The sequence below is a fragment of the Pseudomonas sp. P8_229 genome (genome assembly GCF_034008635.1).
In the GTDB taxonomy this organism is placed as follows: domain Bacteria; phylum Pseudomonadota; class Gammaproteobacteria; order Pseudomonadales; family Pseudomonadaceae; genus Aquipseudomonas.
Genome location: NZ_CP125378.1, coordinates 5,663,845 through 5,721,515, shown reverse-complemented (window position 1 = coordinate 5,721,515; position 57,671 = coordinate 5,663,845). Strand labels below are relative to the sequence as shown.

Annotated in this window: 42 protein-coding genes and 1 pseudogene (2 of these 43 only partly in view); 10 read left to right on the top strand and 33 right to left on the bottom strand. The window is 62.6% G+C overall.

From position 1 onward, the window contains the following. The 3 genes from QMK55_RS25825 to QMK55_RS25815 all read left to right on the top strand — a co-directional run. A protein-coding gene (locus tag QMK55_RS25825) for a LysR family transcriptional regulator (protein WP_320328074.1) crosses the window boundary here: on the top strand, nucleotides 1-101 show its end. It extends 763 nt beyond the left edge of the window; the window shows 101 of its 864 coding nt (coding positions 764-864); its start codon lies beyond the left edge, outside the window; the stop codon is at nucleotides 99-101. A gap of 111 nt (nucleotides 102-212) precedes the next feature. Continuing rightward, the gene (locus tag QMK55_RS25820) at nucleotides 213-1,358 is read left to right on the top strand and encodes a sterol desaturase/SRPBCC family protein (RefSeq protein WP_102355325.1); all 1,146 of its coding nucleotides are present in this window, start codon (nucleotides 213-215) and stop codon (nucleotides 1,356-1,358) included. Further along, complete coding sequence (locus tag QMK55_RS25815) at nucleotides 1,355-2,425, top strand: SMP-30/gluconolactonase/LRE family protein (protein ID WP_320328073.1); 1,071 nt, start codon at nucleotides 1,355-1,357, stop codon at nucleotides 2,423-2,425. Before QMK55_RS25820 ends, QMK55_RS25815 begins: the two co-directional genes overlap by 4 nt. Before the next feature lie 151 nt (nucleotides 2,426-2,576). Here QMK55_RS25815 and QMK55_RS25810 read toward each other — a convergent pair whose 3' ends face one another. Together QMK55_RS25810 and QMK55_RS25805 are read right to left on the bottom strand one after the other, a co-directional pair. Continuing rightward, entirely contained in the window at nucleotides 2,577-2,741 is a 165-nt protein-coding gene (locus QMK55_RS25810) for a hypothetical protein (RefSeq protein ID WP_178082108.1), read from the bottom strand. Nucleotides 2,742-2,850: 109 nt separating this feature from the next. After that, entirely contained in the window at nucleotides 2,851-3,093 is a 243-nt protein-coding gene (locus tag QMK55_RS25805) for a YdcH family protein (RefSeq protein ID WP_003225561.1), read from the bottom strand. A 204-nt stretch (nucleotides 3,094-3,297) separates the two neighbouring features. Here QMK55_RS25805 and QMK55_RS25800 point away from each other — a divergent pair, with 204 nt between their 5' ends. After that, nucleotides 3,298-3,819, top strand: a complete 522-nt coding sequence (locus tag QMK55_RS25800; protein WP_320328072.1) for a DUF4142 domain-containing protein — start codon at nucleotides 3,298-3,300, stop codon at nucleotides 3,817-3,819. Nucleotides 3,820-4,030: 211 nt separating this feature from the next. Here the strand turns inward: QMK55_RS25800 and QMK55_RS25795 are convergent, their stop codons facing one another. The 11 genes from QMK55_RS25795 to QMK55_RS25740 form a co-directional block, all read right to left on the bottom strand. Next, nucleotides 4,031-6,664 (bottom strand): excinuclease ABC subunit UvrA, encoded by a 2,634-nt coding sequence (locus QMK55_RS25795; RefSeq protein ID WP_320328071.1) that lies wholly within the window; start codon nucleotides 6,662-6,664, stop codon nucleotides 4,031-4,033. Between the two features lie 186 nt (nucleotides 6,665-6,850). Continuing rightward, nucleotides 6,851-8,962 (bottom strand): PAS domain-containing sensor histidine kinase, encoded by a 2,112-nt coding sequence (locus tag QMK55_RS25790; protein WP_102355320.1) that lies wholly within the window; start codon nucleotides 8,960-8,962, stop codon nucleotides 6,851-6,853. A 134-nt stretch (nucleotides 8,963-9,096) separates the two neighbouring features. Continuing rightward, nucleotides 9,097-9,786 (bottom strand): GntR family transcriptional regulator, encoded by a 690-nt coding sequence (locus QMK55_RS25785; protein WP_102355319.1) that lies wholly within the window; start codon nucleotides 9,784-9,786, stop codon nucleotides 9,097-9,099. 258 nt (nucleotides 9,787-10,044) lie between these two features. Beyond that, nucleotides 10,045-10,704 carry a DUF799 domain-containing protein gene (locus QMK55_RS25775; protein ID WP_102355318.1) on the bottom strand — a complete coding sequence of 220 codons (660 nt, stop codon included), beginning with the start codon at nucleotides 10,702-10,704 and terminating at the stop codon, nucleotides 10,045-10,047. Next, nucleotides 10,701-11,069, bottom strand: coding sequence for a DUF4810 domain-containing protein (locus QMK55_RS25770; protein WP_003225593.1), 369 nt, complete (start codon nucleotides 11,067-11,069; stop codon nucleotides 10,701-10,703). Before QMK55_RS25770 ends, QMK55_RS25775 begins: the two co-directional genes overlap by 4 nt. Before the next feature lie 29 nt (nucleotides 11,070-11,098). Further along, on the bottom strand, nucleotides 11,099-11,785 hold the full coding sequence (locus QMK55_RS25765) for a CsgG/HfaB family protein (protein WP_178082111.1): 687 nt from the start codon (nucleotides 11,783-11,785) through the stop codon (nucleotides 11,099-11,101). A 259-nt stretch (nucleotides 11,786-12,044) separates the two neighbouring features. After that, a complete protein-coding gene (locus tag QMK55_RS25760; protein ID WP_320328070.1) occupies nucleotides 12,045-15,143 on the bottom strand; it encodes an error-prone DNA polymerase in 3,099 nt (1,032 codons plus the stop codon). After that, a complete protein-coding gene (locus QMK55_RS25755) occupies nucleotides 15,119-16,534 on the bottom strand; it encodes a DNA polymerase Y family protein (RefSeq protein ID WP_320328069.1) in 1,416 nt (471 codons plus the stop codon). Before QMK55_RS25755 ends, QMK55_RS25760 begins: the two co-directional genes overlap by 25 nt. Before the next feature lie 7 nt (nucleotides 16,535-16,541). Further along, a complete protein-coding gene (gene imuA / locus QMK55_RS25750; protein ID WP_102355314.1) occupies nucleotides 16,542-17,159 on the bottom strand; it encodes a translesion DNA synthesis-associated protein ImuA in 618 nt (205 codons plus the stop codon). Beyond that, a complete protein-coding gene (lexA, locus tag QMK55_RS25745; RefSeq protein ID WP_102355313.1) occupies nucleotides 17,159-17,776 on the bottom strand; it encodes a transcriptional repressor LexA in 618 nt (205 codons plus the stop codon). The genes imuA and lexA overlap by 1 nt, the downstream gene beginning before the upstream one ends. 190 nt (nucleotides 17,777-17,966) lie before the next feature. Continuing rightward, nucleotides 17,967-18,884, bottom strand: coding sequence for a LysR family transcriptional regulator (locus QMK55_RS25740; protein ID WP_102358156.1), 918 nt, complete (start codon nucleotides 18,882-18,884; stop codon nucleotides 17,967-17,969). Between the two features lie 103 nt (nucleotides 18,885-18,987). Between QMK55_RS25740 and QMK55_RS25735 the strand changes: the two genes are divergently transcribed. Together QMK55_RS25735 and QMK55_RS25730 are read left to right on the top strand one after the other, a co-directional pair. Further along, entirely contained in the window at nucleotides 18,988-20,730 is a 1,743-nt protein-coding gene (locus QMK55_RS25735; RefSeq protein ID WP_320328068.1) for an amidohydrolase, read from the top strand. A gap of 198 nt (nucleotides 20,731-20,928) precedes the next feature. Beyond that, nucleotides 20,929-21,666: a TorF family putative porin gene (locus QMK55_RS25730; protein ID WP_102358154.1), complete on the top strand. Its 738-nt coding sequence runs from the start codon at nucleotides 20,929-20,931 to the stop codon at nucleotides 21,664-21,666. Nucleotides 21,667-21,790: 124 nt separating this feature from the next. On the opposite strand, the gene QMK55_RS25725 is transcribed toward QMK55_RS25730, so the two are convergent. The 11 genes from QMK55_RS25725 to QMK55_RS25675 form a co-directional block, all read right to left on the bottom strand. After that, complete coding sequence (locus QMK55_RS25725) at nucleotides 21,791-22,069, bottom strand: DUF971 domain-containing protein (RefSeq protein ID WP_102358152.1); 279 nt, start codon at nucleotides 22,067-22,069, stop codon at nucleotides 21,791-21,793. Next, nucleotides 22,066-23,028, bottom strand: coding sequence for a HEAT repeat domain-containing protein (locus QMK55_RS25720; RefSeq protein ID WP_102358151.1), 963 nt, complete (start codon nucleotides 23,026-23,028; stop codon nucleotides 22,066-22,068). The genes QMK55_RS25725 and QMK55_RS25720 overlap by 4 nt, the downstream gene beginning before the upstream one ends. Then, complete coding sequence (locus QMK55_RS25715; RefSeq protein WP_102358149.1) at nucleotides 23,025-23,873, bottom strand: ABC transporter ATP-binding protein; 849 nt, start codon at nucleotides 23,871-23,873, stop codon at nucleotides 23,025-23,027. Before QMK55_RS25715 ends, QMK55_RS25720 begins: the two co-directional genes overlap by 4 nt. Next, nucleotides 23,873-24,652: an ABC transporter permease gene (locus tag QMK55_RS25710; protein ID WP_102358148.1), complete on the bottom strand. Its 780-nt coding sequence runs from the start codon at nucleotides 24,650-24,652 to the stop codon at nucleotides 23,873-23,875. The genes QMK55_RS25715 and QMK55_RS25710 overlap by 1 nt, the downstream gene beginning before the upstream one ends. Nucleotides 24,653-24,872: 220 nt before the next feature. After that, a complete protein-coding gene (locus tag QMK55_RS25705; RefSeq protein WP_102358192.1) occupies nucleotides 24,873-26,276 on the bottom strand; it encodes an ABC transporter substrate-binding protein in 1,404 nt (467 codons plus the stop codon). Nucleotides 26,277-26,574: 298 nt separating this feature from the next. Beyond that, nucleotides 26,575-26,820, bottom strand: a complete 246-nt coding sequence (locus tag QMK55_RS25700; RefSeq protein WP_003225615.1) for a ferredoxin family protein — start codon at nucleotides 26,818-26,820, stop codon at nucleotides 26,575-26,577. A gap of 27 nt (nucleotides 26,821-26,847) precedes the next feature. Next, nucleotides 26,848-28,578, bottom strand: coding sequence for a fumarate reductase/succinate dehydrogenase flavoprotein subunit (locus tag QMK55_RS25695; protein WP_320328067.1), 1,731 nt, complete (start codon nucleotides 28,576-28,578; stop codon nucleotides 26,848-26,850). Then, nucleotides 28,575-29,327, bottom strand: coding sequence for a GntR family transcriptional regulator (locus tag QMK55_RS25690; RefSeq protein WP_102358197.1), 753 nt, complete (start codon nucleotides 29,325-29,327; stop codon nucleotides 28,575-28,577). Before QMK55_RS25690 ends, QMK55_RS25695 begins: the two co-directional genes overlap by 4 nt. A gap of 333 nt (nucleotides 29,328-29,660) precedes the next feature. Beyond that, nucleotides 29,661-30,629, bottom strand: coding sequence for a Gfo/Idh/MocA family protein (locus QMK55_RS25685; RefSeq protein ID WP_102358198.1), 969 nt, complete (start codon nucleotides 30,627-30,629; stop codon nucleotides 29,661-29,663). Between the two features lie 29 nt (nucleotides 30,630-30,658). After that, nucleotides 30,659-31,546, bottom strand: coding sequence for a Dyp-type peroxidase (locus QMK55_RS25680; protein WP_102358200.1), 888 nt, complete (start codon nucleotides 31,544-31,546; stop codon nucleotides 30,659-30,661). Nucleotides 31,547-31,717: 171 nt separating this feature from the next. Beyond that, nucleotides 31,718-32,815: an AraC family transcriptional regulator gene (locus tag QMK55_RS25675; protein ID WP_102358201.1), complete on the bottom strand. Its 1,098-nt coding sequence runs from the start codon at nucleotides 32,813-32,815 to the stop codon at nucleotides 31,718-31,720. Nucleotides 32,816-33,026: 211 nt separating this feature from the next. Here QMK55_RS25675 and QMK55_RS25670 point away from each other — a divergent pair, with 211 nt between their 5' ends. The 3 genes and pseudogenes from QMK55_RS25670 to QMK55_RS25660 all read left to right on the top strand — a co-directional run bounded on the left by QMK55_RS25670 (nucleotide 33,027) and on the right by QMK55_RS25660 (nucleotide 34,693). Continuing rightward, nucleotides 33,027-33,974, top strand: coding sequence for a transporter (locus tag QMK55_RS25670; RefSeq protein ID WP_102358203.1), 948 nt, complete (start codon nucleotides 33,027-33,029; stop codon nucleotides 33,972-33,974). A gap of 269 nt (nucleotides 33,975-34,243) precedes the next feature. Beyond that, nucleotides 34,244-34,435, top strand: coding sequence for an antitoxin (locus QMK55_RS25665; protein ID WP_102358204.1), 192 nt, complete (start codon nucleotides 34,244-34,246; stop codon nucleotides 34,433-34,435). Beyond that, nucleotides 34,425-34,693, top strand: a pseudogene (locus QMK55_RS25660) (type II toxin-antitoxin system RelE/ParE family toxin). The gene QMK55_RS25665 and the pseudogene QMK55_RS25660 overlap by 11 nt, the downstream one beginning before the upstream one ends. A gap of 63 nt (nucleotides 34,694-34,756) precedes the next feature. Here the strand turns inward: QMK55_RS25660 and QMK55_RS25655 are convergent. From QMK55_RS25655 to gspG, 9 genes are all read right to left on the bottom strand, one after another. After that, the gene (locus tag QMK55_RS25655; protein WP_320328066.1) at nucleotides 34,757-47,254 is read right to left on the bottom strand and encodes a filamentous haemagglutinin family protein; all 12,498 of its coding nucleotides are present in this window, start codon (nucleotides 47,252-47,254) and stop codon (nucleotides 34,757-34,759) included. Nucleotides 47,255-47,443: 189 nt separating this feature from the next. Beyond that, entirely contained in the window at nucleotides 47,444-48,553 is a 1,110-nt protein-coding gene (locus QMK55_RS25650; protein ID WP_102358207.1) for a substrate-binding domain-containing protein, read from the bottom strand. A 487-nt stretch (nucleotides 48,554-49,040) separates the two neighbouring features. Beyond that, nucleotides 49,041-50,252: a type II secretion system inner membrane protein GspF gene (gspF, locus tag QMK55_RS25645; protein ID WP_102358209.1), complete on the bottom strand. Its 1,212-nt coding sequence runs from the start codon at nucleotides 50,250-50,252 to the stop codon at nucleotides 49,041-49,043. Then, nucleotides 50,252-51,658, bottom strand: coding sequence for a type II secretion system ATPase GspE (gspE, locus tag QMK55_RS25640; RefSeq protein ID WP_102358210.1), 1,407 nt, complete (start codon nucleotides 51,656-51,658; stop codon nucleotides 50,252-50,254). The genes gspF and gspE overlap by 1 nt, the downstream gene beginning before the upstream one ends. A 217-nt stretch (nucleotides 51,659-51,875) precedes the next feature. Next, nucleotides 51,876-54,266, bottom strand: coding sequence for a type II secretion system secretin GspD (gene gspD, locus QMK55_RS25635; protein ID WP_320328065.1), 2,391 nt, complete (start codon nucleotides 54,264-54,266; stop codon nucleotides 51,876-51,878). Further along, nucleotides 54,263-54,808 carry a type II secretion system protein GspM gene (gspM, locus tag QMK55_RS25630; RefSeq protein ID WP_320328064.1) on the bottom strand — a complete coding sequence of 182 codons (546 nt, stop codon included), beginning with the start codon at nucleotides 54,806-54,808 and terminating at the stop codon, nucleotides 54,263-54,265. Before gspM ends, gspD begins: the two co-directional genes overlap by 4 nt. After that, on the bottom strand, nucleotides 54,801-55,979 hold the full coding sequence (gene gspL, locus QMK55_RS25625) for a type II secretion system protein GspL (RefSeq protein ID WP_320328063.1): 1,179 nt from the start codon (nucleotides 55,977-55,979) through the stop codon (nucleotides 54,801-54,803). The genes gspM and gspL overlap by 8 nt, the downstream gene beginning before the upstream one ends. Beyond that, nucleotides 55,976-56,935 carry a type II secretion system minor pseudopilin GspK gene (gspK, locus tag QMK55_RS25620; protein WP_320328062.1) on the bottom strand — a complete coding sequence of 320 codons (960 nt, stop codon included), beginning with the start codon at nucleotides 56,933-56,935 and terminating at the stop codon, nucleotides 55,976-55,978. The genes gspL and gspK overlap by 4 nt, the downstream gene beginning before the upstream one ends. A gap of 8 nt (nucleotides 56,936-56,943) precedes the next feature. Beyond that, nucleotides 56,944-57,402, bottom strand: coding sequence for a type II secretion system major pseudopilin GspG (gene gspG, locus QMK55_RS25615; RefSeq protein ID WP_371748295.1), 459 nt, complete (start codon nucleotides 57,400-57,402; stop codon nucleotides 56,944-56,946). Between the two features lie 147 nt (nucleotides 57,403-57,549). Between gspG and gspI the strand changes: the two genes are divergently transcribed. Beyond that, on the top strand, nucleotides 57,550-57,671 hold the 5' portion of the coding sequence (gene gspI / locus QMK55_RS25610; protein ID WP_320328061.1) for a type II secretion system minor pseudopilin GspI. The gene runs 253 nt beyond the window's last position; 122 of the gene's 375 nt are visible here — the first part of the coding sequence; its start codon is at nucleotides 57,550-57,552; the stop codon falls past the right edge of the window.

Genomic DNA, 57,671 nt, shown 5'->3' with positions numbered 1-57,671 from the left:
GCGAACGCGACTCGGCCACCCTGCAGCAGGCCTTCGATCTGCTGCGTCAGGTGATCGAGACCGATGACGACTGGTCGCAGCGCTGGAACCCGTTGAGCTGATCGGCCGCTTTACACCGGAGCATGGCGCAACTGACCTCAAGGTGCGGCCTGCACAAGCGGCCGGATCGGCTAATCTGCCGGGTATAACAACAATACCCACAGGTGAACGCAGTGAGGCAGACCACCGAGGCATTTCGCAGCCGTTACCGCGCGGCCATCCATCCGCTCTACAACCCGTGGCTGCACGGCGCTTTCGTGCTGCTGTTCGGCGTGCTGGCGATCGGCGCGTTCTGGAACAGCGTGCAGCAGGTACGCGCGCTGGAATGGCTGACCGTGCCGCTGACTCTGTTGTTCTTCAACTTTGGCGTGTACATCGTCCATCGCCATCTCGGCCACCACAAAAAGACTTTCGCCAAGCTGTTTTATGCGCGGCATGCCGGTGACCATCACAGCTTTTTCACCCCCGGACACATGACCTATGACGGCGCCCGCGACTGGCGGGTGATCCTGTTTCCGGCCTGGTTGATCGTCGTGCATACGCTGCTCATCACGCTGCCGCTGTGGTGGCTGTTCGCACAGGTCAACGCCAATGTCGCCGGGCTGTTCGGCGGCTGCATGGTGCTCGGTTATCTGACCTACGAGGTGTTTCACGCCTGCGAGCATCTGCCGCCAGATAATCCGCTGAGCCGTCTGCCGTGGATCCGCCAGATGCGTCATCTGCATGAACTGCATCACCGCCGCGAGCGCATGCAGGAGCGCAATTTCAATATCGTTTTTCCGCTGATGGATTACCTGTTCGGCACTCTGTACTGGGAGCCGCAACCCGCCCCGTTGCGCTATTCGAGACCGCCCATGACCCGCATGCAGCACCAGATCGATATCGCTGGCGAACCGGTCGCCGTGCTTCGTTACGCCGCCAGCGTCCATCACTGGCCCGAATGGCACCCCTCGTCGCTGAAGATCGACGGCCCGCAAGGCCCGCTGCATGCCGGGGCGCGCTTTGAGGAAGACATTCATGCCGGTGGGCGCGCCGGTCACTTGAGCTGGGAAGTCAGCGAGTACCTGCCGGGCCGGCGCTGGTGCGCACGGGCGCGGGGCGATCACGGTTTATCGTTGCTGCTGACCTACGAATGCACCGCCGAAGCCGACGGCACGCGGTTTGTACGCACCCTGGATTATCGGTTCGACGGGTTGGGCATGCGCCTTGCCAATCTGTTGCTGCTGAAACGGCGCATCGAGCGTGAATCGGCCACGTCGATGCAGGCCCTGCGCGACATGGCGCTCAAACACCTGACACTGACGGGGCATCATTCATGAAGCGACTGCTGTTGCTGCTGGTCATCCTCATCATCGCCTTTCTGCTATTGATGCCAACCAAGGTTCAGCCGGTGGCCTGGAAGCCGCCGCCGGCACCGTCGCTGAGCGAAGGGGTGTACGCCGAAAACCAGCGGCTCAAAGCCATCGAACAGGTTGGCCCCGGCGACATCGACGGCCCGGAAGCACTGCTGCTGGAAGGCGACTTTCTGATTACCGGCCTGCATGACGGGCGGTTGATCCGCACCAGCCTCGACGGCAAGGAACGCAAAGTCCTCAGCGACACCGGCGGTCGGCCCCTGGGCCTGGCGCGGCATCCCAACGGTTTGCTGGTGATTGCCGACGGGGTCAAGGGCCTGCTGTCACTCGACGCTCAAGGCCAACTGATCGCCCTGACCACGGAGGCGAATGGCGTACCGTTCGGCTTCACCGACGATGTGGCCATCGACAAACCCGGGCATTACGCCTATTTCAGCGATGCCAGCAGTCGCTGGGGCTATGGCCATGACGGTGAGGCGATCATCGAGCACGGGGGCGACGGGCGTTTGCTGCGCTACGACTTTCAGACGGGCAAGACCAGCGTGCTGCTGGACAAACTGCAGTTCGCCAACGGCGTGACGCTCGGCCCGGATGACGCCTATGTGCTGGTCAACGAAACCGGCGCCTACCGCATCAGCCGCTACTGGCTGAGCGGCCCCAAGGCAGGCACTCACGACCTGTTCATCGACAACCTGCCAGGCCTGCCGGACAACCTCGCGTTCAATGGCAGCAACCGCTTCTGGGTCGCGCTCTACGCTCCGCGCAGCGCCTTGCTCGATGGCACCGCCGGGCATCCGCTGGTGCGCAAGATGATCGTGCGGGCACTGACCGTCTTGCCTAAACCGGTGGAGAAGCGCGGGTTTGTGCTGGGACTGGATCTGCAGGGCAAGGTGATCGCCAATCTGCAGGATGCCAGCAGCGGCAATTACTTCCCGATCACCACGGCGCGCGAGTATGGAGACTGGTTGTATTTGGGGTCGTTGAAGGCCACGCACATGGCGCGGTTACCGTTGGCTGCTGCGTTGAAGTGATGCTTGGCAAATGTGGGAGCGAACTTGCTCGCGAAAGCGGTGTGTCAGGCGAAAATGATTTCGACTGTACTGGCCTCTTCGCGAGCAAGTCCGTTCCCACAGTTGAAATGCAATCCCCTGTGGGAGCGGGCTTGCTCGCGAAGGCAATCTGTCAGTTACCCGACCTGTCGAACTTGTCGGGATCTTCGTCTTCAGGAAGATCCTCCTCCGGCTCCTCGGGATGAGTCGAGGTGTGCGCCGGGCTGTTGGGTTCCGGATGCGTCGGAACCGGGTCGAATGCGCCCTGCTCTTCACTGGGGAATCTGGGTTTGTTCATAAGGCACCTCGCAAAGAGTCGCGTAATGAAGACTCTGAACATTCGAGGTGCCATTGGTGACTGTCGTTCCCGTCGCGTTACCACCAAGGGTCGGTGGCGCGACTGACGGTCAGGATCGAGCCTGCAACTGCGCAACGATCTTGTCTTTGACCTGCAAGCGCTTCTCTTTGAGTTTCTTCAGTGTGTCATCACTGGGCGCATCCGAGGTCGCCGTCTCGGCCTTGACTACTTCGGCGTCCGCCTGGGAATACTTGTTGATCAGTGCGTCCAGAAATGGATCCTCGGTGCGTTTTTGCTGGATCTCTTCCTTCGTAAGTTTCAAGTCCTGGTACAGGTCATGGGTCACCGGCATGGAACACCTCCGTCAGTTGATCGGCAGCCGACGCGACCGATTGCGTCAGCCAGTATCAGAATGGCCTTGGTTGAGCCGTTCTGTCGACCACCTGTCAGACCAGCGGTGGCCGTTCGTCGCCCTGTCGTAAACGCGATCAAACCTTTGCCTGCTCCGTTCCCTCCATTGAATAACGTCAACAAAAACCTGTGTGGAGATACACCAATGGACGGATTCAACCTGCGTCATCTCATGTTGGCTGTCGCTTTGAGCAGCGGCATGGGCAGTGCCTTCGCGGCCACCTCGAACAATTTCGTCGACAACGCCGCAGCCGGTGGCATCTCGGAGATCGAGACCAGTCGCCTCGCCCTGGAAAAAAGCCAGTCGGCCGACATCAAGGCATTCGCCAACATGATGATCACCGACCACGGCAAGGCCAACGATGAGCTGGCCGGCATTGCCAAGGCCAATGACATCAAAGTCCCGGACACCACCACCCTGGTCAAGCAGGCCAAGGAAAAGATCCTCGACCTGCGCGATGAGTCCTTCGACGCGGCCTACGCCAACAACCAGGTCAAGGCCCACGAAGAGACCATCGAACTGTTCAAGAAAGAAGCCAACACCGTCACCGACGACCAGGTCAAAGGCGCCACGGAGCTGAAAGCCTTTGCGCAGAAAATGCTCCCGGCGCTGGAAAAACACCTGACCGCTGCCAAAGAACTGCAGGCCAAACACCCGAGCAAATAACAGCGCACAAAAGGGTCGCATTCATCAGATGAGTAGACCGCAAAACCCCGTAGGAGTGAGCCGGCTCGCGATGGTGTCAGGTCAGATCATTCATTCTTGGCTGACACGCCGCTATCGCCAGCAGGCTCACTCCTACAGGGGGTTGCGTGTATCCACCGAGAACCCTGTGGGAGCGAGCCTCCTCGCGAAGGGGCCGGCCGGGGCGCCGCAGTTATCGGCTCAAGGCCCGGGCCAGAAACGGCGCAGTCCGGCTCTTCTTGCTCGCGGCGATTTTCTGCGGCGTGCCGGCCGCGACAATCCTGCCACCCTGATCCCCAGCGCCTGGGCCAATGTCGATCACCCAGTCGCTCTGCGCCACCACGCGCATTTCATGCTCGACGACGATCACTGTGTGCCCTGCCGTGACCAGATTATCCAGTTGCTCCAGCAGCCGATCGACGTCTCGCGGGTGCAATCCGGTGGTCGGTTCGTCCAGCACGTACAAGGTCGCACCACGCTGATTGCGTTGCAGCTCGGTGGCCAGTTTGATGCGCTGCGCCTCGCCACCGGACAGCTCGGTGGCCGGTTGCCCGAGCCGTAGATAACCGAGGCCGATGTCACGCAGCACCTCCAGCGAACGACGAATCCCCGGCTGTTCGGCGAACACCTCAACCGCCTCATCCACCGTCAGTTGCAACACCTGCGCGATGCTCAAGCCTTGCCACCGAATCGCCAACGTCTGCGGGTTGTACCGCGCGCCATGGCAAGTCGGGCACGGCGCGTACACGCTCGGCATGAACAGCAATTCAACACTGACAAAACCCTCGCCTTCGCAGGTCGGGCAACGGCCCTTGGCGACGTTGAAGGAGAACTGCCCGGCGTCGTACCCCGCCGCCCGCGCCTGGGGGGTGGCGGCGAACAGTTTGCGCACGTTGTCGAACAAACCGGTGTAGGTCGCCAGATTCGAACGCGGTGTGCGGCCAATCGGTTTCTGATCGACCTGCACCAGCCGCTTGATCGACTCCAGCCCCGCCGTCACCTGGCCGCTGCTGACCTGCGGCGCATCGTCTTCGAGGCTGAGTTCTTCCGACTCCTGCTCAACCACTGGACGCCCCAACTGCGCGCCTACCAGTTCCAGCAGCGCCTGACTGATCAGGCTTGATTTGCCGGAGCCGGAAACCCCGGTCACCGAGGTGAAGCAGCCCAAGGGAAACTCGGCGCTGAGGTGGTTCAGGTTATTGCGGCTGATGCCCTCAAGTTTCAGCCAGCCGCTCGGCTTGCGTGCAGTGCGCGAAGTGTCTCGGGCTTCGGCAAACAGATAGGCCCGGGTCTGCGATTCGTCGATCTCGGCCAGCCCTGCCGGCGGACCGCTGTACAGCACCCGGCCACCCTTCTCGCCCGCCGCCGGCCCGACATCGATCAGCCAGTCGGCGCGGCGCATGGTTTGCAGATCATGCTCGACCACAAACAGCGTATTACCGTCGGCCTTCAGCCGCTGCAAGGCCTCGAACAACGCTTCGCCATCGGCCGGATGCAGGCCGGCGGACGGTTCGTCGAGCACGTAGATCACGCCGAACAGTTGCGAGCCCAATTGCGTTGCCAGCCGCAAACGCTGCAGCTCGCCGGACGACAGTGTCGGCGTGCTGCGCTCCAGCGCCAGATAACCCAGGCCCAGGTCAGTCAGGGTGCTGACCCGCTCCAGCAAGTCCTCGGCAATGCGCTGCGCCGCCAGACGTTTTTCCAGCGACAGGTTTGGCGTATGGCGCACATCTGGCGCGCTGGCGTGGCCGCTGGCACCGTGGGCGACGCGTTGCTGGCGAGCCTCGCGGGTTTGCGCATGGCTCAGGGTTTCGCCGGTTTCTTCGGCGTGCTCCAGATACGTCGCCGCAGCCACGGGTTTCAATACTTCGGCCATTTGCAGCAACGGCATCTGCGACAACTCGCCAATGTCGTAACCGGCAAAAGTCACCGACAACGCCTCGCGCTTGAGGCGCTTGCCGTCACACAACGGGCACGGGCTGCCGAGCATGAACTGTGAAACACGCTTCTTCATCAGCGCACTTTGCGAATGAGTGAAGGTGTGCAGGATGTACCGCCGGGCGCCGGTGAAGGTGCCCTGATAACTCGGCTCCAGGTTGCGCTTGAGGGCGACCCGGGTTTCTTCCGGGGTCAGCCCGGCGTACACCGGCACGGTCGGGGTTTGTTCGGTGAACAAAATCCAGTCGCGCTGTTTTTTCGGCAGTTTCTTCCAGGGGATGTCGACGTCGATGCCCATGGTCACCAGGATGTCACGCAGGTTCTGCCCCTGCCACGCCAGCGGCCAGGAGGCCACGGCGCGTTGGCGAATAGTCAGGTTCGGATCGGGCACCATCAGCGCTTCGGTCACCTCATAGACCCGTCCGAGGCCGTGACACTCAGGGCAGGCGCCTTGCGGCGTGTTCGGCGAAAAATCCTCGGCGTACAGCATTGCCTGTCCCGGCGGATAACTGCCGGCGCGCGAATAGAGCATGCGGATCAGGCTCGACAACGTGGTCACGCTGCCCACCGAGGAACGCGTGCTCGGCGTGCCCCGTTGCTGTTGCAGGGCCACGGCCGGCGGCAGGCCTTCGATGGAGTCGACATCCGGCACGCCAACCTGATCGATCAGCCGCCGCGCATACGGCGCCACCGATTCGAAATAGCGCCGTTGGGCCTCGGCGTACAGGGTCGAGAACGCCAGCGACGACTTGCCCGAACCGGACACCCCGGTGAACACCACCAGCGCATCGCGAGGAATGTCGACGTCGACGTTCTTCAGGTTGTGTTCACGGGCGCCACGCACCCGAACCATGCCGGCGGGTGCCTTGGAGGTGCGTTTGGAAGTCATTGGCTGTCCCTGCAGAAAAAATTAGGGGCGAAGCTGAACCCTGTAGTGAGGGGATTTATCCCCGATCGGCGGCGCAGCCGCCGCAGCCACTGCAAATGCCATGGGAGCTGGAAAAATGCAGGGGAGCGCTGCGCACTCCATCGGGGATGAATCCCCTCGCCACAGACAATCCTCTGCCATAGGTGATCACGCACTCAGCACCGACCGTATCATCTGCAGCAACGCCTCCGGGCTATACGGTTTACCGAGCAAATGCGTATCAGGGCTCAGTTGGTGGTTGCGCGAAATGATGTCGCGGGTGTGGCCGGAGGTGAACAGCACCGCTACCGGAGGCGCCTGGACCTTGGCCCATGCCGCCAGATCGGAACTCTTGATCAACCCCGGCATCACCACATCGGTGAAAATCAGATCGACTTCGGCACCTTCCAGCAGCATCTGCATCGCCACGTCGCCATTGCCGGCGGTCAGCACGCGGTAGCCTTCTTCGCGCAGCAACTCCACAGCCGAGGCGCGTACCGCGTCGTTGTCTTCGACCACCAGAATGGTCTCGTGGCCGCCGCCCTGCTGCTTGCCGATACTCGGCGTCTCAGCGAGGACCGGGCGCAGGCTACGTGGAAAATACAACTGCACGCGCGTGCCCTCGCCCACGGTGCTGTCGATCTCGACGTGCCCGCCGCTTTGTTTGACGAAGCCGAACACCATGCTCAAACCGAGCCCGGTGCCCTGTCCATCGGCCTTGGTGGTGAAGAACGGCTCGAACACCTGTTCGAGCATTTGCGCGGGAATGCCTGCGCCGGTGTCGCTGACCACCACCCGTACGAAATCACCGGCGACGATGCCTTTGCCGGCGCAAAAGGTGCTGTCCAGCCGCGTGTTGAGCGCGCTGAGGACAATCGTGCCCTCGCCCTTCATCGCATCCCGGGCGTTGATCGCCAGGTTGAGAATGGCGTTTTCCAGCTGATTGCGATCGACGTTGATGTGCCACGGTTCTTGCGGCAGTTGCACGTCGATCTGAATGGTTTCACCCAGCGCGCGCTGCAGCAATTCACCGACGCCGTCGAAGATCTGTCGCGGATCGCACACCGCCGGCGATAGCGGCTGACGCCGGGCGAACGCGAGCAATTGCGACGACAGCTTGGCGCCGCGCTCGACCGCCGCCAGCGAGGCGCTGACCCGACGCTGCACATTGGCATTGCCCGGCTCATGCCGCGCCAGCAAATGCAGGTTGCCGGCGATCACCTGCAGCAGGTTGTTGAAGTCGTGGGCCACACCGCCGGTGAGTCCGCCAATGGCTTCGAGCTTCTGCGACTGGCGCAACTGCTCTTCGGCGGCCAGCCGTGCATTCACTTCATCGGCCACCCGCTGTTCAAGGTTTCGGGTGAATTTGAGCAGGGATTCTTCGGCGTTCTTGCGCTCATGAATGTCGATCAACACCCCGGGAAAACGAAACGGCGCACCGTGCTCATCGAACTCGCACGCGCCGCTGGCGAGCACCCACAGATAGCTGCCGTCCGCGCGCCGCACGCGGTATTCGGCGTTGTACGGCTCGCCGGTCTGCAGCGAATGATTGACCCGATCCTGCACCCACGCCAGGTCATCCGGGTGAATCCGCGATTCGGTGAAGGACTGCGGCAGGTTGCTCAGGTCCTGATCCGGCGGATAGGAAAAGGTCCGGGCGAAACGCTCGTCGGCGGAAAGCACATTGTTCTTCACGTCCCAGACAAACGAGCCGAGCAAGGCCCCGGCATTCAGCGCCAGACGCACCCGCTCGTTGTCGGCCCGATAGGCATCTTCAGCGGCCTGGCGCAGGCGTTCGGAGCGCATGAATTCGGTGGTCTCGACCACCATCGCCATCACCCCGGACGGCACGCCGTCATCGTTGCCGACCGGGCTGTAATACAAATCCATCCAGACATCTTCGGGCACGCCATCGCGCAACAGCACCAACTCCTTGTTGCGGTAGGACAAGGTGCCGCCCGCCAGGCAGGTGTCGACCACGTGCCGGTTGAATTCGGCGACTTCCGGCCAGCCTAACTCCACCGGCACGCCCAACAGATACGGATGGCGGCCACCGGCAAACTGCGAGTAGGCGTCGTTGTAGATCATGTACCCGGCGCGGCCCCAGAGCATGACCATCGGCAACGGTGAGGCCAGCATCAATTGCACGGCGCTGCACAGACTGGCAGGCCAGGTGTCGAGCGGGCCGAGTTCGGTCTGGCGCCAGTTGAACGCACAAATGCGCCCGGCCATCTCGCCCTTCCAGCCGTCACAACCGTGGCTATCGGATAAAAACTGCATCGATTGACTCGGTGTCCTGTGGTGTTTGCCCGATACATCGCGACGCCAAAACGCCGCAACGCCCGTCTGTTTCGAGCGCCGTCGGCCGCATTGGTTTCATTAGAGGTATAGCCGACTTCACATCCGGTTCCGGTTTAAACGCCGATCAGGTGTTTGAGCGGATGGTAGCCAGTTTTCATCTTCGCGGCGACGTCCAGAATCGCCTTTTCGATACCGTTCAAATGCGTGCAGGTCAGTTCGATGGCGGCGCTCTGGTTGCCCGCTTCAATATGCTCGATCAGGCGCAGATGTTCGTTGTCGCGACAGGCTTCATGGCTGTCGTCATCCAGCGCGGCGATATACAGCGAGGCACGGGAAATCAGCTTCTGGAACCAGTCGAGCAGCACCGGATTGTTCAGGCTGCGCGCCAGTTTGATGTGAAACTCGCCGAGCAGATGGATCAGCCGCTCGTGGTCGCCCGCTGCGTGGGCTTCGTCTTCGAGCAGCAGGTGCTCGCGCAAGTCCTGCATCGCTGCAGTGTCCTTGCGGCGGCACAGTTCAGTGACGATACCGATCTCGATCAGGCGCCGGGTTTCGAACAGCGAACGGATCTCTTCGTTGCTCGGCAGCGACACCGATGCGCCCTTGTTAGGCTCGGTGGTAACCAGTCCTTCGGCCTCCAGTTGCTTGAGCGCGGCGCGCACCGACGTGCGGCTGACATTGAACAGTTCGGCCAGCGAGGCCTCGCCCAGCTTCATTCCCGGCCGCAGCGAACGCTTGCAGATCGCCTGGTAAACCCCTTGGTAGACGCGGTCGACCGTGGTTTCCGGTTTCTTCTCGGTCATTCGAACACTCCTTTAGCCTCCGGCGCACACGGTGTTCCAGAGTGATGCGCCGTTTGCGCACATAAGTGTGGCGCAGAATATCGCCTTCGGCGTCGAGATGCAGGGTCTGGATCGCAAGTTGAATGGGATTGAGGCAGCGAGAGGTTCGCGGGGGCTGGTGGGCCGGGGACTTTTTCGATAGAGGGGCGAGCGGTTTTGCCCGCCCCCCAAATAAATCAACAGCCCAACACATTCCCCCTGTGGGTGTGCCGGTAATTTTCAGTCAGTGCCGTACTTCGGCGAACGCGGGCCATACAACAGGCCGGCGTGCTGACCGGCCGACAGCAGACGATTGCTCGCCACACCGGCCATCGGGTAACCGGCATCGGTCGAACTGTTGATCACCTGCTTCACCGCGGCGCTGATCAGCATGCCGACGAGGCCGCCACCACTGTTGTTGCCACCCTCTTCGCTCGACGCCCGTGCCGAACCGGTCCACAGCGTGGTGCCGGATTTCAGGTCCACCAGTTTGGCGGTGGCGGTCACAGCAGTTTCGCTGCTGATGACCATGTACCGCGTACCGTACTCGGTCACGGTGATGTACAGCGCAGCGTCGGCGCCGAAGATTTCCTTGAGCTTGTTGGCCGGCGCCTGATGGATGTCATCCGGCGTGGTCAGGCCGTTCTGGCGGAAGGTTTCGTCCACCAGAGCGATCGGCAGTACGTAGTAACCGGCCTCGGCCAGCGGAAACGTCACTTGCGACAACAGGCTGTACGAGGCTTTCACGTCGGGCGAAGTGTTCAGCGGCGGCAGTACCAGAATGGTCTTCGGACGTGCCTGTTTGTACGCTGAATAGTCGACGGTTTTCGGCGCGACGCAGCCACCGAGCACGGTCAGGGCCAAACCGGCGGCCAGCAGTTTCAGGGTGCGCGAGATCATTTGGCGTCTCCGGTCTTGGCGTTTTTAAGCAGAAAATCCATGTATGGGCCGGACTCGGGGAACAGCGCTTTCTCGGTGCGAAATTGCTGCACCATCTGGTCGTCCTTGCCCATGCTCAGGTACAGCAGACCGAGGTGCGCGTGGTAGCCCGGCGGCACGGCCTTGCCGGTGGAGCGGATCTTCTGCAGGTCGCGCTCCAGCACTTCGGCCTGGGCTTCCTTCGGCTCTTCGCCTTTGAAGTATTCGTAGACCTGCGGTTGGTAGTCTTCCCACTGGTACAGGGTTTTCGGGCTGCTGCAACCGGCCAGCAAGGCGCTGGCGGCCAGCGTCAGGGCCAGCAGCGACCGCGACAAAGTCAAATTCATGGGGTATTGCTCCTTGCAATGAACAGCGATCAGTTACCCGGTTTCCAGGCACCGGCGTTCATGCCATCAACCAGGCGGTTGATCGCCTCGCGCATGGCCAGATCGAGGACTTTGCCGTTGAGGGTGGAGTCGTACGCAGCGGTGCCGCCGAAGCCGATGATTTCGCGGTTGGACAAGGCGTATTCGCCGGCGCCCTGGGTCGAATACACCACTTCGGAGGTGCTGATGTTGACGATGTTCAGGTTGACCTTGGCGTAGGCGACCTGGGTCTTGCCACGGCCGAGAATGCCGAACAGTTGATGGTCGCCGGTTTCCTTGCGGCCGAACTCGGTGACGTCACCGGTGACCACGTAATCGGCGCCTTTCAGGCGTTGAGCCTGGCCCTTGATCGCCGCTTCCTGCTGGATCTCGCCCATATTGTCGCGATCCAGTACGCTGAAGCGGTTGGTCTGCTGCAAGTGGGTGATCAGGATGGTCTTGGCCTGGCCGCCGAGACGATCGACGCCGTCGGAGAAGATCCCGCGCATGTAGCTGGAGCGGTTATCGAACTTGCCCACCGCCATTGGCACGCGAACGCCGGTCCAGACCTGAGTGGCGCTCTCGACCTTGGCCACCGGCAGCGCGCGGGAGCTTTCGGTGGCGCAGCCGGCAAGGGAGCCTGCGAGTGTGCCGAGCACGGCAATCGCAACGCCTGAGACCAACATCCGGGAGATCATTCTCACTGTGCATTCCTTCTGAAAAAACGGTGTGTCCCGGCACGGCAACGCGGTGGGGAGCGGAAAAAGGGGCGGCATTATGACAAAGTGCCATCATTCATGACAGGACTTTTTGACGCCAGGGAATTGGCTGTTTTGATCCGCACACAAATCAATTGTGGGAGCGGGCTTGCTCGCGAAAGCGGTGGGTCAGTCAATAGGGATGTCGGCTGATACACCGTCTTCGCGAGCAAGCCCGCTCCCACAGGGGATCAGCGCGCTAATGAAAATCGCGGCTCTGCACACGGATGCCGTCGAGCAGCGGGCTCAGGTCGCTCAACCGCCCGGCGATCAGGTGCCGGACTTCGCCTTCGCGCTCCCAGCGGCCATCGACCTTGAGCAGTTGCGAACCGACCAGCACCTGGCGCTGACGCTCGGCCAGATCGCGCCAGACCACCACGTTGACGTTGCCGAACTCGTCTTCCAGAGTGACGAAGGTCACGCCGCTGGCGGTGCCCGGTCGTTGCCGGCCGGTGACCAGCCCGGCGATGCTCACCGGCCGGCCGTGGTCGACATCCAGCAACTCCTGCGAGCTGCGACAGCGCAGGGCCTTGAGTGCGCCCCGCAGCAGCGCCAACGGATGCGGCCCCAGCGTGGTGCCAAGCGTCGCGTAATCGGCCTGCAGGTCCTCACCGACACTGGGTTTGGGTAGCAGCACATCGGGCTCTTCCTGACTCGGCAACCCGGCAAACAGGCCCAGTTGTTTCTGCACCCCGGCCACTTCCCAGCGCGCGCGATGCCGATGCCCGGCCATCCCGCGCAACGCCCCGGAATCGGCGAGCAACGCCTGGGCCCGACTGTCGAGCGCGGCCCGTTCGCCCAGGTCGGCGATATCGGCAAACGCCCCGCGCGCCCGCGCCGCTTCGATGCGCCGGGCATCGTCCTCGCGAAAGCCCTTGATCATCCGCAGGCCCATGCGGATCGCCGGTTGCGTGCCGCTGATCGGTTCCAGGCTGCAATCCCAGTCACTGGCGCGCACGTCCACCGGACGGATCTGCAATTGATGGCGGCGCGCGTCCTGAAGGATCTGATCCGGGCTGTAGAAGCCCATCGGCCAGCTGTTGATCAGCGCACAGGCGAACGCTGCCGGCTCGTGACACTTGAGCCAGCAACTGGCGTAGGTCAGCAAGGCGAAACTGGCGGCGTGGGATTCGGGAAACCCGTAACTGCCAAAGCCCTTGATCTGCTCGAAGATCTGCGCGGCGAATTCCGGGGTGTAGCCGTTTTTCTCCATGCCAGCGGCGAGACGCTCCTTGTGCGGCTCCAGTCCTCCATGGCGTTTCCACGCGGCCATCGAGCGACGCAACTGATCGGCCTCGCCGGGGCTGTAGTCGGCGGCGACGATGGCGATCTGCATCACCTGTTCCTGAAACAGCGGCACGCCGAGGGTACGTTTAAGCACCACCTCCAGCTCCGGCGATGGATAGGTTTCCTTTTCTTCCTTGTTCCGGCGGCGCAGGTACGGATGAACCATGCCGCCCTGAATCGGCCCGGGGCGGACGATCGCCACTTCGATCACCAGATCGTAGAAATTCGCCGGGCGCAGGCGCGGCAGCATCGACATCTGCGCCCGGGACTCGATCTGGAACACGCCGATGGTATCGGCGCGACTGATCATTTCGTAGGTCGGTTGGTCCTCGGGTGGAATCGTCGCCAGGCTCAGATCCAGATGGCGATGACGGCGCAGCAGGTCGAAGCAACGGCGGATCGCGCTGAGCATGCCGAGGGCGAGGATATCGACCTTGAGCAAGCCGACCGCATCGAGGTCGTCCTTGTCCCACTGAATGATCGTGCGCTCGGCCATGGCGGCGTTTTCCACCGGCACCAGCGTATCCAGCGGCTGCTCGGAAATCACGAAACCGCCGGGGTGCTGCGACAAGTGCCGGGGGAAGCCGATCAGTTGCCCGGTCAGGCTCAGCACCCGACGCAGCACCGGGCTGTCAGGGTCAAATCCGCCTTCGAGCAAGCGCGCCAGCGGCGGGGTTTCATCGCTCCAGTGACCGCAGCAATCGGCCAGCGCATTGATCTGGTCCGGCGGCAAGCCCAAGGCCTTGGCCACATCGCGCACCGCACCGGCGGCGTGGTAGGTGCTGACCACCGCCGTCAGCGCTGCGCGACGACGACCATAACGACGGAACACGTATTGCAGGACTTCTTCGCGGCGCTCGTGTTCGAAGTCGACATCGATGTCCGGCGGCTCGTTGCGCTCTTTCGACATGAAACGCTCGAACAGCAGCGTGGTGCGATCCGGGTCGATCTCGGTGATACCCAAGGCAAAACACACCGCCGAGTTGGCCGCCGAACCCCGGCCCTGACAGAGAATCTGTTGCTCGCGGGCAAAACGCACCACGTCATGCACGGTGAGGAAGTAGCTTTCGTAGCCGAGCTCGGCGATCAGTTTCAGCTCGTCATTGATCTGCTTCAACACTTTGGCCTGAGGCCCTTGCGGCCAGCGCCAGGCGATGCCTTCTTCAGTCAACTGGCGCAACCAGGAACTGCCGGTATGCCCCTGCGGCACCAGTTCTTTCGGATACTGATAGCGCAACTCGCTCAGATCGAAGGTGCAGCGCCGGGCCAGTTGCACCGAGGCGTCGAGTAACGCTTGCGGATACAACTCGCGCAACACCTCGAGACTGCGCAGATGGCGCTCGCCGTTGGGGTGCAGGCGCAACCCCGCCTCGGCCACCGGGACGTGATGACGGATCGCGGTCATGGTGTCCTGCAAGGCTCGCCGGCCACGGGCGTGCATGTGCACGTCGCCGCTGGCCACGGCGGCAATCTGCAGCTGATCCGCCAGACTCAGCAGTGCCGCCAACCGGCGCTGATCGTCTTGCCCGCGATGCAGTTGCACCGCCAGAAACAGACGCTCGCCGAAGGTCTGTTTCAGCCAGCGGCCCTCCTCGACATCATCCACGGTGTCCGGCACCCACACCGTAAGCAACCCCGGCAGCGGCTCGCGGAAATCCTCGCGCAGCACCTGGTACTGGCCTTTCTGCGTACGCCGCCGGGCTTGGGTGATCAAGCCGCACAAGGCCTGATACCCCGCCAGATTTTCCACCAGCAACAGCAGTTTCGGGCCGTTGTCGATGCGCATTTCGCTGCCAATGATCAGCGGCAATTCTACCGATTTCGCCGCCTGCCAGGCGCGGACAATCCCGGCCAGCGTGCACTCGTCGGTGATCGCCAGCGCCTGGTAACCGTGCTTTTTCGCCCGCTGGAACAGCTCAAGGGCACTGGAGGCTCCGCGCTGGAAACTGAAGTTCGACAGGCAGTGCAGCTCGGCATAGCCGTGGTTCATGCAAACCAGCCCTGCAGCCATAACGGACCGCCCTCGCCCACGGCCCGATAGGCCCAGCCCTGCTGACCGGCGCGGTTCTGGATCAGGTAGTAATCGCGGCGCACGTCGTCACCGTCCCACCAGCCGGACTCGATGCGTTCCGGGCCCATGAGGATCCGCGCCGAACCTTCGGCCACGCTCTGCGGTTCGCCGAGCAGCCAGCCCGGGCGCTGAACGCTCGGCAACCCGCTGCAGCGCTGCTTGTCGACGCCGTTCTGCCAGGCGCATTCCGGGCGATGGTCAGCCTGGAAACGCAGGCCCTGCACCGCGTCGTCGCCGAGCCGTGCGCGCAGGCGTTCGCGCAACTGCTCCCAGGGCAAGGTCTGTTGCGGACGCTCATCGAACAGTTCCTGAAACTGCGGCACGAAACTCGGCAGATCTTCGGCACGCAAGCGAAAACCGCGCACCGGCGCTTCGACCTGCACCTGCTCCAGCCGACCCCGGGCCAGTTCGAAGAGCATCGCCGGATCGCGCTCGGCGCTGAGCAGGCCGACCTTGATCGGCGTGTCCGGCAACCCCGCATGTTCCAGGTGCAGATCAAAACGCTGCACGCCGCTGTCGCGTCCGCAAAGGAACGCCGACAGGTCACCGGTCAACCGGCGCAACGGGAACAGCAGCGCCTGATGGGATTGCACGTCGAAATTGAGTTCGATGCGCACATCAAAACGGTCCGGCGGCAGATAGAACGCCAAGGCCAGCGGGCGCGCGCCGAACAGGGTGTCGAGGTGTTTGAGCATCGATGCTTCAAAACGCCGAGCCAGGGCCTGACGCGGCAGACTCTGCACCTGGCTCAGATTGCGCAGGCCCATGCGCGCCAGCGCCGTGGCGACTGGCGGTTCCAGCCCGACACGGTCGACGGGTAACTGCCCGAGGTGATGCTGCAAGGCTTCACCGTCGGGCACCACCAGGCCATCGTAGGCGTTGGCCAGCACGCGCGCTGCCACCGGATTCGGTGCGGCGACGATGCGATGGCGAAAGCCCAGCTCGGTCAGCTCCTTGCGCAGCCGCGCTTCGAACTGCGCCCAGGAACCGAACAGGCCCAGGCTGGACTCGATCTCGAACACCACGGTACGCGGGTAATGCACGCTGACCTGCGCGCTGAAACGATAGGCCCACGCCGCCAGAAACTGCTGCCAGTGCTCGACCTCGGCGAGGTCGTAGTCGGCGGTGGCAAAACCTTTGCTCAAGGCCTGCGCGGCGGTCATCGACTGGCCGGCGCGCAGGCCGAGCTGACGCGCCGGCGCATTCACCGCTTGCAGCACCCGGCGCTGGGCCGGGCCGCTGAGCAGCACCAACGGTTCATCGGGATCGGGACGCTGACGCAGCACCGCGTCGAGCGCCAATTGCGGAAACAGAATGCAGACCCAGCGCATGACGACCTCAGTGCCCCACGGCAAACGCAATCGGCGCCGTACGCGCCAGTCCGCCGCGGCATTTGAGTACGCGCAACTGGGCAGGTTTGGCGTCGATGGCAATCCGTAGCGCCGCCGGCGACGGGTTGACCGCCTCGCTCAACGGGCGCCAGGCAAAGGCCAGGGTCTGGCCGGTTTCCGCGGCCACCTGCAAGCGCCGCAACGCGCGGTCATCGGCCTTGTGTGGCCAGCACAGCACTGCGCCGCAACTGCCCGAACGCAGGCATTGTTCCGCCGCCCATAAGGCATCGCGTTCACTGGCCTGAATCACCGACAACCGACGCAGATCGATCCCGGCGTTCTCCCACGCTTGCGGGTACGGCACGAACGGTGGCGCCACCAGCACGATGCGCTCGCCCGCCGCCGACAACCGCGCCAGCGTCGGCCAAACCAATTGCAGTTCACCAACCCCGGGGCCAGCCAGCAGAATTTCGCTCAGCGCCGCTTCCGGCCAGCCACCGCTGGGCAATGCTGCATCGAGCGCGGCGTGGCCGGTGGGTTGCGGGCTGGCCGCCGGGGGCGCAGGCCGGCCCTTCCAGACCTGGCCGCCATTGAACAGCGTATCGAGTGCAATCACGGCGCCCATCAGCCTTGCCTCACCAGACCGCAGAACACCCCTTCGATAGCCAGGTCCTGATCGTCGCGCACGACAATCGGCTGGTACGCCGGGTTGCGCGGCAGCAGGCGCACCGTAGCGCCGACGCGTTCGAAGCGTTTGATGGTGACTTCGCCGTCGAGCCGCGCCACCACGATCTGGCCGTTGAGTGCCTCGGGATTGCGCTTCACGCCGACCAGGTCACCGTCGAGAATGCCGTCTTCGATCATCGAATCGCCCTGCACCCGCAGCAGGTAATCCGGGGTGCGGGAGAACAGCGCCGGATCGAGCATCAAGCGGCTATGGATGTCGGCATCGGCGCCGATCGGCGCACCGGCGGCGACCCGGCCGAGCACGGGAACATCCAGCAGCTCCGGGCGCGCCGGTTGCCCGAGCAGGCGAATGCCCCGGGCCTGATGCGGATTGACCTCGATAAACCCGGCTTCAGTGAGCGCCAGCACATGCTTGCGCGCCACGCTGCGCGAGGCAAAACCAAAAGCCTCGCTGATTTCAGCGAGGCTTGGGGGCTGACCGTGTTCGGCGATGCGTTCGCGGATAAAGGTCAGGATGGCGGTACGGCGGGGAGTCAGATTGGTCATGGAGTACATTTGTACTCTTTCACGTTTTTGCTGGCAATGACCGCCAGTCAGCTCAACCCACGCTCGGCAAGAAACCCCGAGATTGATCGTCCCCACGCTCTGCGTGGGAATGCCTCTAGGGACGCTCTGCGTCCAGTGACGCGGAGCGTCACGGGCTGCATTCCCACGCCGGAGCGTGGGAACGATCAGTGCGGGGGTGTTAGCCAAGGCCGCGTTCGGCGAGGAATTCGGCGATGTAATCGATGAAGGCAACAACCTTGGCCGTGGCCCGTCGATGGCTCGGGTAGACCGCCAGAATGTGCGGGCCGAAGGTGTCCGGGTCGATTTCATAATCAGCCATGACCCGCATCAGACGCCCGTCGGCAATGTACGGCGCGGCGCTCCACAACGGCGTGTGCAACAAGCCGCGCCCGGCCAGAGCGCTGGCCAGCAGCAGGTCGTAATTGTCGCTGCGCAACCGCGGCGCCGTCGGCTGCGCCAGGCTCAGGCGCTGGCCGTCGCGTTCGGCCCACCAGAACTCGCGGCTGAGCAACGGATGCTGATACAGCAGCCACTCATGCTGTTCAAGGGTTTGCGGAGTCACCGGCAAACCCTTGCGCGCCAGATAGTCGGGGCTGCCGCACAACGCCAGACGATTGCTGCCGACCACCCGGGCGATCAGCCCCGGCAAGTCATCGTGGCCCTCGCGCAAGGCCAGGTCGTAGCCGCTTTCCAGCAGATTGACGAACGCATCACACAGGTCCACTTGCAGGCTGATCTGCGGGTATTGCTGCAAAAAACCGTCGCACACCTGATCGAGAAACGCCCGCCCGTAAGCCAGCGGTGCGGTGATTTTCAGGCTGCCGCGCAGACCGTGCTGCAACTGCTCGATTTCCTCGCCGGCCTCCTCCAGCCGCTGCAACACCAGCCGTGCGGTTTCCAGGTACACGCGGCCGATTTCGGTCAGCAGAATCCGCCGCGTACTGCGCTCGAACAGCCGCGCACCGAGTTCCGACTCCAGGTGATTGACCGCTTTGGTCAGGGCCGACGGGGTCTTGCCCAGTTGCTCGGCCGCGCGGCTGAAACTGCAGAGTTGCGCGGTGACCACGAACATTTTCAGTGCACCCAACTTGTCCATGCTTTTTCCATTCAGGCAAAAACGTTTTTCGTGAGGAAGGCGTTCTGTCGGCCGATGTCAGCCACTAATCTGGCCATCAGACGCAATAACAAGGAAATCTTCAATGAAAAGATTCATCCCGAGTCTGTTGGTAACCGCTGTAAGTTTTGCCTCGATGGAAGCCATGGCCGCCACCGATCTGGTGCTGGTCAACGGCAAGATTTTCACCGCCGACCGCTCACAGCCGAAGGTCCAGGCACTGGCAGTGGAAAACGGCAAAGTGCTGAAAGTCGGTACTGATGCGCAGATCAAGGCGCTGATCGAACCCGGCACGCAGGTGATCGATCTGGGTGGCAAGACCCTGATGCCCGGCTTGATCGACAGCCACTCCCACGCGATTTTCGGCGGCCTGGAAATGGTCTCGGCCAACATGGAAGACGAAGTTGTCGCCCTTGATGAACTGCAAAAGCGTCTGCGCGACTGGCGTGAAGACGGCAAGGCCAGACACGGTGACGTGCTGAGCATTGCCGGCATGAGTTCGGCCTATTGGGCGCAGGCCGAAGCGTTGGGCAAGACCTTCAACCAGGGCGAATGGGCCAACGTGCCAGTGGTGTTCATCGGCAGCGACCACCACACCGCGTGGGCCAACAACATCATGCTCAAGCGCGCCGGGATCGACGCCGCGCTGCTGAAAACCCTGCCCGACGCGGAAAAAGACACCATTGGCAAACTGGCCAACGGCGAGCCCAATGGCTTTGTGGTCGATGCCGGTTGGGATCGGGTCGCCTCGAAAATGCCGGTGCCAAGCCCGGCCGACATGCTCAAGGCTGCCAAATCCGCCGTGCGTTTCAACAACAGCCTCGGCATCACCGCATGGATGGACCCTGCCGCCAACGCTGCACCGGGCGAGGCCGTTTTCGCCCTCAAACCTACCGAAAAAACCGTCGGCGTGCTGCCGGCCTACAAAGCGCTGTCGGCCAGTGGCGACATGAGCGTCCACGTCGCCGCACTGCTGGTGGCCAACCCGAAAAGCCTGCCCGCCGACCTCGACACGCTGGATAAAGTGCGCCAACAGTTTCAGGGCATCCCCAACCTGACCCTGCCCGGGATCAAGATCTTCGCCGACGGCGTGATCGAGTACCCGGCGCAGAGCGCGGCGATGATCGATCCGTACAGCAACTCGCACAAACAGGGCGAACTGCTGATCGATCCGCAACATTTCGGCGAACTGGTCAGTGCCATCGACCAGCGTGGCTGGCTGGTGCACATCCACGCCATCGGCGACCGCGCGGTGCGTGAATCGCTCAACGGTATCGAGCAGGCGCGCAAGGACCGCCAGAGCGGCATCACTCACTCGATCACCCACCTGCAGATGGTCAACCCGAAAGAGTTCGCCCGCTTCAAGCCGCTGAACGTGATCGCCTCGATGCAACTGCTGTGGGCCAGCGCCGACGACTACACCACCGACATGATCAAGCCCTACGTCAGCGCCCTCGCCTTCCGTTATCAGTACCCGGCGCATTCGTTGCTGAAACAGGGCGCGACGATTGCCGGCGCCAGCGACTGGCCGGTGTCGTCGCCCAATCCGTTCAACGCCATGGCCCAGGCCATCACCCGCGTAGGCCCGATGGGCGTGCTCAACGCCGACGAACGTCTGGACCGCGAAACCATGTTCTACGCCTACACCGTCAACGCGGCGCGAACCATTGGCCTGGATAAACAGATCGGCTCGCTGACAGCGGGTAAACAGGCTGACTTCATCGTGGTCGATCGCGACGTGTTCAGCGTCGACGAAAAAGCCCTGCACGACACCCAGGTCCTGCAAACCTGGTTCGGCGGGCGTCAGGTCTACACCGCCACCCAATAACAACAACGCTATTCCCCCTGTAGGAGTGAGCCTGCTCGCGAAGGCGGTGGTTCATTCAGCATTGATGGCGACTGATACGCCGCCTTCGCGAGCAAGCTCGCTCCCACACGGGTTCTGCGAGGTGGCTGAGATTGCATTCTCAGCCCTCCTACAGGTTTCTCTTTCTGCCCAATAAAAATCACAACATCGGGACTTCACATGAAAGCCTTGCCTCTGCTCGCCCTGAGTTCCTTGAGCCTGCTGCCCTTGAGCAGCCAGGCGATCCCCTTGAACGACGACTTCGCCGTGCTGGTCGACCTGACCCTGGCCAGCGATTACCGCACCCGTGGCATCTCGCAAACCCAGAATGACCCGGCGGTGCAGGCCGGCCTGACCCTGGCCCACAGTAGCGGTCTGTACGTGGGGGCCTGGAGTTCCAACGTCGACTTCGGCGAAGGTCTGAAAACCCGTCAGGAAGTCGACTTCTACGCCGGCTGGCTGTGGCAGGCGACCGAGGATGTCAGCCTGGATATCGGTTACCTCAAGTACACCTATCCCAAGGAAAGTCAGTTCAACCAGAGTGAGGTGTACGGGATTCTCGGCGTCTACGGGGTGAAGCTAGGCGCGTATTACTCCAGCGACGCACCGGGAATCGACAGCAAACAGAGTTCGCTCTACACCTATGTCGGTTATGAAACCGAGCTGCCGTACGATTCGGGGCTGAAGCTGCGTTACGGCAACATGGACTTCAAGGATCCGCATCTGTACTCGGCGTCCGGGCATGGCGAGGACAGCTACCGCGAATGGGAGGTCAAACTGACACACAATCTGGCCGGGGTGGTGCTGGGTCTGAGCTACATCGACACCGATTTGTCGCAGACTCAATGCCTGAGCAACTGGGGCTTCAAAGACGTCTGCAGCGCCACTGTCGTCGCCAGCCTGAGCAAATCCTTCTGAAAAAACACTGTTCCCCTGTGGGAGCGGGCTTGCTCGCGAATGCGGTGGATCAGTCGACATCGATTTTGACTGCCCCACCGCCTTCGCGAGCAAGCCCGCTCCCACATTTGGATTTGTGGAGGGCTCAAGGGGTGAGGTTTGCCAGATAGTCCCACGGGTAGATCCCGTGTTGGTGGCCGTCGCTGAAGATCAGTTGCACGCCATAACCCTGCGGGTTGAGTTCGATCACGCGGACACGATCGTCGACCAATGGGGTCGAGCCGCGCAGGCGAAACGCGCGGCATTGCGAGCACGGGCACTGGCGGCGCAGTTCGGCGTGGTTGAGCTGCTGCTCGCGCCCATCCGGCCAGCTCAGGCGCAGCGTCTGAGTGCTCTGCGAATTACCCACTGACAGCGGATTCATTGCAACTGACTCAAGGCAATCCGCACCGCTTTGCGCACTTCCGGGTCGCCGTCATCCTGCACTGCCTGCAACGCTGCTATTGCGCCGCGATCATTCAGTTCACCGAGGGCCAGCGCGGCTTCCTTGCGCAGGTTGCTGATGCGATGGCCGAGGGTCTCGATCAGGGCGTCCAGGGCCGGCGCAAAACGTAGGCGACCGAGGCTGCGGGTGGCGCGCAGGCGCACTTGCCAGTAGTCATCGCTCAAGGCTTCGATCAACGCCGGACCGGCGTCGGTGTGGCCGACTTTACCCAAAGTAGTCGCGGCTTCTTCGCGCACTTGCCAGGCGTTGTCCTGCAAGGCCTGACGCAGCGCCGGCAGCACTTCAGCGCCGGATGCCAGACCGAGAGCGCCGGTGGCGGCGCGGCGCACTTCGGTGTCCGGATCATCGCTGGCCAACCGGGCCAATGCCGGCAACGCATCGAGCTGCTTGAGCCAGCCAAGCACGCCGACGGCTTCGCGGCGTACGTTGGCGTCGGCATCGTCGAGTGCCGCGACAGCAGCCGGCGCGGCGTCAGCGAAACGCAATTCGCGCAAGGCGCGGAATGCGGCGATCCGCACACTGACTTCGGTGTGCCCGGTCCACGGCAGAATCACCCGGCCTGCGGCTTCGCTCTTGAGCAGGCTAAGGCTTTGCGCGGCCGCCGATTGCACGGCCGACGATGGATCAGTCAGCGCTTCGCACAGGGCTTGAACAACGGGTTCATCTTCCCAGGCCTCCAGCAACCGCGCAGCTTCAGCGCGGACTTCTTCGGCAGGATCCTGGCCGAGGCGATCAACCAGCCAGAGCAAGCCATCGGGCTCTTCCAGATCCGCCAGATCAATCAGCGCAATGCGCCGCACGCCGGCATCGTCGGCGGTCAGGCGCGGTTGCAGGGCGAGGATTTCATCGTTATCGGTCACAGCAAAAATAGAGGTCATAGGGCAAATCGCGGCAAGGGGTTTTCGGGAGGCAGGCCGAGCGGGTTAAGGCGCGGCAGCGGTCGGTCGTTGTCGTGGCGCAGCAGGTCGAGGCAATGGCGCTTCAGCTGCGAGAATTGGGGGCTGGTGACCAGCTCAGTGGTGCGCGGACGCGGGAAGTCCAGGCGCAGGTCTTCGATGATTCGCCCCGGTCGCGCGCTCATCACCAGCAAGCGGTCGGCGAGGAACAGCGCCTCGTCGATGTCGTGGGTGACGAACACCACCGTGGTGCGAATCCGTGTCCAGATGTCCAGCAGCAGTTCCTGCATGTTCAGGCGGGTCAAGGCATCCAGTGCGCCGAACGGTTCGTCCATCAGCAACAGGCGCGGACGGTTGACCAGCACCCGGGCGATCTCCACCCGCTGCTGCATGCCGCCGGACAGTTGATCGGGCCAGCGTTCGGCAAAGCCGTCGAGGCCCACCAGTCTGAGGATGTCGTCAGCGGCGCGATGCCGCTCAGCCTTACCGATGCCGCGCATCTTCAGGCCGAAGGCGACGTTGTCGCGCACCGTGCGCCACGGGAACAGCGTGTGATGCTGGAACACCATGCCGCGTTGCGGCGACGGCCCGGAGACCTCGCCACCATCCACTTTCAGGCTACCGGTGTGGACGCTCAAGTGCCCGGCCAGTGCACCGAGCAAGGTCGACTTGCCGCAACCGGACGGGCCGAGAATGCACACGAACTGGCCCGGTTCGATCTGGCAATCCAGACCTTGCACGGCTTCAAAAACGTGTTGGCCTTCGCCGAGAACGATCGACAACTGGCAAATATCGATCCGCCCTTCCGGGGTTTGCATCGCGCTCATCAGGCTTTTCCTCGTGGTCGGTGCCAAGGCGTGAACAGCCCGCCCAGCCGCTTGATCAACAGGCTGCTGCCCATGCCCAGCACGCCGATCAGCAGCATGCCGACGACGATGTCGGCGTAGTTCTGAATGGTGTAGGACTCCCACGTGTAGTAGCCGATGCCGAACTGGCCGGAGATCATCTCGGCGGTGACCAGACAAAACCATGAAGTACCCATGCCGATGGCGAGGCCAGTGATGATGCTCGGCGCAGCCCCCGGCAAAATCACTTCGAGCAAGATCGCCCGACGCCCTGCCCCAAGGCTTTTCGCCGAGGCGATCAGGCGTGGATCGACGCCTTCGACGCCGTGCACGGTGTTGAGCAGGATCGGGAACAGCGCGCCGGTGAAGGTGATGAACACCATCGACAGTTCCGACGAGGGAAACATCAGGATCGCCAGCGGAATCCACGCCACCGCCGGGATCGGCCGCAGCACTTCCAGCGGTGGCAGCAGCAGGTCTTCGGCCCATTTCGAGCGGCCGATGGCCAGGCCCAAAGCAATGCCGATGAGCAATGCCGCGAGGTAACCGGCGAACACGCGGCCGAGGCTGGCGCTCAGGTGCTGCAGCAGCTTGCCGGAATCGCCCAGGCCCAACGCCGCTTCGACTACGGCCAATGGGGTGGGCACGTTGGCGAAGGTGATCAGGCCAAGGTTCCAGTGGTGGCTGGCGGCGAGTTGCCAGAACAGCAGGCAGAGCAGCAGGGAGGCGGCTCTTGATGTCCAGCGGATGGGTGTTTTCATCGAGCGGGTTTCCAGTTCTGGATCTGTGTGATGGCTGAGATTTACCCCCTCACCCCAGCCCTCTCCCCCAAGGGGGCGAGGGGGAAAGGGAGCCGATATTCGTGCTTTTCAGAACCTGCGTTCGGCTCGGTATTTCAGGTCGGCGTAGCTAGTCCAAACACCGCGGTCAGTCCCCTCTCCCTCTGGGAGAGGGCTAGGGTGAGGGGCTTTTGATCTTCAATTAGCGGGCAGCGACGGCTTGGGCAGTGGCATCAGTGAAATCGAAAACCTTGCCACCCTGTGTCGAGGCAAATTGCTGGGCCTGGCCCTTGAGCAGGAAGGCACTCAGGCGCCCTTTTGCATCGCTGGCAAACCACGCCTGATCGGCGAGCAGCTTGATCCCGCTGTCACTGGCCTGCGCATACACCGCGCGGATGTTTTTGCCTTCCTGCTTCAGCGCGGCGAGCGCGGTGAAGGCCGATTCGGCGGAGGCGTATTGGCGCACCTTGTCTTCGCCGCGCACCCAGATTTCGGCGACGTGGCTGAAGTCAGTGATGGCTTTGCCAGTCGCGGCATCCGTGGCCTTCAGTGGGGTCTGCGCGTAGTTGGCGAGTTGCGCGGTGTAGTCCAGATTCGAGGCCTTGAAGGCGGCGCGGATGTACTGATCGTCGATGAAGGTATTCAGGTCGAGGCCGCGATCAGCCTTCTTCAGCAACTTCAGGGTGTCGATCGCGGTGCCCACCGCCTGGCGGTATTCCGGCTTCCAGCTCAGGTCGCGGGTCTGCACGCCGAGCGGGCCGTGGAACAGGTAATTGACCTCGGCATCGACGCCGGTGACTTTGGCGATCAACTCGCTGTACTTCTCAGGCTCGGCGGCCAGTAACTGATTGGCCTCGATGCTCGCCCGTAGATAGGCGACGACGATTTCCGGGTACTGTTTCGCGTAGGCCTGATCGACCAGTGCGCCGTGGAAGGTCGGTGCGTTGGCCTGGGCGCCATCGTAGATCTTGCGGGCGAAGCCACGGCTCGGGAACAGCTCGGCGAACGGCACGAAATCGGCGTGGGCGTCGATCTTGCCGGCCTGCAACGCCGAGCCGGCAACCTCCGGCGGCTGGGCGATGATGTTCACATCCTTGAGCGGGTCCCAGCCCTGCTCGGCCACGGCACGCAGCAACATGCCGTGGGCCGTCGAAGCGAATGGCACCGAGATGGTCTTGCCCTTGAGCTCGCTCAGCGACTGTACGCCCGACGCGCTCGGCACGACGATGCCGTTGCCGCTGCCCTTGATGCTGCCCGACAGCACGCTGATAAACAGGCTGTGCTTGCCGGCAGTCTCGAACGCGACACCGTTGAACGCCCCGGGGAAATCGGCCATGGCGCCAAAGTCGAGTTTGCCGGCGACCATTTCGTTGGTCAGCGGCGCGCCACTGGTGAAGTTTTTCCACTGCACGTCGTATTTCGCGTCTTTGTAGGCGCCATCGTGGGGCAGGTATTTGTCGAGCAGACCGAGTTCACGAATCAACAGCCCGCCAGCGGCGCAGTTGATGGTGGTGTCCTGGGTGCCGATGGCGATGCGGATGGTTTCGGCCGAGGCCGACAAGGTCAATGAAGCCAGTACCAGACCGGCGATTGCTGCACGTAACATGGTTGTTTCCCCTCGAATCATTTATTGGATGTTCGTCTCCGCCGCGATCAGGGCACGGTGGGAAACGAGGGGTTTTCGGTGAATCCAGCGTCCGGGGTTTCCGGATGGCTTTGGGTTGTCTGGGGTGGCCTCTTCGCGAGCAAGCTCGCTCCCACAGGATTTCTGGCGTATTCAATTTGTGCAGTAACTCGATCCACTGTGGGAGCGAGCCTGCTCGCGAAAGCGGTGTGTCAGGTGTCGATGTGCTAGCTGGATCACCGCATTCGCGAGCAGGCTCGCTCCCACAGTGGATCGGGTTTCAACGCAGGAGATAGGGGATGTCGACTTTGACGGCGCCGGTCGGGCAATCCTTCTCGCACGGCATGCAGTACCAGCATTCGTCGAACGCCATATAAGCCTTCTGCGTCGCCGGATTGATCGCCAGCAAGTCCATCGGGCAGACGTCGACACACACGGTGCAGCCCTTTTCGGCGATGCATTTGTCCTCGTCCACGGTGACCGGGGCGTTGGAGCGGAAAAAAATTTCCTGGGCTTGATAGGCCATGGTTCGGGCTCTCTGATGATTGATGTATCAAGCGGCGAAAGCGCCCACCCGCAAGCGGTCGTAAGCCTGCATTTCTTCAGCATCGAGCGGGATGATGTAAGGCTCGACGGGTTTCTTGAAACTGGTCATCTGGCCGTCTTCACCCTTCTTCAGATGGCAGTGGCAGAACCATTCGCTGTCGTTGCGCTGCGGGTGATCGACCCGGTAGTGGTACAAGCCCCAGCGGCTTTCGGCACGGAACAGCGAGGCACGCGCGGCCATTTCGGCGCAGTCGCGGATCACGCTGGTTTCCATCGCACGCATCAGTTCGTGGGCGTTGCTGGCTTTCATCTGCTCAAGGTCGCGCTCGATGTCGCTGAAGCGCTGCAGGCCGATCTGCATTTTTCTGGTCACTTTTGGCGGCTGCAGGTAGTCGTTGACGAAGCGCCGCAGCTTGTACTCGACCTGCGCTGGCGGCAGGCCGTGTTTGCGGTCCAGCGGTGCGTAGACCCGGGCCTTTTCCTTTTCGATCTGCCCCGCGTCGAGCGCGGAAAACTCGCGCCCGGCGACAAATTCCGCCGCGTTGTGCCCGGCAAACCAGCCGTAGGTGAACGCGCCGAGCATGTAGTTATGCGGCACCGCAGCCATGTCGCCCGCCGAGTACAAGCCTTTCACCGACGTCTCGGCACGCTCGTTGACCCACACCCCGGACGCCGAGTGGCCGCTGCAAAAACCGATCTCCGAGATGTGCATCTCGACCATCTGCGTGCGGTAATCGGTGCCACGATTGGCGTGGAACTGGCCGCGACTCGGGCGTTCGTTGCTGTGCAGAATCTCCTCGATGTTCTGGATGGTTTCCTCGGCCAGGTGATCAAGTTTGAGGAACACCGGGCCGTTGCCGCTTTCCAGTTCCTGATGGAACTCCCACATCATCTGCCCGCTCCAGTAATCGCACTCGATGAAGCGTTCGCCCTTGTTGTTGGCGGTGTAGCCGCCCAACGGACCGGTGACGTAGGCGCAGGCAGGGCCGTTGTAATCCTTGATCAACGGGTTGATCTGGAAGCATTCGAGGTTCGCCAGCTCGGCCCCGGCGTGATACGCCATCGCGTAGCCGTCGCCGGCATTGGTCGGGTTTTCGTAGGTGCCCATCAGGTAGCCGGAGGACGGCAGACCCAGGCGACCGGCCGCGCCACAGGCCAGGATCACCGCCTTGGCCTTGATCACGTGGAAATCAGCGGTGCGGCAATCGAAGCCCATCACACCGTTGACGGCGCCCTCCTCGTCGGTCAGCAAACGGCTGCAGACAAGCCGATTGGTGATGCTCACCCGCGCACGTTTCAACTGACGGTAAAGCACCTTCTTGATGTCGTGCCCTTCCGGCATCGGCAGCACGTAGGCGCCCATGTGGTGGACCTTTTTCACAGCGTAATCACCGGTTTCGTCCTTCTCGAACTTCACACCCCAGCGGTCCAGTTGTTCGATGGTTTCGAAACTGTGCGTCGCATAGGCGTAGACGGCCGCTTGATTGACGATGCCGTCGTTGGCGATGGTGATTTCCTTGGTGTACTGCTCAGGCGTCGAATGCCCGGGGATGATCGCGTTGTTCAGGCCGTCCATGCCCATGCTGATCGCGCCACTGCGCTTGACGTTGGCCTTGTCCACCAGCAGCACGCGCAAGTCGCGGTTCTGCTCTTTGGCCTTGATCGCCGCCATCGGGCCGGCCGTGCCGCCGCCGATCACGACGATGTCGTATTCCTGTTCCAACGTGCTGCGCGTCATGCCTGCTCCCCTTTTTGCCGGTCGATCCGCAGGCGGTACTGGAACGCATCGCCACGGTAGTAAAGGTGTTCGAAGTCCAGTGGCTGGCCGTTGGCGTCGTGGGTCAGGCGTTCGATGCGCATGATCGGCGAGCCGGCCTCGACGTTCAGCGCCTGGGTCAGGTCGCTGTCGGCGAGTACCGCATCGATCGCCAGATCCGCGTGGCCGAGGGCGATGCCGCAGTCGTTTTCCAGGATCAGGAAAATGTCGCGGGTGACCAGATCGGCCTTCTCCAGCCGCTCGCCGATGGCTTTGGGCAGGTAGGTGATTTCCAGCGAAATCGGCTCGCGGTTGATCAGCCGTACGCGCTTGATCTGCGCCACGGTCTCGCCTTCAGCCACTTGCAGGCGCTCGGCCACACGTTTGTCGGCGGGGATGAATTTGAAGCTGCGCAGGCGGTTGATTACCTCGTAGCCCCGCCCGGTCATGGACTCGGCGAGGCCTTGCAGGCTGCTGACGTTCTGGAAGGTTTTCGGCTTGGCGACGAAGGTGCCCTTGCCGTGGATCTTGAAGATCAAGCCTTCTTTCTGCAGATCGCCCAGTGCCTGGCGCACGGTGATGCGGCTGACTTTGAACAGCGCGCCGAGTTCGCTTTCGGAGGGCATCTGGCTGTCTTGCGGGTATTCGCCGTCGAGAATGCGGGCGCGCAGGACGTCGCGCAGTTGGGTGTGCAATGGAACACTGCTCAGGGAGAGAACGTTATCGGTCATCACGGGATCACTTGTTATAACGAGTTATGACGTGATCTTAGAGACGTTATGACGAGCTTGAGAAATATTGTTTGGGCATAACCTTAGACACATGACACATGCGATCTCCCTGGGAGCAAGCCCACTCCCACATGGGTTTTATGGTGTATCAGAGGTCCACTGTGTGTCTTGTTACCTTGCAGCAATGTGCAGCAACTGCCTGGAATACAGATCCTCTGTGGGAGGGGGCTTGCTCCCGAAGGCGGCGTGTCAGGCGATGGAAATGCCAGCAATGCCGGCCCCTTCGGGAGCAAGCCCCCTCCCACTAGGAGATGGTGTTGTGGTCTTGGGGGATCAGTGGCGTTTGAGAATCTGGTCCATGACCCAGTCGGTTTTGAGGGCTTGCTCAGCCAGCGCCGGATGCTGCGAATCACCCCGAATATGCGCATTCATGCCCAGCACGTGATGCCACTGGATGTGTTCGTGATGCGGGATTTTCAGGCTGATGTGCTCGTTGGCATGCAACTCGACCGGGTGTTCATCGAATACGGAAAAACTGATCCGTCCGAGGCTGCCAATGATCTCGACCCGATCCTCGCGCCGATCCGCAACAAAGCTCCAGCAGCCCATGCCCAGCGCTCCAGAGCCAAACCGCCAACTGGCGCTGACCGCATCCTCGGCGGCGTACAGACCGGCCTGCCGCGCAGTGAAACCGACGACTTCAACGATGTCGCCGAGCAGGTACTGGAACAGGTCAAAACCGTGGCTGGCCAGATCGGCGAAGTAACCGCCGCCGGCTACGTGCGGGTCGGTGCGCCAATTGGCGCTGCCGTCCAGATCCGTTGCCGAGGGGGCCTTGGTCAGCGTCCAGCTCAGGTGCCGCACCTCACCGATACGGCCCAGCGCCAGCCATTGCCGCACTTGTTGAAAGCGCGGCAACGAGCGGCGGTAGTAGGAGACGAACAAGTGCAGACCAGCATCGGCGAACGCCTGCTGCATCTCGCGGCTTTGCCCGGCGTTGAGCGCCATCGGTTTCTCGACACAGCAATGCTTGCCGGCGGCAGCGACCTTCAGGCTGTAGGTGTGGTGACTGTCGGGGGGCGTGGCGATGTACACCGCGTCCACCTCGGGGTCGTTGATCAATGCATCGACGTCGGTGTAGACCCGGGCGATGCCATGGCGCGTGGCGTAATCGCTCACCGCTTCGAGCCGCCGGCCCATCACCGCCACCAGCGCCGAGCCGGGCGCCTTGTAGAAGGCCGGCCCGCTCTTGCGCTCGGCAACGCTGCCGCAACCAATCATGCCCCAACGCACCACGCCCATGGTCATCCCCTCCGTTTGTTTGATAAACCTCAGCCGATGCGCAGGGCGCGCAGGTCGAGGTGGCCGTCCTTGAGCGGCGGACACCAGTAGTAGCCGCCGGTGATCGGCCGGCTGATGCGGTACAGGCCATCGGTGATGCCGTCTTCCAGACCGCTCATGCGGCGCAGTTGCGCTTCGAAAGCATCCAGCGAGAAACCGAAGGCGAGGAACATCAGGCCGGCGCGGTCGCCTTCGATCCACGGCATCGAACGACGCACGACGAACGCTTCGGGGGCGAAGCTTTCCTGGGCGGTGCGTTTGACGTGGGCGGAGACTGGCGCGTCGTCGATCTCTTCGTTGTCGCTCAGGCGACGGCCCATGATGTTGTCCTTGTCGTCGGCGGACAGCTTATGGAAACCCTTGAGATCGTGCTGCCACTGCTGAATCGCGGCAAAGCTGCCGCCGACCAGACCTTCGGCGCCCTCACCCAACAACGCAGCGGCAATGGCGGCTTCGTCGTGCGGGTTTTCAGTGCCGTCTTCGTAGCCGGTCAGGTCGTGGCCGTCCTTGTGACGGAAGGCTTCCTGAGCCTGCACCAGGCGCAGGGCCGGGGCCAGCGCAGCTTCGAAGGCGTTGCAGCGGTTGAGCAGATCACCACGGTCGACACCGTGCAGCCAGACCCACAGTGCGTGCTGGGTCGAGGGGTTTTCCACGCCGACGCCGGTCATGGCCGGGAAGCTGCGCAGGCCGTCGATCTGCACGTTGAGGGCCTTGGCCAGGGATTCACCGAAACCGACCACCGCCGACTTGCCGTCCACCAGGCTCAGCAGGTTGTCGATCGCCTGCGGCAGTGCTTCTACCGACTCCAGGGTGAAAAACAGGTGACGTGCTTGCGCAGGAACGGGGGTGGCGAGAATGCCCGGCTGGTAGTAACTCATGTGAACTCCTTGGGAAAGTGCGCGGGAGTTTACCTGTAGCCGGAAGGTTTGTGTGGGTTTGGAGAATGCTAAAAGCCCCTCTCCCAGAGGGAGAGGGAACTGAATGGGGGAAGCTGTAGAGATACGCCGACTTGAAAATGATGTACCGAATCCATAATCGACAAAAATCTTTCAGATCGATGTAGGACGCGAGACACCTCGGTCGGCCCCCTCTCCCTCTGGGAGAGGGCTGGGGTGAGGGTTTGTGTCATACCGCCACGCGCTCGGGCTCATCCCCGTCCAGCGCTTGAACGCCCGACGGAAGCTGCGCACATCGCTGTAGCCGACCTCTTCGGTGATGCGCTCGATCGGCATGTCCGGATTGGCCAGCAGACTCATCGTCCGAGCCTGACGCACTTGTTCCAGTAATGCCTCGAAGGTCAGTGCGTGCTCGGTCAGGCGGCGGCGCAAGGTGCGGCTACTCATGTTCAGGTCACCGGCGATCTTCTCGATATGGCTGCCCCGGCTCAGGTCCCGGGCAATCGCCCGCTCCACCGCCTGAATCAGATCGAGTTTCTGGTGCACCTGCGCCGCTTCCAGCTCCAGCAACGCAACGGCCTGACGCAGCGCCAGAGAATGATGATTGGGCAGGTTCACGTCCAGCCACTGCGCGTCGATCAGCATGCGGTTGTGCAGGCAGCCGAAACGCACATCCGGCCCGAGCAAGCGCTGGTATTCGCTCAGATAGTCCGGCGCGGCGTGCACAAACTCCACGGCGATCGGCTTGAATTCGCTGCCGGCCAATGCCCGACCGTACACCAGCAGACTGGCGAAAAACTCCTCGACCGCGAACACCTGCACCTCGGCGAACGGCAAGCGGCACTCGGCATCGAGGTGCACCTGTGCGCCCACCACGTCGACACTCGACACCACGATCCCGCCGGAGGTGTGCTGGTGGCGAATCCCCAACGTAAAGGCATCGCGCAAGGTCTTGCACAGCGACAACACATGCCCGAGCAACCCCAGCGTACCCAACACATTCTGTGCACCGACCCACAGGCCGAGCCCCTGATTGGGCAGCACCTTGAGCGCGCGCTGAATCATCGCCACGGCCTGGCGATAGGAAATCCGTTGCGCCGGGTCCTGCAGATCCTCGAGCGTGAAGCCCAGGCCACGGCACAGGCTTTCAGCGTCGATGCCCTTGTTCTGCACGACTTCGGCGAGGGTTTGCAGGAGGAACGGCGACACCAGCGCCAGTTCGAAGGTGGGGTCTTGGACTTTTACGTTCATGGGGGCTGACATTCCGGATCACGCTTGATTGTTATTTTTGTAACCGGTTATGTCGAAGGAAGTTAGCACAGGGGACGCGGGCTGTCCGCAGAAGCCCCCCTCGATGTCCGCCAATACCCTGCCTCAATGTGCGCCAAACGCTTATTTCTATCGTACCGGCGCCCCATGCGACCGGTGCCAGGTCCCAATCACAATAATAATGAGGACAGTTATGAGCCCGAACCGTGCGACCTCCTTCTTGCCGCTCGCCCTTTTCACGGCGGGTTGCACCCTGACGTTGCCTGCCCTGGCCACCGAAGCCGGCGTCGACAACATCGGCACCGGCACCGACGGCTTCTTCATACTGCCACTGGAGGTCGACAGCCTTCCGCAGAACATGGTCGCGTTCAACCTCTACTACAACCATTACAAGGCGACGAAGCTCAACATCAGTTCGTTTGGCGGCAAGGTGCCGAATGTCGACATCGAGTCCACTGCGGTGATCCCGCGCCTCGATTACCTGAGCCCGGTGCGGGTGTTCGGCGGACGTCTGGCCGGCTACATCGCCCAGCCCTGGCTCAAGCAGGAAGTCTCGGTATACGGCCTCAGCGATACCCGCGAAGGCATGGGTGATACCACTTTTGCGCCGATCATCCTGTGGGACATGGGCAAGAACCTGACCCTCGGCGCCGCCCTCGAAGTCACCGTACCCACTGGCGAATACAGCGTCGATCGGCTGGCCAACACCAGTAACAACTTCTACACCTACAAGCCGCTGTTCTCGTTCACCTGGCTGCCCACCGACAAGACCGAAGTGTCGATGAAGACCACCTACAGCTTCAACGAGAAGAACAAAGACACCGATTACAAGTCCGGGCAGATCTTCCACTTCGATTATTCGGCCAGCTACAAGATCACCGACGACCTGATGCTCGGCCTCAACGGCTACTACCTCAAGCAGACCACCGACGACAAACAGTACGGCCACACCGTGCAGTTCGCCGGGCAGGACGTGGACGACGGCGTACGCGGCCAGGTGTTCGCGATTGGTCCGGCGCTGCACCTGACCTTCCTCAAGTACGCCAGCGCGGAGATTCGCTGGGCCAGGGAGTTTGACGTGGAGAACCGGCCGGAGGGCGACATGCTCTGGGCCAAGGTCAGCATCCCTTACGCCTTCTGAAATATGCCCCAACCCCCTGTAGGAGTGAGCCTGCTCGCAATAACGATTGGTCGGTCAACATTAGTTGAATGTTCAGACGTCTTCGCGAGCAGGCTCGCTCCCACAGATGTGATGAAGCCTACGGAATCCGGTGAAACGCCCACCTGACCCACGGAAACGTCTGACATCTTTCCCGCCAGCGCTTCGGGATACTGGGCACTTCGTCTTGCCAGTGACGACAGCGAGCCACATCCCCCTTAGACTGCTTCAGATTGATCATGGAGGTCATTATGAGCGCCGAACGTTCCCCCATCGTTTCAGACTTCGAAACCCCAGAGCAGGCCGCCAGCCATGATCGCTGGTTCCGGGCCCAGGTGCAGGCTTCGATGGATGATCCGCGCCCCAACATCCCCCACGAGCAGGTGATGGCCGAGATGCGCGCCCTCATCGAATCGAAACTCAACAAAAACAGTGCGGGTTGACTGGCGACCCGAAGCTCGCACTCAACTCTGGCAAACCCTGAATTACATCGCTGACCGCAACGCCTTGCGGCCAGTCAACTGAACGTAGCCATCGAAGCGGCTACCTCAGCCCTTCCACGACATCCCTACCTTTATAGATTCGGTCGGGTAGCCGGTACCCGGGAAATCGTTGTTCATCCCAACTACGTTGTGGTTTATCGCGTGACCGACTGCATCGAGATTCTGAACCTTCTGCATGCTCGACAAGCGTATCCCTAAGGCTCTCCATCCTACTAAAAAAAGGGCGACCACCGGCCGCCCAAAGTACTACACGAGAGTCTTTTACAGCGTCAGTTGTCCGCGCTCCTCCTCGGTCAACTGCTGTTTCGCCTGTTCATCCAGCGCCCCCGCCCCCAGCACTTGCACCGGGCTGTTCGGGTTGTACCCGGCGGCCGGCGCACGGCTGGCGCCATCGCGCGAAGGGGCCAGTTGCTCGTTGCCGAAACTCAGCACCTGCACGGTGAACACCGACGCCTGGTTCTGCCGCGCCGCTGCCTGTTGTTGACGTGCAACATCCTCAGCGGCCTGGGTCGCCGAAGACGCAGCGGAACTGGCCGAGGTGATCGCCCCGGTGTTCACTGCCGCCACCATTGGCACGCCAGTGGTCTTGCCTTGCACCGCGATGTTGGCAGCGTTGACCACCGTCAGCGCGGCAATGTTGACGTTGCCCGACACACGAATCCCCGCCTCGCCCGCATCGATGGTGCCCAGCGGCGCGATCAGGTCGATATCGCCCGGTGCCACTTCGGCAATCGGGTTGAGCGTGGCGATACCGGCACCGGTGCTCGGCACCGATGGCGACAGCGTGACGTTGCCCCAAGTGTCGTAGACGCGTTTTGGCGGGGTGTAGACCACGGTGGTTTTCGAGCCGCGACCGGCGTTGATGTCACCTTCGGCCGACCAGCCGAGGATCGAGCCACCGAAGGTGGTCATGATCCGGCTCTGCCCGAGCAGAATGCTGCCCTGCGAATAGAGCTGAATGTTGCCCGAGCCCTGGGTGATGATCCCCGCTGTGGACGGCGGCGCCGCACCTTCGATGCCGAACACCTGACCGCCGCCCGGGGTGAGCATCTGGATGTCGCCGCCGAACAGGGTCTTGACCCCGGCGCCGCCGTACAGTGTGATGTCGCCGTCGTAGCGGATCGCATTGCCCGCCACGTCGGTGGTCGGGAACAGCGCCGCAATGGCGTTGCGACCGCGCAGGTAACTGCCTTTGCGCGGGCCGTCGGCATCGTTGTATTCCAGGCCCCCGGCGCGCAGTTCGGCGAAGTACACCTGCCGGGCAAAAACGGCTTGCTCGGTATTGGGCAGCGCAGCGAAAAAAGCTTGCGCCTGCTCTGCACTGCCACTGAAGCCATAACCCAGGGTCAGCCAACTCTGCAATTCGTCGAGGTAGGTCTTGACCACTTTGCCCGGTTGATCACTGAGCGCCGCGTCAGGCCTGGCAAGGTTCTGCGGGCTCAGATACCGCGCGATGAATCGCGAGTAATCCGGGCCTTGCGCGCCCGCTCCCGCTTGCAGCACCACACTGGCACCTGGTTGCCTGTCCCCAGCCACGATCGACCCGAGGCTGGTGATACCGGCACGGTCCTCCAGCAGAATGTTGCGCCCGGCATTGATGTCCAGCAGGCCGGGGCCGGCGATGTCGAAGCTGCTGTAAAGGATGTCGCGACCGGCCGAAACCCGCGAGACATCGCGTGGGTCGTTGTGAATGAAGAGATTGCCTGAAGAGCTGATCGCCTCGTTATTCCAGCCCATTGGCTGCGGCGCCCTGGTCGACTGGCCCAGATTGGAGCCAGACGCCACAATGTCGCGCCCTGCCAGCATCCAGACCGGCGCCGCGGCTTCATACCAGGTGCGCAGCGAGGTTTCGAAGTACAGGGTTTCGCCGCTACGAACGCCCACCAGATCACCGCTCAAGGCGTAAAAACGTGCCGGCGCCTGCACACCGCTGGTTCCCGAATAAGTGTCTGCGCCGAAAGCGAACAATGGATAACGCGAGTTCACCGCCGGTGCCACGCCATCGTCGCTGTAATTGCTCTTCAGCGGTCTGCTGGCGTTGTATTGCGCATAACCGGTGAACGCTGGCGCGAACGGCGTGGCGATACTCGACAGGTTGGCGCCGGACTGGTTGATCGCGTAACCGCCGGCATAGATCGAATCGCCGGCGAGCATTTCCAGTTGCCCGGCGCTGGAAGGCGCCAACAACAGCGAGTACGTGGGGGCGGCAGCATCGCCTGGGTCTTTGTAAGCCGCCGACAGACCGGCATAGATTGAGCCTTGAGCGGCAACCGCACGCAACACCGACGGATAGACAAATCGCCCGTCGGTCGGCGAGGAATTGAGGCCTGGCACCGGCCCCTGCGTGTTGGTCTCGGCCAACTGCGTACTTGGCGTCAGATTACCCCCCGCCGAGAACAGATCAATGGCGGTGTGATCCGTCCACAAGGAGAAGCCCGTCAAGCCGCCGCCGGCGTGAAGGACGCCCTCGGCATCGGTAAACGCCGAGGAATTCTGCAACCGTACCCGGCCTGGATCGGCCGCTCCGCCCAGCACCAGATCGCCGCGGGTACTCAGGCGCATGCCCGAGTCGCCGGGAATCAACACCAGACCACCGGAAGCACTGCCCAGCGTCGAGGTAAACGGGTCAAAGGCGCGGGTTTCACGCGGATCCTGAAAGGCAGCCGCCGCACCGTACTGCAGATTGATTGCACCCAGCGCGCCACCTGACAATTGCGCCGCGCCGCGCAGATTGACCAAGGCACCCTGCAAATCGTGGCGCGGTGCTGCGACGCCGCTGTCCCCGGCGCGCGCCAGCAATGACGGATTGAGCGTACCGCCGATGCGGATGTCCATGTCGCCACCACCGGTCAGTTGCAGGCTGCCGTCACTGCCGACGCGGCCGGTGCTGCCCACTGCCACGATCAGGCCCTGGCTGCGTGGATTGTTCTGGCGGTCGCCCAAAGGCTTGAGCATGCCCGCATCGCTACCGGCACGCAGGTTGACGTTGCCGCCGCCCAAGGTGCCGAAACCGGTGAAACCCACCAGATAAGGTCCGTTGTCGACGCTTTGATCCGGCAACGGCTGGGTGGCATAACTGCCGAAGTTGATCCACCACGCCGTCGGTACATCGCTGTTACCCGTGCCCTGACGCCAGAGCCAGTTGCCCACCGACGCACTGGCAACCTGCTCTCGATAGACGGCGGAATTGCTCAACCCTCGCCGTCCGACCGTATCGCCTGATACCGAGCCGCCGGCACTGAGCGTCAGGTTGCCGCCCAGCGTCGGGTACCAGGCCTGATAAAGGCTTTCAGTCCCGCCATTGACCCATTTTTCATAGTCGGCGCCTTTGCTGCCAAGCACCGAGCCATCGTCGCTCAGACGTCCACGAGACTGGTTATGGCGCGGATCAATATCGCTGGACTGAGTGCCGGCCGTGTACACGCCGAAAGGTGACTGCATGCTCAGATTCCCGGCCGCCAACAGATCGAGATCACCGGTACCGGTGCGCAGCACGCTGAACATTTGCGAGTGGGTGGTGACGGCAATGCCGCCCTTGTTCGGCATACAGCCGCCCGGATCAATGTCACACCAGTACAGGTCCTCTTCACTGATCGGTGTACCCGGTTCCATGCCCAACCAGTTGCCTTCTGCCCACAGGAACTTGGCTGGCGCGACACAGGCCCCCGGGTTTTCATCGCAAAGATGCAGGTCCGCATCCGCTACGACCTCGCCGGCCGGACGGTTGAGGGCGTTGCCTTGCGCCCACTTGGTGTCGAGCTTCTTCTCGGTCACTTTCAGGCCGTAATGGGTATCGGCCAGACGCAGGTTGCCGTCCGCAGTCAGTGGCTTCAGCGCACGGCTGTCGGCAGCGTCAAGGTCGGCCCCGGCCACTACGCGCATCGACCACGAAGAACTGCCCGGCGCCAGCATGCTCGCCACGGCCCAGTTGCGGCCCTGTTGCGTGGTGTTGGTGTAACCGCGCAACTCAATGAACTCTGTGCCGTCGGCCAGTACAACGTCGGTCATGGACGGGATCAGCGAACCGCGCAGCAACGCCAGTGTGCCCCTCAATTTCACGCCCACGGCGTTGTTATCGGCGCCGGTTGCACGCGGCAGGGGTACGTCTTTGGGCCAGAGCATGGCTTGCAGGCGGGTGGCATCGTTCAACCGAATGCCTGCCCCCAGGCGACTGCCTGCCGGCAACGTCACGCTGTCGTTGAGCAACGTGCCGGCGGCGTACAACAGCGTGCCCGAGGCATCATGAATGGCGCCCGACAACACCGTGCCAGCATTCATCAGATAGTCGTTGACCAGCACGCCCTCGGTTGGCAGTAAGGTGCCGCTGGCCAGGGTGGTCGCTTGAATCGGCAAGTCGTAATTGAGCGTGGTGCCCGCTGGAAACAGCGTACCTTCAGCCAGCGTCACACCCGCGCCGGGCACAATCAGGTCGCCGCCAAACGGCTGTACACCCGGCAGCAGTTTCCAGCCGGCATCGTCGACCGTTTCCGGTGGGGGTGCGAAACCGTCGTTGAGGCTGCCGTAGATATCCAGGTTGCCGCCGGCACGCATCACCAGGCTACCGGACTCGCCTGAGCCATAGACCGCAGTCTTTTGCGAATGCGGGTTGAGGCTGGCGTAGCGGTAACGGGACAAGTCGATATCGCCCTCCACCACCAGGTCACCATCGACCGTCCTGCTGGCGATTTCCACGCCTGGGCGCAGATGGAAAGCGTCAGCGTAAGAGGCATTGTTGAGGCCAGCCAGCTTGCGCTGCAGCAGATCATGGTTGACCAGCGCCGCGTCGATGAACGCGCTGCTATCACCGTCGATGCGATCGAACATGGCCTGATCGATCACCTGATACGGACGGTCACTGGCAGTCGGATCGACACCATCACGGGCATCGGTGTAACGGCGCATACCGTTGAGGCCGATGGCGCGTGCCCCCTGAATGTTCAAAGCACCGCTGGCATCGATAGCGATATCGCCAACGCCCAGTCGAGGCGCGTTCAACTCCAGCGTGCCGCGTTGCAGCCCGTCATTCTGCCCCGGTAGTTCGCCGTTGACTGCAGCGGTGCCATGGCGCAAATCAATCCGTGCACCGGAGGCCAGCGTGAGCAGGCCATCACCGGAGTTGAGCTCGACCATGGCGCGGTTCGGTGCGTCAATGATCTTGCCGTAACTATCGATTCGCAGCACACGACCATGGGCATCGAGCACGGCATTGCCGGCGAGCGTCAGAGCGTTTTTGCCGGCCAGGCGAATGCTGCCGACCCGCTCGCCACTGGCGTCGACAAGGCCTGCAACGGTGAGGCTACCGTTGTCCACCGACACGTTGACTTCGCCGGCCTTGAGCCCGTCACCGATCAGCAGATCGCCCTGTTTGAACTGGAAGCTGCGGCTGCCGAACACCTGCCCGGCGTTCAAACGCTGGTTGAGCGCGGCGAACTGTTGATTCAAGTCAGCGCCCAGCTGTTGCGCGCGGATGTCCACGCCACCGGCCTTGTACGGCACCAAGGTGCCGCCGGCATCGTAATAGCCGCTGCTCGCACCGAGGATGGCGCCTTGCAGATCAACCACCCCGGCATTCGCCGCCAATGCCACAGCACTGAGATTGCCAGCCTGGTTGTTTTGCGCCGACAGGTCGATTCGCGATCCGGCGGCCTGGCGAATATTGCCTTTGTGGCTGAAGAGCGACACATCCCCGCCCCAGCTGTATTTGTTCACATCGTTGAACGGCAGGGTGCGCCCGGCCAGATCCAGTTGCGCGTTACCCGTCAGGGTCACGTCATTCTCGGCCTTGACTGCCAGTTTTCCGCTGGCCAGGGCAATCCGCCCATCGAGCACGACATTGTCCGCTTCAAGGTTCAGTTCCGCCCCCAGGGCATCAGCCTTTACCGCACCGGCAGCGCCCGACAGCAGCAGATTGTTGCCCGCCTTCAACACGGTGACCGATGCGGCTTCACCGGTCAGCAACGGCGTACGCAAATTCAGGTTGCCGCCGCTGTAGGCGTAACCCTTGACCGGGTCATACGCGCCCTGCTCCTGGTACACCGCAAGACTGCCCTTGTGGTTGGCGGTGATGCGTTCGCTCGCCGTCAGGTTGACGTTGGCGAAACCCAAGGCCAGACGGTCGTTCTGATCGAGGCCGCTGGGTTGTGGATTCGGCCCGTAACCCAACTCGATGCGCTGCGCCTGAATGTCCAGCGTCCCGCGCCCCGCGCCGGCCCCACCCTTGACCACTGCACCCGGCTCTTGCGGGGCGCCGTTCCAGATCAGGTTGGCGGTGCGGATGGTTGCCACATCCTGAGCGTCACCCTGACCATAGATGGCCGGCGTTGTCAGGATCAGGTTCTGCAATTTGCTGCGACCGGTCAGCGGGTCCAGCGTATCGAGCGACACACTGCCGAAGAAATTGAAGGATTCACGGGCTGTCAGATTCAGCGACTCCAGCGCGGGAGCACCGAATTGCGTGTCACCCTGCAGCAGCCGTTCGAGCACGTTCTGGCTCAGCGTGAGGCCGACGGGCACGCGCCCCTCTGCGCCCGCCAGCACCTGGGTATCGCCAACATTGATCGCCCCCACCGCCAACGACAGATGCCGCGTTCCGAAACGCACCGCGTCGCTCAACTCAAACTGGTTGTCGGTTGCGGCAGTGATGCTGCCACTGGAGTAAAGGGTCGTCGGGGCCGTGCACGCTGCAAGCGCGCAGACGCCGATGCGGATACTGCCGGCGCCATCGAGACCGACGGCCTTCGCGGGCGCCAGCACATTGGTCCAGCCATTGGAGACCAGCAGCAGGCTGGCCTGGCCTGGGCTGTAGACAAAGCCGCCGGTCGAGTCGAATGGGGCCGCGCCGCGTCCCAGCGTATTGATTCCCGAGTTCGCCTCAAGGGTGATGCCACCGTTGGTTTTACGGCTTCGCAGCACCACCTCTGGCGCTGAAAGCACGGCACCTTCACGCAAAACGATGTTGTCGGAACTGATGTTGTCGGCGAAGGCGACAATATTGCCGCCACTGCCGTATTCCACCGTAGGCATGGCGCCAATGGCCAGCCTCCCGGCACTCATGCGATTCAGGCTGTCGGCGTACAACGAGATGCCGCTGAAGTCCTGCGTGCGCTGTCGACCGGCCCCCAGCACCTCGATGTTGCCGTCGACCGAGTCAATGACTGCGGTGCCCGCCACACCGCCTTCGCTCGGTTTGAACAGCACCTGTCCATTGAAGTCCAGGGCAATGTCACGGCCCTCGCCGCTATTGAAACGCAGCTCCAGCAACTTGCCATCCATCGGCGCCAGCGCGCGTGACACACCCAGGCGCATGGCGTCATTTTTGATGAACTGGGTGAAGCCGGTTTCGTTGTATTGCGAATAACGCCGCAGAACATCGGCCGAGGTCAGAATCAGCGCGCTGGAAAGACTGTCGCGCACACCGGTATTGGCAATCGACATCTGCCCGCTGGCGGCCCATGAGCCGTTGCGCAGTGGCAAGGCGCCATGGGTGGCACCCGCCAGGGCCTGCCCGTTGACCTCGACGCGCAATGCACCCGGCAACAGCGCGAAGGTCGATGGCAGCAACGTATACGTACCGGCCGCCAGACCCGGCACACCGGCGCCGATGGTGATTTGCTGGCCGATACGCGGATCGACCGCGCCCGCCTCGGCAAGCACCGGCGCATAAACACTCTGATTGCCCGGCACGATGGCGTAAACCGGATTGCTGGCCAGCCCCGGCAGGCTGAAAGTGCCGTCATTGGCATTGCGCACCAACGGATTGAACCGCGCATCGGTAGAGCCGCCACGGCCGGAGATGAAACCGGCGCCACGCAAGTCGCCACCACCCGAGAGGTCGATCAAGGCCCCTTGCGCCACATCGATGTACTGCGACAACAAGGTCACGCCGGTCGAAGCCCCCACGATGCCTTTGAGCGATACCGAGTTGCCGTTATAGCGATAGTCGATGCCATCGGTCGTGCCGCCGTAGGGCATGACCAGCCCGGCCGCACTGACAGACGTAAGACTGCCCGGCAACAACTGAACGTCTCGGGCCAGCACCGATTGGGTGTTCTCACCCAGCGTGATCGAACCCAGTGGTGCCCGCAACACCCCGCCTTGTTCGATGCGGCTGGCAGCCAGCGTCAGGTTGCCGAACACCGAATAGGGCAACGCGTTGGGCGCCGCGCCGTTGGCGAGAATGCGCAAGGTACCCTCAGAGGGGGCCGTCTCCTGCTGAAAGCCGGCACGCACCCTGGCACTCGCCCCGGTCACCGGATAGATCTGTGCCGCACTGAGGTTCAAGTCGCCTGCGGCCCAAAGGTCGGAAAGTGGCCCGATGGCGGATGCGAGAAAACGCATGTCGCCCGAACTGGCGAGGGAGACCTGCGCGAAGCCACGCCGACCGACCCGCAGGGCCGGTGCGTCGAGTTGCGCGATCGTCCCCAAGGTACCGAATGACAGGCTGTTGCCAATGTCCAGCAAGTCAGAGGTGGTACTGAACTGCGCCGCCGACAGGTTCGGTGTCGGCGCGTTCATGACCCTTGGCCGTATCACCGCATTGGAGCTGTAGTAGAGGCCCGTGCCCAGCATCCGCAGGTAAGGCGCAGACAGATGGATTCGCGCAGAGTCCTTGGCGTCCGCAGCCAGTGACACGGCACCGGCATACAGGCTCAAGCTCTGATTCAGATGCAGGTCGACATCGCCGTCGAATGAAATCAGACCATTGCTCAACAGGCCCAGATGATCGAAACCACCGCTCATCAAGGTGTCGGCACTCAGCCGTGTGCGGCCGTAGACCAACTGTTGATTCGAATCACCCGGCTCAAGGTCAGTTGGCAAGCGCGATTCGCCCTGCCCCTGGCCAATGATCAGTTCTCTGGGCAAGCGCACATCATTGCTGGCCAGCGTCGGGTTGTAGATCGGCGTTTCCAGGGCGATGTCCAGTCGACCACCGGCCGCCCCTGCACCTCCGGCAGCCGCCTGCAGACTGCCCTCAATAAACAGGCCGTTGTAGGCACTCAGGGAAATCTTCCCGCCGTCAGTGGCAACCGTGGTCGGCCCCTGCCCGGCGATATCCAGCACGGCTTGAGCACCGGACGCATCAAGACGCGCGCCGTGGCGCACGATCACATAAGCGTCGGCAGACGTGGCGGTGGCCTTCTTCGCGTCGATTTCACCGCCAATGACAATACTGCCGCCCTTGCCGACCTGGCCGTAGACCCGGCCCAGCGCATCGACGGCGGTGGTCGCGCGAGCGGCCACATCCAGCACGGCGTGTTCGCCGATCCAGATCGAACGGTTGTGCGCCTGGTTGGCAGCCTCCTGCACGTTCTCGGCAGGATCGCTCGAACCGAACTGCTGCTGGCGAATATCGATAGTGCCGCCCCAGGCGTTCAGCTCGCCGTTCAGCGTGATTTGACCCGGCCCGCGCAGGCCGATTCGCTGCCCCGGGTCGACACTGATGCGTGAACCCGCCCCGAGCGTCAGCGCCGTGTTGAGCGGATCGATCAGGCCGGCACTGCTCGAGCCGGCCTGCAACGACAGGCTGGCGCCGCCACGTTGGGTCAACACCGCCTTGGTCGGGTTTTCCTGAAACAGCGTTGGTGTCCACACCTGCAGCGCAGCCTGCGGATCGGCTCCACTGGCCTGACTCGGCGCGGCTTCAGCGAATCGATAAACCGGCATGGTGACGTCGATCACGCTGTTGTCAGCCACCTCCAGGCCGTTCAGGCCGGTGATGCTGTACGCCGAGAAGCCCTTGCTGAACAGGTTCGGTGCCAGTTGCAAAGTACGCTCGGCCAGCCCCTCATCGGTCGCGCCGATCAGTACCTTGTTGGCCTGGACCGACAGCGTGCCACCGCCGGTGACACCGTAACCCCGCACATCGGCGTCCAGAATGAGCTGCGAATTGCCTGTCGCGGTGATGGCGCTGGACTCCAGCGTTACGCTGCCGCCCTTGCCGCCGCGGGTCTTGCCGCTCGCCAGCACTGCCGCACCCGAAGAAACATCCAGCACGCTCCCGGCCTGGACGTCGATATCGCCGCTGCTGCGGATCGAAATCAGGCCGCCGTTCAAATAGGCAAGCGCCTTGCTGTCGTCCGGGTTGGTGCCCAGATTGCTCCACAGGCCACGGGTATCCAGTTGCACACCTTGCGCCACGGTGACGCGGGTGGCGTGCCCCGTCGCGGCCGGAATTCTGCTGTCGGTGACCTTGTTGACCTGCAACTGATTGAGCACATTGCCCAAACGCACACTGCCGCCGCGGACCGTGAGATCGGCATTGACCTGCACCTCCGGCCCGTAAAGCGTGATGTCGCCCCCGGTATCGACCTTGAGCGCCTCGTTTACGCTGATCACATTACTGGCCGCTACTTTCAACGCGCCCAACGTGAATCCGTTGAGCTGACCGGCATCGAGAAACAGCTTGCCCTTGCGCGCTTCGGAGACGGCCGCGAGCAGGCTCTGATCATTGCCATCAAGCGGTTTCTCGCCGCCAATCCGCACCTGATCAAATGTCGGGTTGAGGCCATACAACAAGCCGCCCGCCGAGGCGACATAGGCCGGGTCATAACTGCCGACGATCAGTTGCGCGCGCCGTGCTACTGCAGTCTGGCTCTGCTCATAACCGTCCACCGCTGCACGTGGCGTCTGGGTCTGACGCTCCCCCTGATACGCTTCGCCCAGCATCTGCCCGTTGAGCACCGCGTTGCTGGTCGCGATCACCAGTTGCCCGGCATCGCGGCCCACGGTGTAGCCCGACTCGACACGTGTGCTCGGGGCGATCAGCGGGGTGTAGTAATAATTCGTCTGGCCCCAACGCTCGCTGCTGTCCTCATAGCCCTTGTACAAGCCGGTGTAGAGCATGTCGCCCGGCGCTCTTGAAACTTCATAAAGATGACCATCGGCGCCGCGCAGCCAGCTCTGTCGAATCTCGCCGCTTTGTACATCCAGCGTGCCGCCGGACAGGTTGATCAACGAGCCTTTCTCGGTGACGACATCGTTCCCGGCAAAACTGACCCTCCCGCCCTGCGCCATCCACTCGCCGACGCTGTGGCCCTGCGTGCCGAGATAGCCGCCGACTTCCAGCAAACCACCGGCGGTGTACCAGCGATCCGTGGCATAGCCATGGGTGCCGGCCGGCACATACACCAAATCACGCACATCAACCCAGACGTCATTGCTGTTGAGCGCGCCTTTGTCGCGGTTGACCGACGCATCGCGCTGCTCGTTGCCTTGCACGTTGATCTTGATGTTGTTGGATTCCATCGCGACCTTGACGCCGATGGCCCCCGAGACATCGATCATCGCGCCGTCGCGTACCAGACTGCGCCGCCCCGCCGTCACCGCGACCTGGCCGCCGGTGGCGAGGGTGATCGAACCGCTCTGGAATTCGACGCTGCCGCCGCTCTGAATCTCGACTCGCGACTGGTCGCCGCGCACCTTGTTGTTGGCATTCACACCGGTCAGCGCGGCTTTGTGCTGACTGTCGAGCGCCGTCAGATCGCTACTGTCGAGCATGATTGCCGTGGCGCTGCCCTGGCTCAACGTAACGCTGCCACTGGTGTCTGTGGCCGGGTTCAATATGTGAATCGTGCCGCGTGTGGCCACCGAAGTGCTGCTCAGCAGTACCCCGTTCTGCTGCACATCATGACCGGTCAGCGTGATGTCGCCGGTGGCGGCCTGAATCAAACCGCTGTTGCTCACCTTGCCGGCACCGCTACCCGCCTTGAAGCCGGGAATGACTTCGCTGCCGAACGTCGTGGAGAAGCCGTTGCCCTCGGTGCCCGAACCTTTGCGGATATAGAAACGATCACCGGCGCCGAGCACAGTCTGGCCCTTGGCGGTGTTGATACTGCCGTCGTTCTGCACCTCGTTGCCGAGCAGCAAGGCATAACCCCCGGCGTCGGTGGAGGTTGCCGGCTTGTGCGTTGCAATCGAGGCGCCGCGCTCCACCAGCACCTTGCCGGCGGCGTCGGTGAACGTCGGTTGGCTGCCGGTGCTGTCGAAGTACAGGCCACGATCGCGGAACTGAATGTCGGTGATGTTGGCGGCCGCCGCGACCAGATTGCGCACATTGACCTGGCTGGTGCCGCTGAACACGATGCCGTTGCGGTTGATCAGCATCACCGTGCCGTCGCCCTTGATCTGGCCCTGAATCTGACTGGCGCGCGCATTCGGATCATTGACCCGGTTGAGCACGGCCCAGTTGGATTGCTGGGCGAATTCGACCGTGGTGTTGCGGCCAACGTTGAAGGTTTCCCAGTTGAGAATCGCCTTGTCGGCGGTCTGCTCGATCTTCACCGTGGTCTTGCCATCGATCTGGGTCTGCTGCGGGCCTTTGGCGTGCTGCCAGCCCTGCGCCAGGCTGTTATCGACCTTCAGGCCGCCCTCGCCCAGACCGTCCGGCACAAACTGCACGGTGCCCAACGCTGACGCCCGCCCGGCAGCCTGCGCCGCCTGTTGCGCAGCAATCGCGGCCACGGTGTTGTTCAACGTCTGAATCGAGCGTTGCAGTTGCTGATTGGCTTTCTGCTGTTGCGCCAATGGCGGCGTCATGCCCGGCAACCCGCCCGTACTTGGCCTTGCCGCGGCAGCCTGTTGTGCGGCGCCCTTGGCGGCAAACCAGCCCGAACTGAACGCGGTTTGCGCGTGCGCACTGCCCGCCACCAGACACAACGCCACCGCCTGGGCCAACGGCTTGAGCAGCCACATGGCCGGGTCCACGGCATCACGCTTGAAGGACTGGACGTGGGTACGACGACGGGATGGGCGAGCAAGCATCACTACGAGATCCTTTTGATTGCCGCAGGTCGGCAACCACCTGCTGTTAGGACATAGGCGGTTGGCGCAGGGCACGACCGAACGGATGTCACACAAACTTCATCTTTGGGGAGTAATTGCGCGGGGCCAGACAAAAAAATGGCAGCCCCAAAGGGGCTGCCATTCGAACCGCGCGCTACGAGTGAAGACTTACAGAGGACGACCAACACCGTTGCAAATGCTGGCGTTGTTGATGTCCAGGTTGTTGCCGGTGGTGTTGGTGATGAAGTTGGCGGTCACCGCATTTTTCCAGTTGGTTGGAACCACGCTGAAGCCGTGAGCCACGGTGGCTACAGTGTTGCCCGGGACGCTGTAGTGAGTGGTCAGGAAGGCCTTCACGTCAGCGGCCACAGTTGCATCCTTGTAGCACTGGCCGAAGATGAAGTTGGTGTAGGCAGCAATTGGGTAACCGCTGCCTGGGTTGGCGACAACCGGAGCCCACTGGGCAGGGTTGGATGGAACGGTTGGCAGCGGAGCCGAAGACAACGCAGCGGTGACGTTAGCGGTGGTCGGTTGAACACCGTTGACACGCGAAACCACGGCGTTGCTGCTGGCGTTCACGCCGTCCGGGCCGACGTAACCGATGGAGCCGTCAACGGCGTTCACCGCAATGGCGACGTCGGCGGTGTTAAGCACGCCCACGAAAGACGCTGGCAATGGAGTACCGGCCGGCTTCAAGGTGTTGGCGAAAGTGGTGGTGACGGCGAACCTGGTTGGGCAAACCGCGTTCAAGTGACGGGTGAGAATTTCCGAAGTGCCGCTGGAGGTGCTGCGATACACAACGCGAATCGGGGTGGCATCGGAGTTTTTCAGCAGGTCGCCCCACTTGGTAGCGGTGCCCGAGAACACGTCGCACAGCTGAGCACTGGTCAGGTTAAGAGCGGTCTGGCCGGATTTTTTGTAAGGAATGGCGACCGAAGTGGCCACCGATGGCAGTTGGATCAGCGGGCCGTACGAAGCACCGTAAGTGGCGGTGTAGCCGCTGAGCTCCGAAGCGCTGAGCACCGAGTCACTGCCGGCAAAGTGCACCGAACCGGTGGTTTTGAACTGCGACGAATCGTTGTTCAGGAAAGCGATTTTGCCGACGCCGCTACCGGTGCCCAGGTAGCTGAAGTTGGCTGGCAGGATGCTGTTGGCAGAACCTTTGTACAGAGCGGCAGGCAGAGTCGCGCCACCACCGGTTACGTTGGCGGCCATGGCCTGGGCGGAAGCCAGGGCGGCGACAGTCAGGGAAGCTGCGATCAGAGTGCGCTTGAACATGAAGAATCTCCTTTTCAACTGGGTTGTGAACACAGGTTTTCGGATGGCTTGCATGACACTGGGAAGACTCACCGCTGACCTTCGCAAGCGGGGTCCGTGGTTAAGTCGCACTGAGAAATTCGCAGTTTCCGGTGACAGATAAAGGAAAAAACCTCGGGAGCTGCGCGGTGATTTTCGGCGGATTTTCTCGGGTGTTTGCCGCGGTTTGCGAGGTGTCTGGATCAAGGGTTTTGCGCAATCGGGCTGCAGCCGTTGCAGGGTGGTTGCAGATGACAGAAAGGAGAACCCGAGGATGGCGGAGTCGAGGGTCGGGTGATGTTAAAGTTCTGGAAAAAAATTAAATTATTTGTTGCCCTGACTGGCCCCTTCGCAAGCAAGCTCGCTCCCACAGGGATTGATGTTGTTAATGCAATTTACTTCACAACACAGAACTCTGTGGGAGCGAGCTTGCTCGCGAAGAGGCCCGATCAGACACCATCAAAACCTGCTACTGGACCAATTGGTTGATCTCAATGATCGGCAACAACACCGCCATCACAATCACCAACACCACCGCGCCCATCACCACAATCATCAGCGGTTCGAGCAACGCGGTCATGCCCATCGCCCGCCGTTCGATATCCCGGGACAACGTCTGCGCCGCACGCTCGAGCATCGGTGGCAACGAACCGGTTTTCTCGCCGCTGGCGATCAAGTGAATCAGCACCGGCGGGAACACGTTCTCCACCCGCAGCGCCGCCGCCAGGTTCACACCTTCGCGAACCTTGGCCGTGGCGTCGCTGACACTCAAACTCAGGCGGTCGTTGGACAGCGTCTGCCGCGCCGCTTCCAGCGCGCGCAACAACGGCACCCCGGCGCCGCCGAGAATCGCCAGGGTCGAGGCGAAACGCGCAGTGTTCAGGCCCAGGATAAAACGCCCGATCAGCGGCAATTTCAGCACCCGATGATGCCAACTCAAACGCGCCGCCGGGTTACGCAGATACAAGCGCCAGCTCCAGAACGCCCCGGCCATGATCGCTGCACACAACCAGCCCCACGCGCGAATGAAATCGCTGGCGGTGAGCATCGCCAACGTCAGCCCCGGCAGGTCCTGCCGCGCCTGGGAAAACGCGCTGACCACCTGCGGCACCACGTAGCTGAGCAGGAAAATCACAATGCCGATCGACACCAGCCCGACCACACCCGGATAGATAAACGCGGTGAGAATCTTGCCGCGCAGGTTGTTGCGCTCCTCGATGTAGTCGGCCAGCCGTTCCATGACCTGCGCCAGATCACCGGACTCCTCCCCGGCTGCGATCAGCGCCCGATAGATCTCCGGGAAATCCCGTGGCCGCGCCGCCAATGACTCCGCCAGACGCATCCCGCTGCGCACGTCGGCGCGCACGGCGCTGAGGGTGTGGGCGATGTGTTTTTTCTCGGCCTGCTCGACCGTGGCACTCAGCGCCGCTTCCAACGGCAAGCTGGCGCCCAACAGACTCGCCAGTTGCCGCGTGGCCCAGGCCAGATCGTTGTCCGACATGCGCGCACTGAACAAGCCACCGCCGCCATGCTGGGCGACGTTGCTTTCCTTGTGCACCGACAACGCGGTCAAACCGCGACCGCGTAAAACACTGAACGCGGCACCCTGACTGTCAGCTTCCAGATGCCCGGACTCGATCTTGCCGGTGGCGTCGGCGGCTTCAAAACGATAGCGGTTCATCAGGCGTCCCGTGTCACACGGAGGATTTCTTCAGGCGCGGTGGCGCCGCTGCGGATCCAGCGTTCACCGTCCTCGCGCAGGCTGAACATCCCGGCTTTCGCGGCCGAAGCGCGCAAGGCCTGCTCCCCTGCCCCTTGGTGAATCAGGGTGCGGATGTCGTCGTCGATGCAGAACAATTCGTGGATACCGGTGCGGCCGCTGTAACCGGTGTGATTGCACGCCGCGCAGCCGACCGGTCGCCAGGTCCCCGGTGCTGCCGGATCCTCTTGTTTGCACTCTTTGCAAAGGCGTCGCACCAGCCGCTGGGCCAGCACCCCGAGCATCGACGAGGCCAGCAGAAACGGTTCGACGCCCATGTCGATCAAGCGGTTGACCGCCGACACCGCGTCGTTGGTGTGCAGCGTCGCCAGCACCAGGTGACCGGTGAGCGAGGCTTGCACAGCGATTTGCGCGGTTTCCAGATCGCGAATCTCGCCGATCATGATGATGTCCGGGTCCTGCCGCAGAATCGCCCGCAGCGCCAGGGCGAAGGTCATGTCGATCTTGGCATTGACCTGAATCTGGCTGATCCCCGGCAGGTCGTACTCCACCGGGTCTTCCACGGTGAGGATATTGCTGGTACTCGCATCGAGCCGCGCCAATGCGGCATACAGGCTGGTGGTCTTGCCGCTGCCGGTCGGCCCGGTGACCAGCACGATGCCATGGGGCTGGCGGATCAGGTGGTCGAGTTTGGCCAGCACCTGCGCGTCCATGCCCAAGGTTTCCAGATGCAGACGTCCGGCCTGCTTGTCGAGCAGACGCATCACCACCCGCTCGCCATGCCCGGTCGGCACCGTTGAAACACGAATGTCGATCGGCCGACCGGCCACGCGCAAGGCGATCCGACCGTCCTGCGGCAAACGTTTTTCGGCAATGTCGAGCTGGGCCATGATCTTGATCCGCGACACCAGCGCACCGTGTAGCGCCTTGCGCGGCGAGACCACGTCACGCAAGGTGCCGTCGACCCGATAGCGCACCACCGAATGGGTTTCGAACGGTTCGATGTGAATGTCGCTGGCCTCATCGCGCGCGGCCTGGGTGAGCAAGGCGTTGATCATGCGGATCACCGGTGCGCCGTCCTGGGTGTCGAGCAGGTCAGTGATTTCCGGCATGTCTTGCATCAGGCGATCGAGGTCGACTTCGTTTTCTGCTGCGCCAACCACGGCGGCGGCGCTGCCGGTGTCGGCGTAGGCCGTGGCGAGCAGGCCGTCGAGTTCGTCGTCGCGCACGCGCTTGAGCGACGTTTCACCGAACTGCCGCCGCACCTCGCTGATCGACCAGCCCGGCGTCGATGGGCACACGGTCAGCACCCCGTCGCACAACAGAATGCGCTGGGCCTTGGCCCAGGCGTAGGGCAATGCACTCATCTCATGCCCTCCCCAATCCCTGCGGCAATCCGATCCCCTGTGGCAATGCAATCCCCTGTGGTGAGGGGATTTATCCCCGACCGGCTGCGCAGCAGTCGTAAACCCGCAAAACACGGTATGTCTGGAGTTATGCGGTGGTAGGTTTTGGGGCTGCTTCGCTGCCCATCGGGGATGAATCCCCTCACCACAGGGTTATTTTTCAGATTGAGGGTCGATTTCAAAAGCGTGTGCTCCCTTCAATTGGCACCGCTTTTATCGTGGCACGGGGTCCCGAAGCCGGAACCGAACTCGGCACCCCCTGCGCCGCCGTCGGCAACTGCGGCGCCTGCATGTCCGGCATCGCCCAGCTGCGTTCCGGTTGCAACCCGCCCTGGGCGCGGCGCATGAAGTCGTAGCGGTTGAGGGTGATGCTGCGTCCCGCATCGCTGTCGCGGATGATGTACGGGCGCAGGAACACCATCAGGTTGGTCTTGGTGATCGCCCGACGCTCGTTGCGAAACAGCGCGCCGATTCCCGGCAGCGTCCCCAGCCATGGCACGGCTTCATTGCTCTGGCTGTAACCGTCCTGCAGCAAGCCGCCGAGGACCATGATCTGGCCGTCGTCGAGCAGGATGCTGGTGTCGATCGCGCGCTTGTTGGTGACGATGCCCGCCGACGTCGCGCTGGCCGAAGCGCGTTCATCAATGCTGCTGACTTCCTGATAAATGTCGAGCTTGACCGTACCGCCCTCGGAAATCTGCGGCCGCACATTGAGCTTCAAACCCACCTCTTCACGGGTCACGGTCTGGAACGGGTTGTTGCTGGTGCCCCCACCGCCGGTGACGTAGCTGCCGCTGACAAACGGAATGGTCTGGCCGACGAAAATGCTCGCCGCTTCGTTGTCCAGGGTCAGCAGGTTCGGCGTCGACAGCACGTTGGTGCCGCCCTTGCTTTTCAGCGCCCGGGCCAGCACCTTCAGGTCGAGAATCTTGCCGATGCCGGGGATGTCGACGGTGCCGTTGACGTAGCCAAGGTTCAGGCCTTTGGGCAGCACGTCGATGCTGGTCTTGCCATTGGTGTTGAGCCCCGAGCCGCCCAGATTGGCGCCGCCGATCACACCGTTGCCGCCCAGATTGCCGGTCTGCCACTGCACGCCGAATTCGCTGGCATCGTCTTCGCCGACCTCGACGATCAGGCTTTCGATCACCACTTGCGCACGGCGCTGGTCGAGCAGATCGATCACCTCGCGCAGGTTGCGATACAGCGGGTCCGGGGCAGAAATCAGCAAAGTGTTGGTGGTGGCGTCGGCCTGAATGGTCACCCCGCCAGCGCTGAACGCGATGTTCTGTTCGCTGTTCTGCGCACCGCCGCTGCCGGTTGTGCTGCCACTGCTGCCCTGCGCATAGCTGCCACCCGTGCTGCCGCTGCTATTGCTGGTCGATGTGCTGCCGCTGCTTTGCGTACCGCTCTGGCCATTCTGCCCACCGCCGCTGCCGGTGTTACTGCCCATCGCGCTGAGCACCGAGCGCGCACTGTCGCTGGTGCCGCTGTCGCTCTCGCCGGTAAGCAAACCGCGCAAGGCCTGCGCGAGTTTCGCCGCTTGCGCGTTGCGCAGATAGACCACGTGCAGGTTGCTCGGATTGCTCTGCGCGTTGTCGAGTTTGTAGATCAGGTTGCGCGCCAGCTCCGTGCGCTCGGGGCTGCCGGCGCGGATGATGATGGTGTTGGAACGCGGGTCGCCGATCACCGCAATTTTCTGCGTCGGGTCGTTGCCCGGCGCGTCGAGCAGATCAGCCACCATCGGCGCGATGTCGGCGGCGATGCCGTTCTGGATCTGCACCACGTCGGTGTCGATCGCGCTCGGGGTGTCGATGGTCTGGATCAACTGGGCGACGCGGGTCAGGTTTTCGGCGTAATCGGTGACGACGATGGTGTTGTTGCCCGGGTAGGCATTGATCGGATTGTTCGGCGACACGATCGGCCGCAGCACCGGAATCAGGTTCACCGCGTTCTCGTATTGCAGGCGGAAGGTGCGCGTGAGCATGCCGTTGCCGGCCGGCTTATCCGGGCTGTAGATCGGCCCGCCGAGCAGTTTCGCGTCGGCTTCCGGCACCACCTGAGCGACGCCACCGACATCCACCACGCTGAAGCCCTGCATGCGCAACGCCGCGAGCAACATGTCATAGGCCTGGCGTGCCGGCACCTGGCCTTCCGAGACCAGCGTCAACGTGCCCTTCACCCGAGGGTCGACCAGAAACTGCTGACCGGTGGAGCGCGACAACGCGCGCACCACCGCTTGAATATCGGCGTCGACAAAATTCAGCGTCACCGGCTGATCGCCCAGCGGATTGCTCGGCAGTGTGGTGCCACGCGGCGCGCCGCCACTGCGCGCACGCTCGGTGATGTTGTGCATCTGTCGCGGTTCCGGCGCCGCTTGAGCTTGTGCACGTTGACGATCAAGCACCGCATCGCCGCTGCGCTGGGTGTTGGCCAGCGGTCGGCCGAGTTCGCTGTCGACCAGCAACGGCGGCTGGTTTGGCGGCGGCGTGCTGGTGTTGCTGCACGCGCTCAACGCCATCAGCAGCATCGGCAACGCCAGACGTGCCGGTTTGGATCCTGACCCCTTCATGAAGCTTCCTTAGCGCCCAGCGCCTGATCCATGCGAACGGTGCCTGACAAAGTGCCGGCGGTGACTTCGGTCGAAGCGTTGTCTGCGCGTTGCAAACGGGCTTCGGCCACTTGCAGAGAAAGTTGTGCCGGGGTGCTCAACAGCCAGTCGAGCACCGCGTCGGCCGGCGCCGCGTCGAAGGTCAACTGCCAGGCGCCCTGTGTCTCCTGTAGTTGGTAATGCCCCGCCAAGCCACTGGCCTGAAGGGTTTGCTCCAGCGACTGCGCCACGCTTTGCCCGTCCGGGCGCACGCTGACTTCGCGCAACAGCACTTCCAGCGCTTCGGTCTGCGCGCGCAGCTTTGGCGTCTCGGCTTGCCAATAAGCGATTTTCTTCAGCGGCGGCTGGATCAGCGCGACCCACAGCAGCAGACCGATCAGCGCAATGGCCATGCCGGCAACCATGCGTTTTTCACGCAGGGCCAACGGCTGCCAACGCGCCTGTACTTGAGTGTTAAAGCGCTGCCACTTGGCGCGGTACAGCGCGAGCGAGGCCTTATTCATCTTCTTCTGCTCCGCCGCTGTCATCGCTGTCACTTGGGCTGGCTTCAGTGGCCGGACGCAAGGTCCAGCCCTCGTCATCTGCCGTCACGCTGATGCCGGCCTGGGCCAAAGTGCTTTGCCACTCCTGATCATTGCCGCCACGACGGGCCTCACTCAGCAGACTCAGTTGCAAAGCGCCGTCGACAAACGCCAACCGCTCGACACTGCCAGCCATCGACGGCATGCCGCTGCCGGCCTGCAACACCAGACGATTGAAAGTCTGCGCCGGATCATCCGCCGCGCCCTTCTGCCGCGCCGCCAATTGCTGACGGGCCTGTTGCAACGGGTTGAGGATTACCGGTAACTCAGGGAAGGCCTGTTTTACCCGCAGGTTCATCTGGGTTTTCAACTGCTGGCCCTGCCCGGCCTCGCGGGCGGCATACAGGTTCAAACCGATCACCCAAACGGCCACGGCCAACGCTGACAGGGCGATCGCCCTGCCCCAGCCGCGATGCTCGGTTTGTTGCTGCTGGACCGCGCCATGCAGTCCCCAACCCGGTAGCGGCCCGGTCCAGCGCTGCGCATCTGCCATCGGCAGCTCGGCACCCGACGGCGGTTGATCACCGACCCAGTGCAAAGTGACGCCCGGTTCCCACACCACACCGTCGAAACCGTCATCAAACAACGGCTGCACCCGCGCCACTTGCACGCTATCGCGCAGCAATAAATGCCCGTCCTGCACGCACGCAACGGTGCCGGGCAGCACCGGCAAATGGTACGGCGCCGGGTAGAGTCCGCGCAGGTTCAGCCCGGCGCTTTTCAGCAACTGACCAAAACGCAACAAGTGCTGCCGAGGCGCCCAGGCGATCTGCACCTGCCCGGCCTCGTCCCGCGCGCTGTGCGCGATGTGCATCTCGCTGCTGTCGCCCAGCATCAACGCCTGCGCCGCGCACTGCACCGCCGCGACTATCTTGTTGGCAGGCAACGGCGGCAAATCGAGACTCGCCAACAGGCTGTCAGCCGGGTGCAGAAAACACACCAGCGGCGGCAGTTTCGCCTGCTGACTCAACTGGCTCAGACTGTGGCGTTCTTCCCGCGTGACCTGACCCTGCCGATCCAGCCAGGCGCAGTGCAACTCACTGTGCAGATCCAGTTCCGCCAAGGGCGGCAACGCCACTTTCAACTGGCTCATACGCCCACCCGCGACCAGATCACTTGCGGCAGGCGGTCCTGACTGCGATGCAACAACGCCTCAAGACTGACCCGCCGCTGATCGCGCCGCGCCTCGCCGCGCAGGCGAAACCAATCACTGGTGATGCCGACCTTGACGCTGGTCAGCTCCAGTTGCGGCATGCGCAAACGGTTGACGAAATCGCCACGGTTGATAAACCAGCGCCCGGCATCACGCTCGGCAATCAGCGCATTCGCACGCTCCAGCGACAACCCCGGCACATAAGCAGCTAAAACCGGCGCGGTGGCAGTATTGCCATTGAGCCAGGTCGTCGCCGGAATCACCGTCAGGTACGGCGCCAGTTTGCCCATCACCGCCTCATTCACGCCGTCGACACTGCGCAGATCATCGATGCTGCGCAGCATCGGCAGCGTCGGGTTCTGCGGTTTGTGTGAAGCGTCGGGCGAGGTCGCGCGACCACTGTCGAAACCACTTTTCGGCGCCTCGGCAATCTGCGCATTCAGCAGTCGCGGGTAGGACGCGATCACCCGCTGACTGATGCGCTGACTCAAACCGGCGCTGACCCCGATCAACTCGCACAAACGCTGAAACGCCGCCACCTGCGCCTCGTCCACACGCTCGTTGGCCACCAGATTGCGCAGATTGAACTTGCCCTGCTCATCCTCCAGCCGCCCTTCAAAACCTTGCGCGGACAGACGCTGCGCCCACGGCTGATCGAGCCGGGTCAACGGATCGCGCTGACGTGCATCCCAGAGCATTTGCCGGCTGATCTCCAACCCGCCCTGCACCACCCAACGCCCCTGCACACGCTGCTGATCCGCCTCCAGCGCACGGGTCGACACGCTCTGCCGGGTCAACATGCCCGCCGCAATCACCGCCACCACGGCCGCAATCAACAACGCGCTGATAATCGCCATGCCCTGTTGCTTCGCCCCCTCAGGCGAGCGGCTGTTCATGGCCGGCCTTACAACTGCCAGGAACCGATATCGGCATTCACGCCGTCGCCGTCAGGCTGACCGTCGGCACCGAGGGAAAAGATGTCGATCTCACCGTTGGCGCCGGGGTTGAGGTACTGATAAGGACGCCCCCACGGATCGTTCGGCAAACGCTCAAGGTACGAGCGCCAATTGCTGTTCTTCGCATCCGCCGGCCGCTCCACCAACACCTTCAACCCCTGGTTCATGCTCGGGTAAGTGCCGTGATCGAGGCGATACAACTTCAACGCCTGCATCAACCCACCAATATCCTGCTTCGCCGCGGTCGCCCGCGCCTGATCCGGCCGGTCGAGCACCTTGGGCACCACCATCGCCGCCAAAATCCCCAGAATCACCACCACCACCATGATCTCGATCAGGGTAAAACCTTGCTGCCCACGCGGCGCGCGCATCGGTTGCTGAAGCGATTTGAAAGGTGCGATATCCATCTCGACATACCCTGGCTTGATTCGATTCGACGCGCAGTGTTGCAAGAAGATATGTCAGTGATGTTGAAAATCCTCGGGTGTTTTCGTCGTCAAGCCGTCAAGCACGCGGGTTAGCGTCGAGGGCTGGGTTTTGGCTTTGGGCCGTTTATGCGTGCGCGTTCGCGAGAAGCAGGTTTCACCCTGATTGAAGTGCTGGTGGCGCTGGCGATTATTGCCGTGGCGATGTCGGCGGCTGTGCGCGTGGCGGGGTTGATGACGCAGAGCAGCGG

Excerpts from the sequence above, each read along its gene's own strand:
- QMK55_RS25815 (WP_320328073.1), top strand. The coding sequence starts at position 1,355 with ATGAAGCGACTGCTGTTGCTGCTGGTCATCCTCATCATCGCCTTTCTG.
- QMK55_RS25810 (WP_178082108.1), bottom strand. The coding sequence starts at position 2,741 with ATGAACAAACCCAGATTCCCCAGTGAAGAGCAGGGCGCATTCGACCCG.
- QMK55_RS25805 (WP_003225561.1), bottom strand. The coding sequence starts at position 3,093 with ATGCCGGTGACCCATGACCTGTACCAGGACTTGAAACTTACGAAGGAA.
- QMK55_RS25800 (WP_320328072.1), top strand. The coding sequence starts at position 3,298 with ATGGACGGATTCAACCTGCGTCATCTCATGTTGGCTGTCGCTTTGAGC.
- QMK55_RS25795 (WP_320328071.1), bottom strand. The coding sequence starts at position 6,664 with ATGACTTCCAAACGCACCTCCAAGGCACCCGCCGGCATGGTTCGGGTG.
- QMK55_RS25790 (WP_102355320.1), bottom strand. The coding sequence starts at position 8,962 with ATGCAGTTTTTATCCGATAGCCACGGTTGTGACGGCTGGAAGGGCGAG.
- QMK55_RS25785 (WP_102355319.1), bottom strand. The coding sequence starts at position 9,786 with ATGACCGAGAAGAAACCGGAAACCACGGTCGACCGCGTCTACCAAGGG.
- QMK55_RS25775 (WP_102355318.1), bottom strand. The coding sequence starts at position 10,704 with ATGATCTCGCGCACCCTGAAACTGCTGGCCGCCGGTTTGGCCCTGACC.
- QMK55_RS25770 (WP_003225593.1), bottom strand. The coding sequence starts at position 11,069 with ATGAATTTGACTTTGTCGCGGTCGCTGCTGGCCCTGACGCTGGCCGCC.
- QMK55_RS25765 (WP_178082111.1), bottom strand. The coding sequence starts at position 11,785 with ATGATCTCCCGGATGTTGGTCTCAGGCGTTGCGATTGCCGTGCTCGGC.
- QMK55_RS25760 (WP_320328070.1), bottom strand. The coding sequence starts at position 15,143 with ATGGCTGCAGGGCTGGTTTGCATGAACCACGGCTATGCCGAGCTGCAC.
- QMK55_RS25755 (WP_320328069.1), bottom strand. The coding sequence starts at position 16,534 with ATGCGCTGGGTCTGCATTCTGTTTCCGCAATTGGCGCTCGACGCGGTG.
- imuA (WP_102355314.1), bottom strand. The coding sequence starts at position 17,159 with ATGGGCGCCGTGATTGCACTCGATACGCTGTTCAATGGCGGCCAGGTC.
- lexA (WP_102355313.1), bottom strand. The coding sequence starts at position 17,776 with ATGTACTCCATGACCAATCTGACTCCCCGCCGTACCGCCATCCTGACC.
- QMK55_RS25740 (WP_102358156.1), bottom strand. The coding sequence starts at position 18,884 with ATGGACAAGTTGGGTGCACTGAAAATGTTCGTGGTCACCGCGCAACTC.
- QMK55_RS25735 (WP_320328068.1), top strand. The coding sequence starts at position 18,988 with ATGAAAAGATTCATCCCGAGTCTGTTGGTAACCGCTGTAAGTTTTGCC.
- QMK55_RS25730 (WP_102358154.1), top strand. The coding sequence starts at position 20,929 with ATGAAAGCCTTGCCTCTGCTCGCCCTGAGTTCCTTGAGCCTGCTGCCC.
- QMK55_RS25725 (WP_102358152.1), bottom strand. The coding sequence starts at position 22,069 with ATGAATCCGCTGTCAGTGGGTAATTCGCAGAGCACTCAGACGCTGCGC.
- QMK55_RS25720 (WP_102358151.1), bottom strand. The coding sequence starts at position 23,028 with ATGACCTCTATTTTTGCTGTGACCGATAACGATGAAATCCTCGCCCTG.
- QMK55_RS25715 (WP_102358149.1), bottom strand. The coding sequence starts at position 23,873 with ATGAGCGCGATGCAAACCCCGGAAGGGCGGATCGATATTTGCCAGTTG.
- QMK55_RS25710 (WP_102358148.1), bottom strand. The coding sequence starts at position 24,652 with ATGAAAACACCCATCCGCTGGACATCAAGAGCCGCCTCCCTGCTGCTC.
- QMK55_RS25705 (WP_102358192.1), bottom strand. The coding sequence starts at position 26,276 with ATGTTACGTGCAGCAATCGCCGGTCTGGTACTGGCTTCATTGACCTTG.
- QMK55_RS25700 (WP_003225615.1), bottom strand. The coding sequence starts at position 26,820 with ATGGCCTATCAAGCCCAGGAAATTTTTTTCCGCTCCAACGCCCCGGTC.
- QMK55_RS25695 (WP_320328067.1), bottom strand. The coding sequence starts at position 28,578 with ATGACGCGCAGCACGTTGGAACAGGAATACGACATCGTCGTGATCGGC.
- QMK55_RS25690 (WP_102358197.1), bottom strand. The coding sequence starts at position 29,327 with ATGACCGATAACGTTCTCTCCCTGAGCAGTGTTCCATTGCACACCCAA.
- QMK55_RS25685 (WP_102358198.1), bottom strand. The coding sequence starts at position 30,629 with ATGGGCGTGGTGCGTTGGGGCATGATTGGTTGCGGCAGCGTTGCCGAG.
- QMK55_RS25680 (WP_102358200.1), bottom strand. The coding sequence starts at position 31,546 with ATGAGTTACTACCAGCCGGGCATTCTCGCCACCCCCGTTCCTGCGCAA.
- QMK55_RS25675 (WP_102358201.1), bottom strand. The coding sequence starts at position 32,815 with ATGAACGTAAAAGTCCAAGACCCCACCTTCGAACTGGCGCTGGTGTCG.
- QMK55_RS25670 (WP_102358203.1), top strand. The coding sequence starts at position 33,027 with ATGAGCCCGAACCGTGCGACCTCCTTCTTGCCGCTCGCCCTTTTCACG.
- QMK55_RS25665 (WP_102358204.1), top strand. The coding sequence starts at position 34,244 with ATGAGCGCCGAACGTTCCCCCATCGTTTCAGACTTCGAAACCCCAGAG.
- QMK55_RS25655 (WP_320328066.1), bottom strand. The coding sequence starts at position 47,254 with ATGCTTGCTCGCCCATCCCGTCGTCGTACCCACGTCCAGTCCTTCAAG.
- QMK55_RS25650 (WP_102358207.1), bottom strand. The coding sequence starts at position 48,553 with ATGTTCAAGCGCACTCTGATCGCAGCTTCCCTGACTGTCGCCGCCCTG.
- gspF (WP_102358209.1), bottom strand. The coding sequence starts at position 50,252 with ATGAACCGCTATCGTTTTGAAGCCGCCGACGCCACCGGCAAGATCGAG.
- gspE (WP_102358210.1), bottom strand. The coding sequence starts at position 51,658 with ATGAGTGCATTGCCCTACGCCTGGGCCAAGGCCCAGCGCATTCTGTTG.
- gspD (WP_320328065.1), bottom strand. The coding sequence starts at position 54,266 with ATGAAGGGGTCAGGATCCAAACCGGCACGTCTGGCGTTGCCGATGCTG.
- gspM (WP_320328064.1), bottom strand. The coding sequence starts at position 54,808 with ATGAATAAGGCCTCGCTCGCGCTGTACCGCGCCAAGTGGCAGCGCTTT.
- gspL (WP_320328063.1), bottom strand. The coding sequence starts at position 55,979 with ATGAGCCAGTTGAAAGTGGCGTTGCCGCCCTTGGCGGAACTGGATCTG.
- gspK (WP_320328062.1), bottom strand. The coding sequence starts at position 56,935 with ATGAACAGCCGCTCGCCTGAGGGGGCGAAGCAACAGGGCATGGCGATT.
- gspG (WP_371748295.1), bottom strand. The coding sequence starts at position 57,402 with ATGGATATCGCACCTTTCAAATCGCTTCAGCAACCGATGCGCGCGCCG.